This window comes from Helicovermis profundi (genome assembly GCF_033097505.1).
Classification (GTDB): Bacteria; Bacillota; Clostridia; order Peptostreptococcales; family Acidaminobacteraceae; genus Helicovermis; species Helicovermis profundi.
Window position 1 is genome coordinate 2,780,514 of the sequence record NZ_AP028654.1, and the last position, 57,671, is coordinate 2,838,184.

General features: G+C 30.9%; 46 protein-coding genes and 3 rRNA genes (1 of these 49 only partly in view). 2 read left to right on the forward strand and 47 right to left on the reverse strand.

The genetic code is table 11. The features are described 5' to 3' along the window. Positions 1 to 137 precede the first annotated feature (137 nt). Positions 138 to 539 carry a nucleoside triphosphate pyrophosphohydrolase family protein gene (locus AACH12_RS12750; RefSeq protein ID WP_338535759.1) on the forward strand — a complete coding sequence of 134 codons (402 nt, stop codon included), beginning with the start codon at positions 138 to 140 and terminating at the stop codon, positions 537 to 539. 38 nt (positions 540 to 577) lie between these two features. Here AACH12_RS12750 and radA read toward each other — a convergent pair whose 3' ends face one another. From radA to AACH12_RS12820, 14 genes are all read right to left on the reverse strand, one after another. Further along, the gene (gene radA, locus AACH12_RS12755; protein WP_338535760.1) at positions 578 to 1,936 is read right to left on the reverse strand and encodes a DNA repair protein RadA; all 1,359 of its coding nucleotides are present in this window, start codon (positions 1,934 to 1,936) and stop codon (positions 578 to 580) included. Beyond that, on the reverse strand, positions 1,923 to 4,349 hold the full coding sequence (locus AACH12_RS12760) for an ATP-dependent Clp protease ATP-binding subunit (RefSeq protein WP_338535761.1): 2,427 nt from the start codon (positions 4,347 to 4,349) through the stop codon (positions 1,923 to 1,925). Before AACH12_RS12760 ends, radA begins: the two co-directional genes overlap by 14 nt. 31 nt (positions 4,350 to 4,380) lie before the next feature. After that, positions 4,381 to 5,415, reverse strand: a complete 1,035-nt coding sequence (locus tag AACH12_RS12765) for a hypothetical protein (RefSeq protein ID WP_338535762.1) — start codon at positions 5,413 to 5,415, stop codon at positions 4,381 to 4,383. Then, positions 5,408 to 5,917, reverse strand: a complete 510-nt coding sequence (locus AACH12_RS12770) for a UvrB/UvrC motif-containing protein (protein WP_338535763.1) — start codon at positions 5,915 to 5,917, stop codon at positions 5,408 to 5,410. Before AACH12_RS12770 ends, AACH12_RS12765 begins: the two co-directional genes overlap by 8 nt. Before the next feature lie 170 nt (positions 5,918 to 6,087). After that, on the reverse strand, positions 6,088 to 8,163 hold the full coding sequence (fusA, locus tag AACH12_RS12775; RefSeq protein ID WP_338535764.1) for an elongation factor G: 2,076 nt from the start codon (positions 8,161 to 8,163) through the stop codon (positions 6,088 to 6,090). Positions 8,164 to 8,359: 196 nt separating this feature from the next. Continuing rightward, entirely contained in the window at positions 8,360 to 10,372 is a 2,013-nt protein-coding gene (locus AACH12_RS12780) for a methyl-accepting chemotaxis protein (protein WP_338535765.1), read from the reverse strand. A gap of 309 nt (positions 10,373 to 10,681) precedes the next feature. Next, the gene (gene nrdJ / locus AACH12_RS12785; RefSeq protein WP_338535766.1) at positions 10,682 to 13,042 is read right to left on the reverse strand and encodes a ribonucleoside-triphosphate reductase, adenosylcobalamin-dependent; all 2,361 of its coding nucleotides are present in this window, start codon (positions 13,040 to 13,042) and stop codon (positions 10,682 to 10,684) included. A 256-nt stretch (positions 13,043 to 13,298) separates the two neighbouring features. Beyond that, on the reverse strand, positions 13,299 to 13,808 hold the full coding sequence (locus AACH12_RS12790; protein WP_338535767.1) for a thioredoxin family protein: 510 nt from the start codon (positions 13,806 to 13,808) through the stop codon (positions 13,299 to 13,301). Positions 13,809 to 14,022: 214 nt separating this feature from the next. Continuing rightward, positions 14,023 to 14,139, reverse strand: a 5S ribosomal RNA gene (gene rrf, locus AACH12_RS12795). 106 nt (positions 14,140 to 14,245) lie between these two features. Next, positions 14,246 to 17,171: ribosomal RNA gene (locus tag AACH12_RS12800) — 23S ribosomal RNA — on the reverse strand. A 403-nt stretch (positions 17,172 to 17,574) separates the two neighbouring features. Beyond that, a 16S ribosomal RNA gene (locus tag AACH12_RS12805) occupies positions 17,575 to 19,108 on the reverse strand. The 16S, 23S and 5S rRNA genes sit together here, the layout of an rRNA operon. Before the next feature lie 536 nt (positions 19,109 to 19,644). Then, positions 19,645 to 20,598, reverse strand: coding sequence for a tRNA dihydrouridine synthase DusB (dusB, locus tag AACH12_RS12810; protein ID WP_338535768.1), 954 nt, complete (start codon positions 20,596 to 20,598; stop codon positions 19,645 to 19,647). An 11-nt stretch (positions 20,599 to 20,609) separates the two neighbouring features. Continuing rightward, a complete protein-coding gene (locus tag AACH12_RS12815; protein ID WP_338535769.1) occupies positions 20,610 to 21,377 on the reverse strand; it encodes a type III pantothenate kinase in 768 nt (255 codons plus the stop codon). An 80-nt stretch (positions 21,378 to 21,457) separates the two neighbouring features. Further along, positions 21,458 to 22,444, reverse strand: coding sequence for a biotin--[acetyl-CoA-carboxylase] ligase (locus AACH12_RS12820; protein ID WP_338535770.1), 987 nt, complete (start codon positions 22,442 to 22,444; stop codon positions 21,458 to 21,460). 311 nt (positions 22,445 to 22,755) lie between these two features. Here AACH12_RS12820 and AACH12_RS12825 point away from each other — a divergent pair, with 311 nt between their 5' ends. Beyond that, entirely contained in the window at positions 22,756 to 23,577 is an 822-nt protein-coding gene (locus AACH12_RS12825) for a CPBP family intramembrane glutamic endopeptidase (RefSeq protein WP_338535771.1), read from the forward strand. Positions 23,578 to 23,648: 71 nt separating this feature from the next. Here AACH12_RS12825 and AACH12_RS12830 read toward each other — a convergent pair whose 3' ends face one another. The 33 genes from AACH12_RS12830 to AACH12_RS12990 form a co-directional block, all read right to left on the reverse strand. Then, entirely contained in the window at positions 23,649 to 24,878 is a 1,230-nt protein-coding gene (locus AACH12_RS12830) for a sodium ion-translocating decarboxylase subunit beta (protein WP_338535772.1), read from the reverse strand. 35 nt (positions 24,879 to 24,913) lie between these two features. After that, the gene (locus AACH12_RS12835) at positions 24,914 to 25,306 is read right to left on the reverse strand and encodes a biotin/lipoyl-containing protein (protein ID WP_338535773.1); all 393 of its coding nucleotides are present in this window, start codon (positions 25,304 to 25,306) and stop codon (positions 24,914 to 24,916) included. Between the two features lie 17 nt (positions 25,307 to 25,323). Beyond that, on the reverse strand, positions 25,324 to 25,752 hold the full coding sequence (locus AACH12_RS12840) for an OadG family protein (RefSeq protein ID WP_338535774.1): 429 nt from the start codon (positions 25,750 to 25,752) through the stop codon (positions 25,324 to 25,326). A gap of 17 nt (positions 25,753 to 25,769) precedes the next feature. Then, positions 25,770 to 27,308 (reverse strand): acyl-CoA carboxylase subunit beta, encoded by a 1,539-nt coding sequence (locus tag AACH12_RS12845; RefSeq protein WP_338535775.1) that lies wholly within the window; start codon positions 27,306 to 27,308, stop codon positions 25,770 to 25,772. Between the two features lie 36 nt (positions 27,309 to 27,344). Further along, on the reverse strand, positions 27,345 to 27,746 hold the full coding sequence (gene mce, locus AACH12_RS12850) for a methylmalonyl-CoA epimerase (protein WP_338535776.1): 402 nt from the start codon (positions 27,744 to 27,746) through the stop codon (positions 27,345 to 27,347). 49 nt (positions 27,747 to 27,795) lie between these two features. Next, complete coding sequence (gene meaB, locus AACH12_RS12855) at positions 27,796 to 28,725, reverse strand: methylmalonyl Co-A mutase-associated GTPase MeaB (protein WP_338535777.1); 930 nt, start codon at positions 28,723 to 28,725, stop codon at positions 27,796 to 27,798. Positions 28,726 to 28,859: 134 nt separating this feature from the next. Beyond that, positions 28,860 to 29,255: a cobalamin B12-binding domain-containing protein gene (locus tag AACH12_RS12860; RefSeq protein ID WP_338535778.1), complete on the reverse strand. Its 396-nt coding sequence runs from the start codon at positions 29,253 to 29,255 to the stop codon at positions 28,860 to 28,862. 25 nt (positions 29,256 to 29,280) lie between these two features. Then, the gene (locus AACH12_RS12865; protein ID WP_338535779.1) at positions 29,281 to 30,957 is read right to left on the reverse strand and encodes an acyl-CoA mutase large subunit family protein; all 1,677 of its coding nucleotides are present in this window, start codon (positions 30,955 to 30,957) and stop codon (positions 29,281 to 29,283) included. A gap of 667 nt (positions 30,958 to 31,624) precedes the next feature. Beyond that, entirely contained in the window at positions 31,625 to 32,806 is a 1,182-nt protein-coding gene (locus tag AACH12_RS12870) for an NAD(P)-dependent malic enzyme (protein WP_338535780.1), read from the reverse strand. 116 nt (positions 32,807 to 32,922) lie between these two features. Next, positions 32,923 to 34,422 (reverse strand): acetyl-CoA hydrolase/transferase family protein, encoded by a 1,500-nt coding sequence (locus AACH12_RS12875; protein ID WP_338535781.1) that lies wholly within the window; start codon positions 34,420 to 34,422, stop codon positions 32,923 to 32,925. 163 nt (positions 34,423 to 34,585) lie between these two features. After that, complete coding sequence (locus AACH12_RS12880; RefSeq protein ID WP_338535782.1) at positions 34,586 to 34,906, reverse strand: DUF3870 domain-containing protein; 321 nt, start codon at positions 34,904 to 34,906, stop codon at positions 34,586 to 34,588. Positions 34,907 to 34,957: 51 nt separating this feature from the next. Beyond that, the gene (locus tag AACH12_RS12885; RefSeq protein WP_338535783.1) at positions 34,958 to 36,340 is read right to left on the reverse strand and encodes an aspartate-alanine antiporter-like transporter; all 1,383 of its coding nucleotides are present in this window, start codon (positions 36,338 to 36,340) and stop codon (positions 34,958 to 34,960) included. A gap of 173 nt (positions 36,341 to 36,513) precedes the next feature. Next, complete coding sequence (locus AACH12_RS12890) at positions 36,514 to 37,068, reverse strand: Fe-S-containing hydro-lyase (protein WP_338535784.1); 555 nt, start codon at positions 37,066 to 37,068, stop codon at positions 36,514 to 36,516. Positions 37,069 to 37,076: 8 nt separating this feature from the next. Continuing rightward, the gene (locus AACH12_RS12895) at positions 37,077 to 37,919 is read right to left on the reverse strand and encodes a fumarate hydratase (RefSeq protein ID WP_338535785.1); all 843 of its coding nucleotides are present in this window, start codon (positions 37,917 to 37,919) and stop codon (positions 37,077 to 37,079) included. A 247-nt stretch (positions 37,920 to 38,166) separates the two neighbouring features. Continuing rightward, complete coding sequence (locus AACH12_RS12900; protein ID WP_338535786.1) at positions 38,167 to 38,556, reverse strand: thioesterase family protein; 390 nt, start codon at positions 38,554 to 38,556, stop codon at positions 38,167 to 38,169. A gap of 54 nt (positions 38,557 to 38,610) precedes the next feature. Beyond that, positions 38,611 to 39,141, reverse strand: coding sequence for a GNAT family N-acetyltransferase (locus tag AACH12_RS12905; protein ID WP_338535787.1), 531 nt, complete (start codon positions 39,139 to 39,141; stop codon positions 38,611 to 38,613). Beyond that, entirely contained in the window at positions 39,128 to 40,207 is a 1,080-nt protein-coding gene (locus tag AACH12_RS12910; RefSeq protein WP_338535788.1) for an N-acetylneuraminate synthase family protein, read from the reverse strand. The genes AACH12_RS12905 and AACH12_RS12910 overlap by 14 nt, the downstream gene beginning before the upstream one ends. Then, on the reverse strand, positions 40,188 to 41,105 hold the full coding sequence (locus AACH12_RS12915; RefSeq protein WP_338535789.1) for an SDR family oxidoreductase: 918 nt from the start codon (positions 41,103 to 41,105) through the stop codon (positions 40,188 to 40,190). The genes AACH12_RS12910 and AACH12_RS12915 overlap by 20 nt, the downstream gene beginning before the upstream one ends. A 29-nt stretch (positions 41,106 to 41,134) precedes the next feature. Then, the gene (locus AACH12_RS12920; RefSeq protein ID WP_338535790.1) at positions 41,135 to 41,869 is read right to left on the reverse strand and encodes a glycosyltransferase family protein; all 735 of its coding nucleotides are present in this window, start codon (positions 41,867 to 41,869) and stop codon (positions 41,135 to 41,137) included. Positions 41,870 to 42,096: 227 nt separating this feature from the next. Beyond that, the gene (ftsH, locus tag AACH12_RS12925) at positions 42,097 to 44,100 is read right to left on the reverse strand and encodes an ATP-dependent zinc metalloprotease FtsH (protein ID WP_338535791.1); all 2,004 of its coding nucleotides are present in this window, start codon (positions 44,098 to 44,100) and stop codon (positions 42,097 to 42,099) included. Positions 44,101 to 44,150: 50 nt separating this feature from the next. After that, positions 44,151 to 45,485 carry a tRNA lysidine(34) synthetase TilS gene (gene tilS / locus AACH12_RS12930; protein WP_338535792.1) on the reverse strand — a complete coding sequence of 445 codons (1,335 nt, stop codon included), beginning with the start codon at positions 45,483 to 45,485 and terminating at the stop codon, positions 44,151 to 44,153. A gap of 409 nt (positions 45,486 to 45,894) precedes the next feature. Then, positions 45,895 to 46,353: a flagellar export chaperone FliS gene (gene fliS, locus AACH12_RS12935; RefSeq protein WP_338535793.1), complete on the reverse strand. Its 459-nt coding sequence runs from the start codon at positions 46,351 to 46,353 to the stop codon at positions 45,895 to 45,897. A gap of 13 nt (positions 46,354 to 46,366) precedes the next feature. Continuing rightward, a complete protein-coding gene (locus AACH12_RS12940) occupies positions 46,367 to 46,726 on the reverse strand; it encodes a hypothetical protein (protein WP_338535794.1) in 360 nt (119 codons plus the stop codon). A gap of 13 nt (positions 46,727 to 46,739) precedes the next feature. Beyond that, positions 46,740 to 48,605 carry a flagellar filament capping protein FliD gene (fliD, locus tag AACH12_RS12945; protein WP_338535795.1) on the reverse strand — a complete coding sequence of 622 codons (1,866 nt, stop codon included), beginning with the start codon at positions 48,603 to 48,605 and terminating at the stop codon, positions 46,740 to 46,742. 32 nt (positions 48,606 to 48,637) lie between these two features. Next, on the reverse strand, positions 48,638 to 49,036 hold the full coding sequence (locus tag AACH12_RS12950; RefSeq protein ID WP_338535796.1) for a flagellar protein FlaG: 399 nt from the start codon (positions 49,034 to 49,036) through the stop codon (positions 48,638 to 48,640). Between the two features lie 71 nt (positions 49,037 to 49,107). Next, positions 49,108 to 50,649: a class I SAM-dependent methyltransferase gene (locus AACH12_RS12955; RefSeq protein ID WP_338535797.1), complete on the reverse strand. Its 1,542-nt coding sequence runs from the start codon at positions 50,647 to 50,649 to the stop codon at positions 49,108 to 49,110. Next, positions 50,642 to 51,598, reverse strand: a complete 957-nt coding sequence (locus AACH12_RS12960; protein WP_338535798.1) for a dTDP-glucose 4,6-dehydratase — start codon at positions 51,596 to 51,598, stop codon at positions 50,642 to 50,644. The genes AACH12_RS12955 and AACH12_RS12960 overlap by 8 nt, the downstream gene beginning before the upstream one ends. Positions 51,599 to 51,623: 25 nt before the next feature. After that, complete coding sequence (locus tag AACH12_RS12965) at positions 51,624 to 52,526, reverse strand: aldo/keto reductase (protein ID WP_338535799.1); 903 nt, start codon at positions 52,524 to 52,526, stop codon at positions 51,624 to 51,626. Positions 52,527 to 52,533: 7 nt separating this feature from the next. Beyond that, positions 52,534 to 53,859, reverse strand: a complete 1,326-nt coding sequence (locus AACH12_RS12970; RefSeq protein ID WP_338535800.1) for a glutamate-1-semialdehyde 2,1-aminomutase — start codon at positions 53,857 to 53,859, stop codon at positions 52,534 to 52,536. A 13-nt stretch (positions 53,860 to 53,872) separates the two neighbouring features. Next, complete coding sequence (locus AACH12_RS12975) at positions 53,873 to 54,883, reverse strand: SDR family NAD(P)-dependent oxidoreductase (RefSeq protein ID WP_338535801.1); 1,011 nt, start codon at positions 54,881 to 54,883, stop codon at positions 53,873 to 53,875. 4 nt (positions 54,884 to 54,887) lie between these two features. Next, complete coding sequence (locus AACH12_RS12980; RefSeq protein WP_338535802.1) at positions 54,888 to 56,705, reverse strand: motility associated factor glycosyltransferase family protein; 1,818 nt, start codon at positions 56,703 to 56,705, stop codon at positions 54,888 to 54,890. Further along, a complete protein-coding gene (locus AACH12_RS12985) occupies positions 56,705 to 56,935 on the reverse strand; it encodes a hypothetical protein (RefSeq protein WP_338535803.1) in 231 nt (76 codons plus the stop codon). Before AACH12_RS12985 ends, AACH12_RS12980 begins: the two co-directional genes overlap by 1 nt. Positions 56,936 to 57,007: 72 nt before the next feature. Continuing rightward, positions 57,008 to 57,671, reverse strand: partial view of a flagellin N-terminal helical domain-containing protein gene (locus AACH12_RS12990; RefSeq protein ID WP_338535804.1) — the 3' portion only. 497 nt of this gene lie beyond the right edge of the window; the window shows 664 of its 1,161 coding nt (coding positions 498-1,161); the start codon falls outside the window, past its right edge — the gene reads right to left on this strand; the stop codon is at positions 57,008 to 57,010.

Genomic DNA, 57,671 nt, shown 5'->3' on the forward strand with positions numbered 1-57,671 from the left:
ACAAAAATGATATCATATGTAATTATTAAAGTCAAATATTTTAGAAAAATAATTATATTTGAATTTTCAAAATATTGTGTTAAAATTATCGTAGAACTACATAATTATACATTATTCGAAGCATATGGGGTGATAAAATGAAAAAAACAGATTTAAAGAAATTTCAAGAAACAGTAGATGACGTTTTAATTAGACACGTAAGCATACTTGATGTAGTAACTAAGTTACAAGAATCTGGAGCAAAAGTTAATCGCTCAACTATTAAAACGATAACTAGTTGTGGATGCATAAAACTTAATACAACTTCATTAGACAAGAAAGTTCCTAGCGATATGGACTATGAAGAACTAAAAAATTACAAACTCACACATACAGATGGGGATGTTTGTCCAGTCTGCAAGGAAAAAATAGAACAAGAAATTGGAAATCATCTATTTTACTTATCTGCACTCTGCAATCATTTTAATTTGGATTTAGAAGATATTTTAGATAAAGAGTACAATAGAATATCTACGCTTGGAAAATTTTCATTATATTAATACTATAAAAAAGAACTTAAAATTAAGTTCTTTTTTTTTTAGAAAATTATTGAAAATGCCTCTTCTATATTTGAAACTCCATATACATTTAAACCCTTTGGAATATCTACTCCTTCTAAATTACTTTTAGGAACTATACAATTTGAAAATCCTAATTTTCTTGATTCGTTTAACCTTTGTTGTATGTGATTAATAGCCCTAACTTCTCCAGTTAAACCAACTTCACCAAACACTACAAAAGATCTATCCACTTCAACATTTCTAAAGCTTGATGTTATCGCTATTGCAATTGCCAAATCAACAGCAGGCTCATTTAATACAATTCCACCTACAACATTTACATATCCATCTTGATCATTTAGCATAAGACCAACTTTTTTTTCTAAAACAGCCATAATCATAACTATTTTATTATAATCTACACCAATAGCCATCCTCCTAGGCGTTCCAAAATTAGAACTTGAAATAAGAGCTTGAATTTCAACCAACACAGCTCTCGTTCCCTCAATAGTTGCAACTGTAATTGATCCCGCAACATTTTTGTGCGAATTACTTAAAAATAACTTTGATGGATTTTTAACTTCAGTAAGTCCATTTCCCATCATTTCAAATAAACCAATTTCATTGGTAGAACCAAATCTATTCTTTACTGCTCTAAGAATCCTATATATATTAGATTTTTCTCCTTCAAAATACAAAACAGTATCTACCATATGTTCTAATACTTTAGGTCCAGCGATAGATCCGTTTTTTGTAACATGACCTACAATAAACGTTGCCACACCTTGTCCTTTCGACACTCTCATTAAATCATTTGTAACTTCTCTCACCTGAGAAACGCTTCCTGGAGATGATGATATTTTAGGGTCATAAACAGTTTGAATCGAGTCAATAATTAAAACATCTGGCTTAATTTCATTAATATTTTTAATAACTACATCCATATTATTCTCTGACATTATATAAATATCTTCGCCACTAATTCCAAGTCTATCTGCCCTAAATTTAATTTGCTTCATCGATTCTTCTCCAGAAACATAAAGAACAGTTTTCCTATTATTAGAAACATTACTCGCAACTTGAAGAAGTAAAGTTGACTTACCTATTCCAGGATCCCCTCCAACCAAAACTAAAGATCCTTTTACGATTCCGCCCCCTAAAACCAAATCCATTTCAAATATACTTGTTGTAAACCTATCTTCTTTAACAATACTCACATTTGAAAGCTTAATAGGTTTATCATTTTTCACATTTATATTTTTAAAATTTTGAGGGTTATTTTCTAAAATTTCTTCAACAAACGAGTTCCATTCATTACACTCTGGACACTTCCCCATCCATTTTGGTGCTATATATCCACAATTTTGACATACATATTTTGATTTAACCTTCGCCATTTTTCACCTCAACATCAAATTTAAGTTCATTGTTTACTAAACTTACTTTCAAAATATCTCCTTCACTAAGCAATTCATTTAAAATCATTTCAGTAATTTTATTTTCTAAATGCTTTGCAATAATTCTTTTTAGAGGTCTTGCCCCATATATATCACTAAATCCAATATCTCCAATATATTTTTTTGCTTCATTCGTTATAAACATGATTATTTTTAGTTTTTCAACTCTTTCAACTAAATCTGCTAATAATATATTTGTAATTTTATAAATATCATTAATTTTTAATTTTTTAAATACTACTATATCATCAACTCTATTAATAAATTCTGGTTTAAAAAACAATTTTAATTCTTCAAACATAATCTGTTTCATATTTTCATAACCTTTGCTATTTATATCTTCCATAAAACCTAAAAACTTCTTATTTGCAAATTTTTCTGCTCCTAAATTTGATGTCATAATAATAACCGTATTTTTAAAATTTATTTTTCTACCTTTAGCATCCGTCAAAATACCATCATCTAAGATCTGAAGAAGTATATTAAAAATATCTTTGTGTGCTTTTTCTATTTCATCAAAAAGAATCACAGAATACGGTTTTAATCTTATTATTTCTGTTAACTGTCCTCCTTCTTCATGACCTTGATATCCAGGTGGTGATCCAATTAGCTTTGAAATAGTATGACTTTCCATATATTCTGACATATCAACGCGAATTAAGCTATTCAAACTTCCAAATAGTATTAGCGTCAAAACTTTAGATAACTCAGTTTTGCCAACCCCTGTAGGTCCAAGAAAAATAAATGATCCTATTGGTCTATTTGGACTCGAAAGTCCTATCCTTGATCTTTTTATTGAACTAGCAATTGATTTGATTGCATCGTCTTGTCCAATAATTTTTTCTTTAATTAATATTTCAAGATTTTTAAGTTTCTCTGTTTCCTCTTCTTCGAGTTTACTTACAGGAATAGCTGTCCACTCAGAAATTATTTTTTCAATATCGTTTGCATCAACTTTAATGTATTTTTCTTCTTTTACAACTTCATCAAGCTTAAATTCTTCTATTTTTTCAATAACATTTCTTTCCTCATCTCTAAGAATAGCCGCTTTTTCAAAATCGTACATTTTAATTGCATTGCCTTTTTCTATTCGAATTTCTCTTAGTTTATTTTCATAAATGATTGTTTTATTATTAGTCTCATTAAATTCCATTCTTTTTTTTGCAGCAGCTTCATCTAAAACATCAATCGCTTTATCTGGTAAAAATCTATCATTGATATATCTACTTGATAAATTAACTGCTAAAACAATTGCCTCTTTAGTAAATCTAACTCTATGGTGATTCTCATATCTTTCTTTTAACGTAAAAAGTATTTCTATAGCTTTGTTTATTTTAGGTTCATCTATCAAAATAGGTTGTAGTCTTCTTTCAAAAGCACTATCTCTTTCTATATATTTTTTATACTCACTTATTGTTGTCGCACCAATTATCTGCAATTCACCTCTTGAAAGAGATGGCTTTAAAATACTAGAAGCATCAACTGCACCTTCAGCACCACCCGCTCCTACAATTGAATGAATTTCATCGATAAACAATATAACGTTATTTGCCAATTTTACTTCCTCAAGAATCCCATTTAACCTTTTTTCAAATTCTCCCCTGTATTTGCTACCCGCTACTACGTTAGAAATATTAAGTGATAAAATTCTTTTATTTTTTAATATTTTAGGCACTTTACCGCTTACAATTTTCTTAGCCAAACCTTCTACTAAAGCTGTTTTACCAACTCCAGATTCTCCAATTATACAAGGATTTTTTTTCGTTCTTCTTAATAGCACTTGAATAATTCTTTTAATTTCATCATCTCTACCAACGACTGGATCTAACCTATTATCTGCAGCATATTTAGTAATATCAATTGCATATTTGTTTAAGTTAGTATAATTACTATCATTTTCTTTAACATCATTCATTTTTATTTTCTTGTTCTTAGATAAATTCATTCTAAATTCTTCAAAATTATTTATTTTACTTTCCATTATTTCTTCTAAAATTGATTCTCTTTCATAGCTTATACTATAAGCTATATCTTCAACTTGTACTTCTTTTTTCCCTAGTAACAGCGAATGTTTATAACTTCTTTCTAAACATTTCATCGCACGCGGTGTATAACCATCAACATAACTTTCAACTTTTCCTCTTCCAACTTTTTTAATAATTTCCATCCTTGTGCTCTCTAAATTAAAACCATAATTCTTAAACAAGTCATATACCGAGCCATTTTCAATTTTTAGTATTGCAAGAAAAATATGTTCAACTCCCACGTAATAGTGATTTAATAAATTCGCCTCTTCAAACGATGCATCCAAAATTTCTCTTGCATTTTTAGAAAATTTATTAAAAAAAGACATCTTATCCTCCAGTTATTTTAATTTTTTTCTTTTAATCACCAATAAAACATTTCTTTATTTTTTTCGATCTAGTATATTCAATATCATTTTTACTAATTACTTTTTTCTCCGGTTCTAATAAATAATTATCGCTAATTTCAAATACTACTTTATCTAAATAATTTTCATCAACATCATTAAAGAATCCATATGAAATACCAAGTTTAATTAGCGAAATATATTTTATTGCTTCCTCATATTTAATGAGAGTTGCATGCTTAAGCAAACCATATGCTCTTTTAATATCATTTTCTAAAACTCTTATTCTTGAATTAATAAGAGTCTCTCTTGCCGCCACTTCTTTACTTATAATTTCACGTGATAAATCCTTTAAAAGTTCAACAATTTCTTTTTCAGATACTCCTAATGTAAATTTATTAGAAAGCATATAGTAATGCGATTCGCTTATATCGTTTTCTTTTAAAATATTTTCAAAATTATATCCTATTTGAATTAATGCATCTCTAAGTTTGTCTATATATCCAATAATAGAAAGTGCAGGAAGATGAAAAACTAAATTCGATCTAAAACCTGTTCCTACATCCATTAACGACGAAGTTAAAAAACCATATTTCCCATCATAGGCATATTTAATTTGTTCTGATATTTTATCATCTATTTTGTCAATAATCGAGTAGCACTCATCTAATTTATTTCCTAAAGCACTGGACATAATCTTAATGTGATCTTTAAAGTTAACAAAAATTGCTACGCGTTTTTGTTCGTTAATATATATCCCTCTTGCAATATTAACATTATTGGCTACGTATGTTTTTTCCATAAAAACATCTAAACACCTATCAATTTTTTTCTTTTCTCGTATCGCAACGAGTTCAAAATCATTAATAAGTTCTGATTCATAAATTCCTTTATAAATTTTTGAAAAACTTTCTTTTGCGTTTTTTTCATTTAAAGCTATAACAAATGGAAATTCATCAATGTTTCTTATGTATTTAGCTTGAGAAAAAATTATTAAATTGTCTGTTAAATATTCCTTAGATATTTTTCTTATTTTATAGTCATTCATGTCTTTTACCATCCTCTAAAGCTCTAATACTATCTCTGATTTTTACAGCTTCTTCAAACGCCTCTATATTAATAGCTTTTCTAAGTTCTTTTTTTAATAAGTCAATCTCTTTATTAATATCAACTTGCTGAGAAAATTCACTTGGTGTTTTCCCTAAATGAAAATTTTCTTTTTGAATTGTACTAATTATTTTTTGAAACTTTTCATCAAAAGTTTTATAACAATTTGAACAACCAACTAATCCTATTTCTTTATACTTAGCATATGTTATACCGCATTTTGAGCATTTAGTCATAACAATATAATTCACCTTTAAAGGCGAAGAATTAATAGATTCCATGAGAGACGATATCATTTTATCCTTAGAAAATGGAGTATCATAATCAACTTCATCTAATAATTTAGCACAAGATTCACAATAAAATAAATCATATTTTTCATCATTAATAACTTTATTAAAATGGATAGTTGCTTCATTTATTTTACATTTTTCACACTTCATTTTTACACCTTCTTAAGTTTACTCTTCATTTTATTTGTTAACTCTATTATACGTTCAATATAAATTAATGCAATAAAATAAGTAGCCCGAGAGATTACTACTCAATGAGATTACAATCAATTTCATTAAATAATAAATATCTCAGGCTAAAATTCAACTTTACTTAATCATTATTCTTCATCATTTGCTTTTTTTATAACTTTTAAAGCTATCGGCATTGGTACTTCATCATATCTTTCAAAATCCATCATAAAGAATCCTCTAGCTTGCGTCATACTCCTTAATTCTGTAGCATATTTAAACATCTCAGCTTGAGGAGCTTCTGCTATTACCTTTTGAAATCCTTTTTCGTGTGGTTCCATACCTAAAATTCTGCCTCTTCTTTTATTCATGTCACCCATTATATCACCCATGTATTCATCAGGGATATATATTTCAACTTTCATTATTGGTTCGAGTAGTACAGGTTTTGCTTGTTCCATACCTTTTCTAAAAGCATGAATTGCAGCCATTCTAAATGCCATTTCATTTGAATCTACTGGATGATACGAACCATCTATAAGAGTAGCTTTAACGTTTACAACTTTAAATCCAGCAAGAATACCTTTTAACATTGCTTCCTTTAATCCTTTTTCAACAGCAGGTACATATTGTCTTGGCACAGAACCTCCAAATATTTTTTCTTCAAAAATAAAATCTTCTTCTGTTGAATGTTCAAATTTAATATGAACATCTCCATATTGTCCCGCTCCACCTGATTGCTTTTTATGTTTACCTTGAACAGTTGCAGAACCTCTAATTGTTTCTCTATATGCTATTATTGGATCTTTTAAATCAACTTCAACACCGAATATATTTTTAAGTTTATTAATGATTACTTGAAGATGCATATTCCCTTGACCACCAATAAGTAATTGTTTAGTTTCTTTGTTTCTTGAAACAATAAATGATGGATCTTCATCTACAAGCTTATGAAGCGAAACACCAATCTTCTCTTCATCATTTTTTGACCTTGGTTCAACCGCAAGATACAAACTTGGTTTAGGAAGATTAATTCCATGATACTTAATCGGAGAAGATTTATCACAAAGAGTATCTCCCGTCACAGCATATTGTAATTTTGATGTTGCTCCAATATCTCCAGCTACAACTTTCTTAGCTACAAGTTGTTCTTTTCCTCTCATTAAAAATAAAGACCCTATTTTTTCGGTTTCTTCTTTATTGGCATTATATATTTCTTGATCTTTGCTTACACTTCCTGAATACACCTTAAATATCGAAATTTTACCTACAAATGGATCTACAATTGTTTTAAATATCAATGCACTGAAAGGTTGACTTTCATCCACTGTACGTTCAATTTCTTCATCAGTTGTAATATCAATTCCTTTGTAAACTCCACCCTGCATATCTTTTGGAGTTGGCATATAATCAAACACCATATTTAGTAAAGTATGTATTCCAACACCTTTAGTAGCTGAACCTATCAATACAGGAACAATCTCTCCTTTAAGGACACCTTTTCTAAGTCCTTCATGAATTTCTTCTGTAGAAAATTCTTCACCTTCAAAATATTTTTCCATTAGTTCTTCATCAGATTCTGCCACCGATTCAATTAACATATCTCTTATAGGTTTCACTTTAGCATCATACTCTTTTGGAATAACACAATCAATGCATTCTTTTCCATTAAATTCTCTACCTTTTAAATCTACTACATTAATAAATCCTTTAAATTCATCATTTGTTCCAAGAGGGATACAAAACGGTGCTATTTTTTTCCCAAATTTTTCTTTTAATTCTCTAATTACTTTTATATAGTCAACATTATCTTTATCCATTTTATTTACAAATATTATTTTGGGCATTTTTCTCTTTTCTGTAAATGTCCATGCTTTTTCAGTTCCAACTTCTATACCCGAACTTGCATCAACTAGTAAAACTGCACCACCGGCAACTCTAAGTGAACTAAACACATCTCCAACAAAATCAAAATATCCTGGTGTATCAATAAAGTTGTATTTAGATTTATTCCATTCAACTGGAATTACAGAAGCACCTAAGGAAAATTTTCTAGAAATTTCTTCTTTATCAAAGTCTGAAACAGTATTTCCTTCTTCTACTTTTCCCATTCTAGTTGTATAATTTAGGTTATATAACATTGATTCTATTAGTGTAGTCTTTCCACTACCACCGTGTCCAAGTAATGCTACATTTCTTATTTGATCTACTTTGTAATTTTCCATAATTCTCCTCCTTAATTTACTTTAGAATATTCGCTGCAATTATATACAAACTTCTGAATATTCCGTTAATTCTTAATATTCTATATTTAATTAAGAATACCTTTTTTATTATCCAATATTTATAATTTTTTTTATAAGAAAAAACCAACTAAAGGCAATAATTTTGCTTTTAGTTGGTCCTCAATTTGTAAGAAATCTAGAATTTAAATTTGTCTGTCTCTTCATTAAGAAGTACAGAAATTTCATTCATTTTTTCTGCTGCTTTAGCAACTTCTTCAACAGCCATAACTTGTTGATCCATTGATGCTGAAACTTCTTCAGATGCAGCTGCTGTTTCCTCAGATACCGCTGAAATATTTCCTATAGATTCAACAATATCGTCTTTATTTTTACTTAAATCCTCAACTGATTCATTAATAACTTCAATTTCATTGAAAATATCACTAATTGATTTGTTAATTGTATCAAACGACAAATTAACTTCATTTACTGCGTCTGATTGTTCCTTTGAAATAATCTTAACTGATTCCATCGAATTAACAGTTTTTGAAGACTCATTTACTATAACCGTTACAATTTCTCTAACTTGATCTGCAGCTCCAGAACTTTCTTCAGCTAATTTTCTAATTTCCTCAGCAACAACTGCAAATCCTCTTCCATGTTCACCAGCTCTTGCTGCTTCGATAGATGCATTTAAAGCAAGTAAATTTGTTTGAACTGCAATCGCACTAATTGTATCTAAAATAGTTTCTATCGATTGCGTTTTACTATCAAGTTCTGCAACCGCTATTTCAATTTCTTTATTTGCTTCATCATTTTGAGTAGTCTTATTTTTAAGTGTTTCGACAGTTTTTATACTTTCATCATTCGCTTTCATAGCAACATTTGCCGATTCTAGCATAATTTTTGATTTTTCCATAAGAACTATAAATTTGTCTGATAAATCTTTTGCAATAATCGAACCTTTTTCTGCATCTTCTGCTTGTTCTGAAGCACCTTTTGCAATATCGTCAACTGTTCTTCCAACTTCATCGGCAGAAGCTGATGTTTCTTCTGAAGTTGCTGCAAGATTTTGTGCTGATTCTGTAACATCACTTGCAATGTCTTTTATTTTTTTCATCATAAAACCTAGTTCTTTGATTGTATCATTTAAAATATCTCCAACTCGACCAAACTCATCTTTAGTTTTTACATCTACTCTTACTGTAAAATCACCATTTTTAATTTTTTCAAGGGCATCAAGAATCTTTTTAATATTTTTTGTAATACTTCCCGCAAAAACAAATGAGAAAAATAATGCAATTACAAGAGTTATTATTCCAATTATTATCAAACTATTCATTATACTAGTTGCATCTACTTGAGTTTCATTTGCATCAAGTGATGCCATAAGTGTCCAGTTAATTGATTCAAGTTTTTTAAATGATGCAAATTTCTTTTTACCATTAAACATATAAGTTAATGGTTCTGTTTTACCTGTCTTTACAGCAGATAACAATTCAGGAATCGGAATTTCTTTTCCTATTAACTTCTTATCTTGATGTGTCATTGTTATCCCTGAATTTGTAAGTAATACAGGATATCCATGTTGACCAATAGTAATTGCTTGAAGTTTATCAGCTAATCCTTTTAAAGAAATATCTAGAGACACTACTCCAACTAATTTCGAACCTTTATAGACTGGTTTTGCAACAGATACTACATAATCTCCAGTACTTGCGTCTGTATATGGATCTGTCCAAACAACTTTATTCGCCTTTACTGCATCTTGATACCACGGTCTTGCAGTAGGATCGTATCCTTCTGGAAGTTCATCTGTTGGCATCATAATCATATCTTTATTAACAGTTCCAATATATGAGTACATAATTCCTGGGCTTGATGCATTTAAATTTTCAAATAATTTATATGCTACTTTATTTGATTCACTACTTCCATCTAAATTTTGAAGAATAGAACTTTTTGCAAGTAATTCAATTTTTTCAGCATAGTTATTTAAATATGTTTCAATATATACACTTGCTTCATCTAAAACTTGATTCGAAGATAATATTAAATTCTTTTCAAATAATGACTTTGCCTTGAAATACGTAAACATACCAACACTAGATATCGTTATTAAAAGAATAACTAAAAACATTGCGAGTAGTTTATTTCTTATACTACCATTATGTTTCTTCTTAATTTGTTGTTTTTCATTTTTTACCATAAAAATCCCCCCTGATTTATTAACTAATTCTTCAACATTATCACTACTTATAAAATCGTACTTGTATATGAATGAAATATGTTGTATTGGAACGGTAGAAACTAGTTATAATAATAATTATAGCATTTTTAGTATAAGTTTTTCAATATATAATTTTTTTAATACTGTATATATTATTTTTTCATTTATCAACTTAATTTTACTAAGTTAATAAATAATCTATCATAAGTTTACCCATTAAATCTTCTATAAAACAAAATAATAGTGCTTTTATTAGCACTATTATTTTAACAAATCTATTATATTGACCTATCTTATAGGACAAGCTCCTGTTTCACAACCTTCATTTCCTATATCGAAATCTATTTCTTCTTTCTCGTATTTAGATATTAAAGAAGGAATAAATGGTTGCATGGCATTTAACTTTTCATAATATTCCTCTTCACTTATAGACTCATAAGGTAATAGCTCGTAAAAACTATCATCTAAAGACAAGAATGAAACCGCCATTACTTCGTCCCAATGTTTCCATACCCACTCTTCAACTTCATCCCATTCATGATTTCTAACATGAATTGTTATCGAACAATTATGGTCAACATAATTATCCATAAATAATTTATAATTTTCTAGTTGTTCAATTGCAGAAACATCATACTTAGTTTTGCCTAGTGGCGATTTAACTGGAAATTCTACAACTTTAGTTGTACACGTTTCAATTTCCTGACCTACTTCTGGGAATACTGGGTAATTAAGTTCCTCACAAACTTTAACTAGTGGATCATCAGCACTTATCCTTACTCTTCTTATATAATATGGCGAATGTGAATAATGTACACCACTTGAAACAGTAGGAAGTTGACTTAAGGTACCCTCTGGTTTAACCGTAGTAACTAGAAGTGGAACAGGTCCTCCAAGCTCCATAGCATACATTTCTGCTTCTTTTTTTGCAACGTCTCTCATTTTTCTAAGTAAGTCTGCCTGTTCTTCTTTACTCATATCTGTGGCATTAACCATATCCTGCCATCCCGTCAATGAGCATCCAAGTAATCTATCTCTTTTTTGAACTGCATCCCATGCAGGAATTTCAAGTTCTACTGTAGTCATTCTGTAACTTGCTCTCGCAGAAAGTCTTTGCGCTTTAAATAATCCATTAGTATCCAAAGAACCATCTTCTTTTACAAAAGCGTAAACATTTAATGTAGTTAAATTACATAAACCTTTATTATCTAAAAGAATTTCTCCACATGGATTTACTCCATTAAAATTCGTCCTTCTTTTTTCTCCAGCTTCTGCGTTTACCCAAGCAGGTTCCCCAGAATACCTCATTCTTTCAATTTGCCAATGCAACCTTTCTCTAGTTGGTTTTTTTGTGTAGTATATAGAATTATTACTCATCTGTCTATGAATAATTTCCTTATCTACTATCCATTTACCCTCTTCTTGCTTATAAAGACTAGTTTTAGCATCAATTGCTTCATTATCATTTTCATCGACTAATACTATTTCAGCCGTTCTTCTTACTCCACCAACAACAACATTTTCACCAATAATATTAGAAATATCTAAACAATCAATTGGTCTTAACTTAATTTTTTTATAAATATCGGTTGCTCCATCTCTAAGTGCTGCTTTCTTGATAGTTCTTGAAATCTTTTCGAACATATTTTTAAGTGAAGTATGACCACTTGCAGTACCACCAAATGAATTTAGTTTTTCACCTTTTGGCCTAACGTGATCATAATCAACAATAATTGTTTTAATATTTCTATATTCATTTGAATAAAGTAATTTAAAGAAGAAATCTAAAGATTGAACCCACCCTTCCTTACTATCACCTACGGTTATTTTTACAGTGTTATTATAAAAGAATTCTAAACTAGTTGAGTCTTCTCTCTCTTTTTTAGGAATTGCAGAATAATCTTTATGAATTAATTCATAATCAGATCTAACTTTTGGCAATTTTTCAACATCTTCTTTTAATATTCTTACTCCTACTCCAGAACCAATCATTAATAGATAAAAAACATCTCTAAATGCCTCAAAATCATTAATTACCTGAAAAGAACAATTATAATTTGCCATAGGATAATCTTTTGCTACAGAAGTGTTTCCTACCCAAAACGTCCTTCCTGAAAGAAATTGTCTTAAATTAAAGATATTATCAAATAAATTTTCCGCTTCTTCTCTTGGTGAATTCGTTAAACTACAATTATATTCAACAGCTCGTCTAACAGTTTCCCACCAATGTTCTCTACGTTTTTCATCAGGAAGCCACCTAGAATACGTTCTATAATAAACAAAATTTCCTATTTGTTTAAGTGGCGAAACCATATGTTTATATGTGCTAATGAATTCGTCAGATAATAATCTCGAATCACCCTTTCTTTTTGAACGAGTTTTATCTTGCTCGTTTCTGTAAATTATATATCTCTTAGCAACATCTTTTCTTGTACTATCCATAAGTTTAATTTCAACTAAATCTTGAATATCCTCTACGCTTACTTCTTCTTTATTTTCTAAAAAAGTAAGTATTTCACTTCCGATTTGATTGCTTAACTTAGAATCGGTTCCATTTTTAGTTTCACTCATAGCATTTTCAATAGCTCTTACAATTTTCTTTACATCAAATTCAACTGATGCATTGTTTCTCTTGATTACCTTTAACAAATAAATTCCCCCTATTTATAATAATTACAACATGTAGTTGATTTTTTATATTTTCACACTATATATTGTATCATTTGATTTAAATATTACAACAGAATAATTTATAAGTTTATTCATAAACAGCAAAAAAACAAATATTTTTGTTGTTTATAAACAATAATATTTGTTTCTTTTCTTTATTTTAAATTACTAATCCTCTAAAACACTCAATTTATATTTTAAATAATTCTGTATTATTAATAATTTTTATTAATTTCTACAAATCTCTTTTAATTATTTCAATAATCTCTTTTATTGTCTCTCCAATATACAATCCATTTCTATATTCTTTCATATTCACAATTCGTTTAACTTGATTTTCTTCATTTTCTAATTCCAAAATTTCTTGCGGCCTTTCAATAAATTGTCCTTTAATTTTGTAGGTATTATTCATAACTATAATAGTAGGTATTTTCACCTCATCTAGTCCTGTTAATTCTTTTATATCATTTTCAAAACCGTTTCTCGGAAGAATTCTAAATTCAATTTTCTTATTAAATTTACTTAATATCTGAAGTGCAGATATATTTACTGTGCAATCTGGACACCATAATTCACCAAACACAAGAATTTTTGTTTTTATATTTAATAATTCTATTTCATTTTTTAATCCTTCATCTATTGAACTATTATCAGAAAACTTCAGCATTATTTCTTTATGCTTACTTTCATCATTTAATATAAACTTCTCAAATTTTATTCCTTTATTGTATAATTTTTTAATCATAATATTTACCTCCAATTTAAAAAATAGTACAAAAATAATAATGCAAGTTTATTTGAAATACTACCCTATTATTATCTTTTTACCCATTTATTTCACTTGTAATCATATTCCCTTTTATGATTACAAGTGAAATAAAAACAGAAAACACATAATTTACAAGCAAGCTTGTATTATGTGTTTTCTGTTTTTTGTTGCACCGCTTTTTTCTTTCGAAAACTAGCAACGACCTACTCTCCCAGGGGACTGCTCCCCAAGTACCATCGGCGCTAAGAAGCTTAACTTCTGTGTTCGGTATGGGTACAGGTGTAGCCTTCTTGCCATCATCACTAGATTCATTTGCTACAATTTACTTCATTCACTGAATTACTCGCAAATTCTATCAAATATATTTGGAATTATTCTTCCAAAACTGCATATGGATTAAACGTTTTTTTCTTGTGGTCAAGACCTCGACCTATTAGTATCTATCAGCTTCATACATTGCTGCACTTTCACCCTAGACCTATCAACCAGATTTTCTACCTGGGGTCTTACTCACTTGAAGTGATGGGAAATCTTATCTTAAGAGGGGCTTCGCGCTTAGATGCCTTCAGCGCTTATCCTTTCCATACTTAGCTACTCAGCTATGCTCTTGGCAGAACAACTGATACACCATTGGTATGTCCATCCCGGTCCTCTCGTACTAAGGACAGATTCTCTCAAATTTCCTGCGCCCACAGCGGATAGGGACCGAACTGTCTCACGACGTTCTGAACCCAGCTCGCGTGCCTCTTTAATGGGCGAACAGCCCAACCCTTGGGACCTAATTCAGCCCCAGGATGAGACGAGCCGACATCGAGGTGCCAAACCTCCCCGTCGATGTGGACTCTTGGGGGAGATAAGCCTGTTATCCCCGGGGTAGCTTTTATCCGTTGAGCGACGGCCCTTCCATTCGGTACCGCCGGATCACTAAGTCCTACTTTCGTACTTGCTCGACCTGTATGTCTCGCAATCAAGCTCCCTTCTGCCTTTGCACTCTTTGAATGATTTCCAACCATTCTGAGGGAACCTTTGAGCGCCTCCGTTACTCTTTGGGAGGCGACCGCCCCAGTCAAACTGCCCGCCTGACATTGTCCCTGTACCGGATCACGGTACCAGGTTAGAACGCTGATATACAAAGGGTGGTATCCCAAAGGCGACTCCTCACAAACTGGCGTTCATGTATCACAGTCTCCCACCTATTCTGTACATTATATATCAAAGTCCAGCGCCAAGCTGCAGTAAAGCTCCACGGGGTCTTTCCGTCCTGCTGCGGGTAACCGGCATCTTTACCGGTACTACAATTTCACCGAGTCTATTGTTGAGACAGCGCCCAAATCGTTACGCCTTTCGTGCGGGTCGGAACTTACCCGACAAGGAATTTCGCTACCTTAGGACCGTTATAGTTACGGCCGCCGTTTACTGGGGCTTCGATTCAATGCCTCGCTTACGCTAACATCTCCTCATAACCTTCCAGCACCGGGCAGGCGTCAGCCCCTATACTTCATCTTTCGATTTAGCAGAGACCTGTGTTTTTGGTAAACAGTCGCTTGGGCCTATTCTCTGCGGCCGACCTTAGCTCTGAACCTAGATCGGCACCCCTTCTCCCGAAGTTACGGGGTCATTTTGCCGAGTTCCTTAACAATAGTTATCTCGCTCACCTTAGTATTCTCTACCTACCTACCTGTGTCGGTTTACGGTACAGGCACCTTTTATCTAAATAGCGGCTTTTCTTGACAGTGTGAAATCAGTTACTTCGTTACTTGTTTTTCACTCCCCATCACACATCATATGAACAATACGCCGGATTTACCTAACATATCTAACTCTGTGCTTGGACGTACTCTTCCATTCGTACGCTTAACCTATCCTTCTGTGTCACCACTTCTTTCATACAATAAACGGTGGTACAGGAATCTTTACCTGTTGTCCATCGACTACGACTTTCGTCCTCGCCTTAGGTCCTGACTTACCCTGAGCGGACGAACCTTCCTCAGGAACCCTTAGGTTTTCGGTGGGCAGGATTCTCACCTGCCTCTCGCTACTCATGCCAACATTCTCTCTTCTGCAAAGTCCACAGCTCCTTACGGTACTGCTTCGCTCCATGCAGAATGCTCCCCTACCCATATACGATAGTATATGCCAAAGCTTCGGTAGTAGATTTTAGCCCCGGTAATTTTCGGCGCACAATCACTCGACTAGTGAGCTATTACGCACTCTTTAAATGAGTGGCTGCTTCTAAGCCAACATCCTAGTTGTCTAAGCAACTGCACATCCTTTCCCACTTAATCTACATTTTGGGACCTTAGCTGTTGGTCTGGGCTGTTTCCCTTTCGACCACGAATCTTATCATACGTAGTCTGACTCCTAAATTAAAGATTCCGGCATTCGGAGTTTGATAGGCTTCGGTAGTCGGTGAAAACCCCTAGGCCATTCAGTGCTCTACCTCCGGATCTCATCATTTAAGGCTAGCCCTAAAGCTATTTCGGGGAGAACCAGCTATCTCCGAGTTCGATTGGAATTTCTCCGCTATCCACAAGTCATCCCAACCTTTTTCAACAGATATGGGTTCGGGCCTCCACAAAATTTTACTTTTGCTTCACCCTGCTCATGGATAGGTCACCCGGTTTCGGGTCTACGACATGCAACTAATTCGCCCTCTTAAGACTCGCTTTCGCTTCGGCTCCTTGTCTTAAACAATTAACCTCGCTACATATCGTAACTCGTTGGCCCGTTCTACAAAAAGTACCCGGTTGTTCTCGTATGGAACTTCCGGTGCTTGTAAACATAGGGTTTCAGGTTCTTTTCACTCCCCTCCCGGGGTTCTTTTCACCTTTCCCTCACGGTACTATTCTCTATCGGTCACTAGGTAGTATTTAGCCTTGGGAGATGGTCCTCCCTGTTTCCCACAAAGTTTCACGTGCTCCGTGGTACTCTGGATTAGAGTCGCGGGTCTTCATCTTTCGCCTACTGGACTTTCACCATCTTCGGTTCGCATTCCCATACGATTCGGCTAGACTACCTCCATCACTTTATTCTCTATCCACAACCCCGACTTCCGTAGATGTCGGTTTGGGCTCTTCCCCGTTCGCTCGCCGCTACTTAGGGAATCGATTTTTCTTTCTCTTCCTTCAGGTACTTAGATGTTTCAGTTCCCTGAGTTTCCTTCTCATAACCTATTTATTCAGTTATGGATGACTAGTTATTACACTAGCCGGGTTTCCCCATTCGGACATTTCCGGATCTACACTCGCTTGCAGCTCCCCGAAACTTTTCGCAGCTTACCACGTCCTTCATCGGCTCCTAGTGCCAAGGCATCCGCCCTATGCTCTTATTCTCTTGACCTTTTTTTCATTATAATTTACTTCACATTTCTTCGTCATCTCTTCGCTAAATCACTTGCGTATTAGATACGCGCGCTTTTTTGCTCATCGTTTCCTTGAACTGTTCGTAAATTTTAATGAAAACCTTTTGTTTAACTGATTTATTTGCATAAACTTCGTTAAACGATGAGTGTTACTACTTTAATAGTAATAACTTTATTTAAACAGCTTTCGCTTTTTAAACTTGTTTCATTTGTTTCTTTTGTCTTCTCGTTTTTTATCCATATGCAGTTTTCAAAGAACAATCATCGCCTAAGCGACTTTAACACACAACCACAACAACATTTTCATCATGATTTTGCATTTCTAATTTGAAAGTATTAAACTTTCAAAACTGAACAGTAATAAACCTTTAGTCTCCTTAGAAAGGAGGTGATCCAGCCGCACCTTCCGATACGGCTACCTTGTTACGACTTCACCCTAGTCATTGATTTCACCTTCGACAGCTTCCTCCACTTACGTGGTTAGATCACCGGCTTCGGGTGCCCCCAACTTCCATGGTGTGACGGGCGGTGTGTACAAGACCCGGGAACGCATTCACCGCGACATTCTGATTCACGATTACTAGCAACTCCAACTTCATGTAGGCGAGTTGCAGCCTACAATCCGAACTGAGATCGGCTTTTTAGGATTCGCTCCAGATCACTCCTTAGCTGCCCGTTGTACCGACCATTGTAGCACGTGTGTAGCCCAAATCATAAGGGGCATGATGATTTGACGTCATCCCCACCTTCCTCCGGTTTGTCACCGGCAGTCTCTCTAGAGTGCCCAGCTTGACCTGATGGCAACTAAAAATAGGGGTTGCGCTCGTTGCGGGACTTAACCCAACATCTCACGACACGAGCTGACGACAACCATGCACCACCTGTCTTATATGTCTCCGAAGAGAAATACTCGATTAAGAATAGGTCATATAGATGTCAAGATTTGGTAAGGTTCTTCGCGTTGCTTCGAATTAAACCACATGCTCCGCTGCTTGTGCGGGTCCCCGTCAATTCCTTTGAGTTTCATACTTGCGTACGTACTCCCCAGGCGGAATACTTAATGCGTTAGCTCCGGCACCGAGATTCGACTCCCGACACCTAGTATTCATCGTTTACGGCGTGGACTACCAGGGTATCTAATCCTGTTTGCTCCCCACGCTTTCGTGCCTCAGTGTCAGTTACAGTCCAGAAAGTCGCCTTCGCCACTGGTGTTCCTCCTAATATCTACGCATTTCACCGCTACACTAGGAATTCCACTTTCCTCTCCTGCACTCAAGTCTAACAGTTTCAAAAGCTTACATCGGTTGAGCCGTTGCCTTTCACTTCTGACTTGTTAAACCACCTACGCACCCTTTACGCCCAATGATTCCGGATAACGCTTGCACCCTACGTATTACCGCGGCTGCTGGCACGTAGTTAGCCGGTGCTTATTCCTAAGGTACCGTCTTTTATCTTCCCTTAGAAAAGAGTTTTACAACCCGAAAGCCTTCATCACTCACGCGGCGTTGCTGCATCAGGCTTGCGCCCATTGTGCAATATTCCCCACTGCTGCCTCCCGTAGGAGTCTGGACCGTGTCTCAGTTCCAGTGTGGCCGATCACCCTCTCAGGTCGGCTACTGATCGTCGCCTTGGTAAACCGTTACTCTACCAACTAGCTAATCAGACGCGGGTCCATCCTATACCGCCGGAGCTTTTACCACTGAATCACTCAATTCTGTGGTCTTATAAGGTATTAATCACCGTTTCCAGTGGCTATCCCTTTGTATAGGGTAGGTTACCCACGCGTTACTCACCCGTCCGCCGCTTTCCATCAACTCATTCACCCGAAGGTTCATTCATTAACTTCACGCTCGACTTGCATGTGTTAGGCACGCCGCCAGCGTTCATCCTGAGCCAGGATCAAACTCTTAAAAAAATTTGCTGGCGTTTTTATACTTGTTTCTTCAAGTTCGTTTTTTATACTTGCTCGCAAGTTTGTTTCCTTCATCATTTTGACTAGGTTCCGCTTAAACATACTTTGCTTTTTCAAACAAACTTACATTCTCACGTTTTTACTGTTCAGTTTTCAAAGTTCAATTTTTCTTATTTGTTCGCCTCATCAGACGACTTCTTTATCTTAACACTAATGTTTCTTATTGTCAAGCTTTTTTAAAAACTTTTTTACATCAAGTTTTTTTTATATTGCCTCCGCTTTTTTCTCTTCGCTTCATCAGCAACTGTTATAGAATAACACCTCCGAAGCTCACTGTCAACACTTTTTTTAATTATTATTATTTTTATTTATACTTTTTCATATGTTTTCTTTATATGGTATGCACGTACACTTTCAACTACTACATATAGATGTTTTTTAAAAAATAAACCTTATATATTTTTATTTTAATTTGCTCTAAAAAAAAACAAATTAAAACGATCAATAAACAAGGTTTAAAATCATTCATTTTACTATAATTATATCAAAGATTTTAATAAACACTTTAAGTCTTCCTTACAAGTAGTTCTATTAATCAAGTTTTTTATTTTAGCACTATTTTTTATTCCTTTAATGTACCAAGAAGCATGCTTTCTCATTTCTAAGATTGCTATTCTCTCCCCCTTTAAGTCAATTAAATATTCAAAATGTTTTAAAGTGGTTTCAATTATTTCATTTATAGTGGGTTTAGAAATTATTTTCCCAGTTTTAAAATAAGTATCAATTTCTCTAATTAACCAAGGATTGCCTTGTGCTCCTCTTGCAACCATTATAGCATCAACCTCAGTTTCATTTTTAAGCCTAATTGCATCTTTAACAGAAAAAACATCCCCATTTCCTATAACCGGTATACTAACATTTCTCTTAACTTCTTTTATAATATTATAATCCGCTTTGCCAGAATAAAATTCATCTCTTGTTCTACCATGAATTGTAATTGCATCAACCCCTGCTTTTTCAGCTAAAATTGCAATCTCAACAGCATTAACTGAATTTTCATCCCAACCCTTTCTTATTTTGACTGTTACAGGTTTTGATGAAACTTCCTTTGTTATTTTCATTATTTCATATGCAAGTTTCGGATTCTTCATAAGAGCTGATCCATCACCATTTTTAACAATTTTAGGAGCAGGACACCCCATATTTATATCAAGAATATCATTTTCACTTTTATTTAAACTCTCTACCACCACTTCATATACTTTTGGATCCGAACCAAATATCTGAAGTGCGATTGGTTTTTCATTTTTATCAATTTTCATAATTCGTTTTGTTTTTTCATCATTATAAAATAAAGCTTTAGTTGATATCATTTCGGATACCATAAGTCCTACTCCAAATTCTTTGCAGATTTTCCTAAATGCAAAGTCTGTTACACCCGCCATTGGACCGAGAATAACATCACTTTTTAACTCAATATTTCCTATCTTCATATACTCTCCTGTTATTTATTCATCGAATAAATATAATACAATCCATCAAGCGTTAAATACTTATCTACAACATCTATTAATTCTGCTTCTGAAGCAATAAGATTCGATAAACCACCAGTTGCCACTACCTTTACATTATCTTCATTTATTTCTTTTTTCATTCTTTTAACAATATACTCAACAGAACCAACATAACCATATATAATTCCTGATTGAATACTTTTTGTAGTATTTTTGCAGATAACATTTTCCGGCTTTATAAGTTCTACTCTAGTTAGTTTTGCAGCATTTTGAAATAATGCATCACTTGATATCTTTATTCCAGGAAGAATAGCCCCACCTAAATATTCGAATTTGCCTGTTATAGCACAAAAAGTTGTTGCTGTACCAAAATCAACTACAATTAAAGGGCCTCCATACTTTTTAAACGCACTCACGGCATTTACGATTCTATCCGCTCCAACCTGTTTAGGGTCATAGTATTTTATATTCATGCCAGTTTTTATACCTGGTCCAACCACAATCGCTTCACAGTCACAATATTTGTAAGCCATATGTTGTAGAGAGTACATAATAGTTGGAACCACTGATGAAATAATTACATCAGATACATCTTTTAAACATATCCCTTCATATTTAAATAATTGATCTACTAATATACCGATTTCATCCGCAGATTTTTTCTTATCAGTGGACATTCTCCAATCTTTTAACAATTTTCCTTCTTTGTAAACACCAAGAACTATATTGGTGTTTCCCACATCAAACGCTAATAACATATCTTCACCACTCTTTTAATTAATTAATTTTTATAATTTTTTCTTCTAACAACAACAATAGTCTTTTATAATTGAAGCTATTACAAATAACCCGCTACACCTCTAATTGAAACTTCACCATAAAATACTACGCTCTCTTTTCCATCTTTATCTCTTACCATTAATTCTCCGTCTCTATTTAAATCATATGCATATGCCTCAAATGTTTCGTTTCGTCTTATTATAAAAACATCTCTATTTAAAGTAACAGATTTTTTTTTGTTTATATCTAAAACTTCATTAAATTCTTTGTTTTTGATATATTCATTATAAAATTTATAAAAATAATATATTACTTTTTCGATGATTTTTTTTCTATCTATTTCAAGACCTGATTCGAGAAATAAGGAAGATGCAATATCCGATATTTCTTCAGGAAATGACTTAGTATTAACATTAATACCTATTCCAACTACAATAAAATTTATCTCTCCAAGTTCTGAATTCATTTCCGTTAATACACCAGCAATTTTTTTACCATTTATAATTATATCATTTGGCCATTTAATACCAACATTTAGATTATAAAATTCTTCAATAGCTGTTACTATTGCCGCTGAAGCAATTTGAGTAATCTTCGATGCATCAGTTGGATTAAGATTCGGTTTTAATAATAAAGACATCCAAACACCTGAACTTTCCGACGACAACCATTTTCTTCCAAGTCTACCTTTGCCATCAGTTTGGATATCCGATATGACTAAAACATTTTCCATATTACTATTTCTTCCAATTTCTTTAGCATACTCATTTGTAGAATTTATTGAATCAAAATAAAAAACTTCTTCTACATTACTTCCTTTTGACTTTAAAAGTAGAGTAATTTCTTCTTTACTATATATATTCTTATCATCTAGTAATTTATAACCTTTTTTAGGGGCAGATTCAATATTGTAACCACTCGCTTTTAGTTGCTTTAAAACTTTCCAAATTGAAGTTCTACTTACCCCTAATAAATTTGATATCTCCTCACCAGAAACAAACTTATTCTTATGTTCTTTTAATATGGATATTATTTTTTCTTTCATCTATTACTCCATTTTTATAGATTTTTAAAACTTCTGTCTTGCTTGAATTCTATCACATTAAAAAAAATTTTTAAAGAAAAAAGAAGCTTTTAAACTTAATACAAAACATCATTTTTTAATAATTTCTAATATCAAGCAAATACAATATTTGCCTTCACAAAATTCTTAACACTAAAAATGTTTAAGCGAAATGATTAATCTTTGTTTTATTATTGACAATCTAATTGTTAAATGGTAATATTTTATTATTGTTTTACAATGTCAATTTTATTATTACATACCATATTATGATATTATTTCAAGGAGGTTATATGAAAAAGCCTATCAAAGCAATTTTAATTAGTTTAGGATTAGTGTTATTATTTTTTTCGGTTCAATTTTTTACTTCAGTATCCGCAGGAATTACATATTCTGTTTCTGCAAGTTCAAACGGCATAACGCCTGATCCAAAATTTATCCAAGACTCTATTATGTCGCATATAAATACAATTCTTATAATCAGCGATTTCCTACTCCTTTTTATACTCTGGATTGCATTTGTTATAAAAAGAGTAAAAATAAAAGAATATATTTCTTTTTCAAAACTTTCACTAAAAAATTTGCCTGTTTTTATTGGAATTTCTTTCTTAGCTCAATCACTTAGTACATTTTTATTAACACTTACAAATTACATTCACCCAATTGAAAATAGTTACAATGATATGCTTGCAGTTTTAAAATCACAAAGTATCTTTATAACTATTATTTCAGCTGTAATATTAGCACCAATTACAGAAGAAATACTATTTCGAGGTATTATTTTTAAGAAATTACACAATAATATAAATTTAAAGACCGCTATAGTGATTCAAGCAATGTTATTTTCATTTGTTCATTTCAATTTAGCTCAAACACTCCCTACGTTTCTACTTGGCGTAGTGCTCGCATACATGTATTACAAAACTAATAATTTATGGGTACCAATTTTTATTCACATTATCTATAATGGACTTGCAACATTTATCACTAATGTAGATGAGAATATGCAAACCATCTTAGCTATCGGAATGCATTCAATCGCTGTGATTACAGTTATTTATTTAATTTATTTATATACAAAAAAGAGAAAAATTCTTAAAGTTGCTACTGACTAAACAAATATTAAAATAAATTTGACCCTCTAATAATAGAGGGTCATTTTTTTACAATATTATATTTAACTTATTTAGTATAAGAATAGCGATAAAAGAACACCAGCTGAAACCGCTGAACCAATTACGCCAGCAACATTAGGTCCCATCGCATGCATAAGTAGGAAGTTAGAAGGATTTTCTTTTTGTCCTACTACCTGCGAAACTCTTGCAGCCATTGGTACAGCTGAAACTCCAGCAGAACCAATAAGAGGATTAATCCTTCCTCCACTTACTTTGTTCATAAATTTAGCCATAAGTACACCAGCTGCTGTTCCAATTGCAAATGCTAATGCTCCTAAAACAATAATCGCAAGTGTTTGTGCAACTAAAAATTTATCTGCGCTTGCAGTTGCGCCAACTGAAACTCCAAGGAATATTGTAACAATATTCATAAGTCCATTTTTGGCTGTATCTTCTAGTCTTCCAACTACTCCGGACTCTTTAAATAAGTTACCTAACATAAGCATACCAATAAGAGTTGTAGCAGGTGGAACTATTAGAGAAACAATAACTGTAACCATTATCGGAAAAAGAATTTTTTCAAGAGTCGAAACGTGTCTCATTTGTTCCATTTTAATAACTCTTTCTTCTTTAGTAGTTAATAATTTCATTATTGGTGGTTGAATAACTGGAACAAGCGCCATATATGAATATGCAGCAACTGCAATTGAACCTAATAATTCAGGTGCCATTTTAGAAGCAACATATATTGCTGTTGGTCCATCAGCACCACCGATAATAGCGATTGCACTCGCTTGTTGTGCTGTAAATAATCCTGATGCTATTGCACCAATGAATGTAATAAATATACCAAACTGTGCGGCTGCACCAAGAAGTAATGATTTAGGATTCGCAATAAGTGGACCAAAGTCTGTCATTGCACCAACACCCATAAAAATAAGTGGAGGGAATATTCCTAGATGATCACCTTGGAACAAATAGTAAAGAAGTCCACCAGGTTGATTTAATTCTAAAATACCTTGTCCTGCATTCGATACATTTAATAATGTACCATGAGCATCAGGCGATTTTGCAACTAAATCCATAATAGGAGTTGACATCATACCTGAAAGAGGCAAGTTTGTAAGTAGCATTCCAAATGCTATAGGCAATAACAAAAGTGGTTCAAAACCTTTTTTAATAGCCAAGTAAAGCAAAAGAAAAGCTATCATTATCATAAGTACATTACCCCACATTCCATTTACAGCAAATATAGCGTATATACCAGTTGATTTAATAAAATCAATTATAGCTTGTAGCATAGCGCTTCCTCCTTTAAATAATCAAATAAATTCTGTTATTCCATTACAATTAGTACGTCACCAGAATTTACAGATGCGCCATTTTGTACTTGAACTGATACAATTTTACCAGCTGACGGTGCCATAATTTCATTTTCCATTTTCATAGCTTCTAGTATAAGTAACACTTGACCATCAGTAACTGAATCACCTTCAGATACTTTTACATCTAATACTGTTCCAGGCATTGGAGCATTAATACTATTTCCACCAGCAGGCGCTGCTTTTGGTGCTGCTTTTGGTGCTACTTTTGGTGCAGGCGCCGCCTTTGGTGTAGGTGCTGCTGGAGTAGCCGACACTGCTCTTGGCGCAGAAACTGATGAACCGCCAACCTCTTCAACTTCTACTTCAAACGTTTTACCATTAACAGTTATATTAAACTTCTTCATTTTTATTTATCCCCCTATTACTTCTTTATATTAACCTTACTATTTATCAAATTACTTCTACCAGCCACACCCCATGCAGGAGTTGAGTCTTTAACTCTTACAATATTACTTACTACTATATTATGAATAGAAGTATTTAGTGACGAAGCAATAGCTGCTGTAATTACTGAAATAAGTTCTTCATTAATTTCATCATCTTCTTTAGTTACTACATTTTTAAGAACAGCTTCTTTTTTAACTACTTGTATATTATTTTTCTTATTTTCAGCTTTATTAACAATATGAGATAGTAAACTTGTACTATATCTAATAATTATTAAAGCAGCAAACGTTATACCCATACCTAAAATAGTAACAACTAACGAAGCCGTCATTTTAGCAGAAAAACTCATGTTCATAATAGTATTTGGATCTTTAAACTGCTGTAAAATTTCACTTATATTCATATTAACACCCCTTCACTTTATAGTGGAATATTTCCATGCTTTTTAGGAGGCATTTCTTCTCTCTTAGATTTAAGCATATCAAAAGCATCAATTAATCTTGGTCTAGATGAGCTTGGTTCAATTACATCATCAACAAAACCTCTCTCTGCAGCTTTATATGGAGTTGCAAATTCATTCGTATAATCATCTATCAAAGTTTTTCTCATAGTAATAGGATCATCAGCACCAGAAATTTCTTTTCTAAATATAATATTCGCAGCACCTTGAGGTCCCATTACTGCAATTTCAGCACTTGGCCACGCAAGAACAAGATCTGCTCCAAGGTCTTTAGAACACATAGCAAGATAAGCTCCGCCATATGCTTTTCTAATAATTAAAGATACTTTTGGAACAGTAGCTTCGCTATATGCATAAAGCATTTTTGCACCATGTCTTATAATTCCACCATATTCTTGAGAAGTTCCAGGTAAAAATCCAGGAACATCGACAATAGTTAAGAGTGGAATATTAAATGAATCACATGTTCTCACAAATCTAGCCGATTTATCAGAAGCATTTATATCTAAACATCCCGCTAAAACTTTTGGCTGATTAGCAACAATACCTACTGATTCACCATTAATTCTTGCAAAACCTGTAACGATATTCTTTGCAAAATGAGGTTGATACTCAAAGAAATCTGCATCATCCACAATTAACTTAATAACGTCATGGATATCATAAGGTTTATTAGGATTATCTGGAATAATTGAATTTAATTCTTCAATTATTATATTACTTTCTCCACCATCAAAAGTAGGAGCTGTCTCCATATTATTAGATGGTAAGAAACTTAACAATCTTCTTATTTCTGAAATACATTCTTCATCATTACTTACTATAGTATGAGCAACACCACTAATTCTGTTGTGTGTCATAGCTCCACCTAAAGCTTCAGCAGTAACATCTTCACCAGTAACAGTCTTAATAACCTGAGGACCTGTTATAAACATTTGAGAAGTTTTATCTACCATAAAAGTAAAATCAGTAAGTGCTGGAGAATAAACTGCCCCACCTGCACATGGTCCCATTATTGCAGTTATTTGAGGAATTACTCCAGAAGCTAAAGTATTTCTATAGAATATTTTTCCATATCCAGAAAGTGCATCAACCGCTTCTTGAATTCTTGCCCCACCAGAGTCATTCAACCCAACTACCGGAGAACCAACTTTCATTGCATTATCCATAACTTTACAAATTTTAGCTGCGTGCATTTCTCCAAGAGATCCACCTACTACAGTAAAATCTTGAGAATAAGCGTAAACAAGTCTTCCATCAACTTTTCCATAACCTGTTACAACGCCTTCTGCTGGAGCATCAACTTTTTCCATTCCAAAATTTGTACATCTATGCTTTACAAAAGCATCTAATTCTACAAATGAACCCTCATCAAATAATAAATTGATTCTTTCTCTAGCAGTTAATTTGCCTTTTTCATGTTGCTTTTGTACTCTTTTTTCTCCACCGCCAAGAGCAATTTTTTCTTTTCTCTGACGTAAATCTTGAAGCTTGGACATATTAAACCTCCTATATTTAATTGCAAAATGCAATTTTTACCTTTCTGTTAATTCTACCAATACTCTATTTGTTGTTTTAGGATGTACAAATGCAATTCTAGCTCCACCTGCACCATAACGAGGTTTTTCATCGATCATTCTCATGCCTTTATTCTTCATATCTTCTATTGCTTTTTCAATATTTTCAACTTTAAAAGCGATATGTTGAATTCCTTCTCCACTTCTTTCAATATGTTTTGCAATAGGTCCATCTTCTGATGTTGACTCTAAAAGTTCGATTTCAGAATCTCCTACTGGTAAAAACGCTACCCTTACCTTTTGTTCTTCTACAACCTCAATTCCGCCTAATTCCAAACCTAACACTTCAGAATATACTTTTACGGCATCATCAAGATTTTTTACAGCAATACCAATATGGTCAATCTTCATAGCTTTCATATTTACGCTCCTTTTATTCTTTATTAGTTTTATTAAAATTAATTATTTACTAAATAACTTCCTCAATAATTTTTGTGCACGCAGTATATGGATCTAATTTTCTACTTGCCACATCTTTAGATAATCTATTTATTTGCTTTTCTTTATATGATTTATCTAGCACAATGCTAGTAATTTTCTCTTTTACTAATTCAATAATTTCACTTTTTGAATTTTCTTCTCGCCTTATTAAAAACTTGCCAGTATCTTTCATATAATATCTATGCTTTTTAATAGAATCTAAGAGCTTATCTACACCTTCATTTTTAACAGCAGTAACTAAATCTACAGATGGTCTCCACTCTTTCTTGCTAAAATCAAGCATAATATTTATTTCCCTTGCAGTTTTCCTCGCACCATCTCTGTCCGCTTTATTTACTGCAAAAATATCACCAATTTCCATAACACCTGCTTTTATAGCTTGAATGTCATCTCCAAGACCCGGAACCATTACCATAACAGTAGTATCGCAGTTTTTCACAATATCAATTTCAGACTGACCTACACCAACTGTTTCAATAATAATATAGTCCATGCCATATAAATCAAGCACTTTTACAGCAGCCATAGTTCCCTCTGAAATACCACCAAGATGTCCTCTAGCTCCCATACTTCTTACAAATACACCTTTATCTACAGATAAATCACTCATTCTAACCCTGTCACCTAAAATCGCTCCGCCTGTAAAAGGACTTGTAGGGTCAACAGCTATAATTCCAACTTTTTTTCCTTCGCTTCTAAGTATTTTAACAAGTTTATCAGTAAGTGTACTTTTACCAGCACCAGGAGGTCCAGTTATACCTATGATGTATGCATTTCCGCTTTTATCATAATTGTCTTTTATCACTTCAAAAGCTTCTGGAATTTTATTTTCAACCATAGAAATTAATCTTGCAGCAGCTCTTCTATTTCCTTCAATTAGTTTCTTGCCTAAATCCATAGTTTCACCCACTTAAAATTATACAACTTGGCCTTATGTATCTTTTGTTACAAATTTAGTTTGACAATTAATTTTTATCAAACAAATTTATTAATCAAGGTGATGCTAATTTGTCATCACCTTGATTAACAGTATTATTTTCTTACATTTGCTTTAATAAAATCTATAGTAACCGACGTTGGAGTGCCTGGTGTAAACACCTCAGAAACACCATTTTCTTTTAAGAACGGAATATCATCCACAGGAATTACTCCACCACCAATTAATAAAATATCTTTAGCATCTTCTTCAAGTAACAATTTATTTATTTTAGGAAACAAAGTATTGTGCGCTCCTGAAAGAATACTTACTGCAACACAATCAACATCCTCTTCAATTGCTGCACTAACAATTTGATCCGCTGTTTGTCTTAGACCAGTATAAATAACTTCCATTCCTGCATCTCTAAGTGCTCTTGCTATAACTTTTGCTCCTCTATCATGTCCATCTAAGCCTGGCTTAGCAACTAAAACTCTAATCGGTCTATCCATTGTAATCCTCCTTAAAAATTAATAATTATATAACCACTGATTGCTCGTACTCACCGAATTCGTCTCTCATAACTCCACAAATTTCCCCTAGAGTTGCGTATTCTTTAACAGCTTCCAATATAATTGGCATTAAATTTTCGTCAGTATTACAAGCTTTTCTAAGAGTTTCAAGTTTTTCATTAACATTATCATTATTTCTATTGCTTCTTAAATCTTTAAGATTTTTCTTTTGATCTTCTCCAACACTTAAATCCACTCTAAGAAGTCCAGTTGGTGGTTTTTCTTCAATTTGGAATTTATTCATTCCTACAACTACTATCTCACCAGTTTCAACTTGCTTTTGATAATCATATGAAGCATCCATAATTTCTTGTTGAATATATCCTGCATCAATCGCTTTTGGAGCACCACCTAAATCATCAATCTTAGTAATATACTCCATAGCTTTCTCTTCAATTTCATTTGTTTTTGCTTCAATATAATATGATCCAGCAAGTGGATCAACTGTATTTGTAACACCACTTTCATGAGCAACTATCTGTTGAGTTCTAAGTGCCGTTCTAACAGAATCTTGCGATGGAAGGGCTAACGCTTCATCTTTTGAATTAGTGTGAAGCGACTGAGTTCCACCTAAAACTGCTGCTAGTGTTTGAATTGCGACTCTAACAATATTGTTTTCTGGTTGCTGAGCTGTTAAAGTAGAACCACCTGTTTGTGTATGGAACTTAAGTTGCATAGATTTAGGATTTTTAGCGTTAAATCTTTCTTTCATAATTTTAGCCCATAATCTTCTTGCCGCTCTATATTTAGCAACTTCTTCAAGTAAATCATTATGAGCATTAAAGAAGAATGATAATCTAGGTGCAAAAGTATCCACATCAAGACCTGCTTTAATAGCAGCTTCAACATATGCTATACCATCGGCTATAGTAAAGCCAACTTCTTGAGCTGCAGTAGAACCAGCTTCTCTAATATGATAACCCGAAATACTTATTGTATTCCAAAGTGGAACTTCTTTAGAACAATATTCAAAAATATTTGTAATCAATCTCATAGAAGGATCAGTAGGGAATATATAAGTACCACGAGCAATATATTCTTTTAAAATATCATTTTGAATAGTACCTCTTAGTTTTTCTGCAGAAACACCTTGTTTCTCCGCTACTGCAATGTACATTGCAAGTAATACTGCCGCAGGAGCATTTATTGTCATTGATGTACTTACCTTATCAAGAGGAATTCCATCGAATAAAATTTCCATATCTGCTAAAGAATCTATTGCAACACCAACTTTTCCAACTTCACCTTCACTTAAGCTATGATCTGAATCATAACCAATTTGTGTAGGAAGGTCAAAAGCAACAGATAATCCGCCAGAACCTTGTTCAACTAAATATTTATATCTTTCATTAGATTCCTTTGCTGTTGCGAAGCCTGCATACATTCTCATAGTCCAAAGTCTACCTCTATACATAGTTGGCTGAACACCTCTAGTATAAGGATAGCTTCCTGGAAATCCAATCTTTTCTTCAAAATTAACATCACCTAAATCTGACGGGTTATAAAGTCTATTTATAACATCTCCAGAACCAGTAGTAAATACATCTCTTCTTTCAGGTCTTTTTTCTAAAGCTTTTTTTGTCTTTTCATCAAAACTTATAGCATCTTTTTTAATCTGTGCTATTTTCTCATTATCAAACATCTAGCTTTCCTCCTCGGAATATTACCTGTACATAATTTTGTAGCCTCTGGGTATATATGAAACAAAACATAATTATTTTATTTCATATCATTTTCCCTATTAGAATATCACAATATATATAAAAAAGTAGCTTATATTTAAAAGTATAATTGTATACTTTCACGCAAATGTATATATGAATATTTTCTTGCAAGTTATATTTTTCAACATTTACATTTAGTCTTTATAGTTTCAAGTGTAAAAATGAATATAAACTTGCATTATATTATTTCAGCATACTATCTATAGCACCTGTAGGTTTTGCAATACGTTCATCAAATTATATGCTGATTATAAAAAATTTTTTTTTATAATTTAAAGTATTTTTTATAAAAACAACTTTATTAATGACTAATTTTGCAAATTAACTTGCATTTTAGAAAAATAAAATTTTCTTAATAAATATTAATATTTATTATAAATGATTTAAGTTCTTATTTTATTTTACCAACTTTTAATACCAATCCATATATTAGTTCATAATAAAATTCTTCTTTAAAGCTATTGATTTATTATAAGAAACTAATGCATCTCTCTTTCAGCAAAATAATATCACTTAAACTTTTACAAGTACAGATAATAAATAAGATATTACGATAATACGCCATAATAAATAATACATTTTTTATTATAAGCTTAATTTTTTAACAACATTTTCTTCGATAGCTTTTTTCTTAACCGCCATAGATACTTTTGGTACAATTCGTTTATCGAAAGGCAGTGGTAGAATTTTATCTACACTTAATTCTTCCTCATCTAATACATCAGCAATTGCTCTTGCTGCTGCCATTTTCATGCCTTCTGTTATTTCCTTTGCATATACATCAAGAGCGCCTCTAAATATACCCGGAAATGCAAGTACATTATTTATTTGATTTGGATAATCACTTCTACCAGTACCTACAATAAACGCCCCGCCTTTCTTTGCTTCATCTGGACTTATTTCAGGGTTAGGATTTGCCATTGCAAATACAAGCGGTCTTTCATTCATTGACATAATCATCTCTTTTGTAACAACATTTGGTGCAGATACCCCAATAAATACATCTTTATTTTTTATTACTTCCTTTAAAGACCCTCTTTCCTTATGTTTATTGGTAATAAGAGCAAGTGCTTTCTTTGCTTCATTTATATCATCACTATTTTCATCAAGTGCGCCATCTATATCACACATAACGATATCATCTACACCTAAATTAAGTAGTAGTTTTGCAATAGCAGTTCCAGCAGAACCAGCACCGTTTATAACTATTCTAGCATCAGTAAGTTTTGTTCCTCTAACTTTAAATCCATTAATTAAAGCCGCACCAACAATTATTGCTGTACCATGCTGATCATCATGAAAAACCGGAATATCCATTTCTTCTTTAAGTCGCCTTTCGATTTCAAAACATCTTGGAGCTGCAATATCTTCAAGGTTAATCCCACCAAATACAGGTTCAAGAGCTTTTACAATATTAACAATTTCATCAACGTCTTTTGTTTCAAGACAAATAGGAAAAGCATTGATTCCTGCAAATTCTTTAAACAACACAGCTTTACCCTCCATTACAGGAATTGATGCTTTTGCTCCAATATCGCCAAGTCCAAGTACTGCAGTTCCATCTGTTACAACAGCAACAGTATTACCTTTCATAGTATAACTATAAACTAAGTCTTCATTTTTATTAATTTTTCTACACGGCTCCGCTACTCCTGGAGTATAGGCCAGCGAAAGAGCAGTTTTACTATCTACTTTCACTTTGCTTTCAATTGAAAGTTTTCCCTTTAATTCTAAGTGCATTTTTAAAGCTTCTTCATTATAATTCATACTGTCCTCCATTATGTGTTTGTTGAACTTTAATTCGATAATATACTTTTTCGTTCGTCTTCTCACAAATAGAATAACATATTTAACTCAAATTTTCTTGTTTTTTACTAGTATAATTATTTTTTCATTGATCCATTTTTAATAAATCTTTCATGAAAGGCTAGAGCCTCACCAATAACATGAGGAGTATGTTTATATGCATTTTTTTCAGCTCTATCTACATAATCAAATAACAAGTCCTTATAAGACGGATGGGCACAATTTTCAATTATTTTTCTTGATCTTTCCCTAGGTGAAAGACCTCTTAAATCTGCGAGTCCTTGCTCAGTAACTACAATATGAACATCATGTTCTGTATGATCGACATGAGACACCATTGGTACTATCGAAGAAATATCGCCATTTTTTGCTGTCGATACTGTAGTAAAAATTGTTAAATATCCATTTCTAGTAAAATCTCCAGAACCACCAATCCCATTCATCATTCTTGAACCCATAATATTTGTTGAATTCACATTTCCATAAATATCAATTTCAATAGCTGTATTCATAGCAATTATCCCAAGTCTTCTAATTACTTCAGGATTATTACTAATCTCCATAGGTCTAAGAATGCAATGAGATGCATAATACTCAGTATTTTCAAGTAATCTTTTTAACCCTTCTTCAGATGGAGTAAATGATGTGCCTGATGCAAATTTAACTTTACCAGCATCTATAAGATCAAACATTGAATCTTGAATAACTTCTGTGTAACATGTTAGATTCGTAAATTCAGATTCTTTTAGTCCTCCAAGAACGGCATTTGCAACCGAACCAACACCGGACTGAAGTGGAAGTAAATTTTCAGGAAGTCTACCCTCTTTAACTTCATCTTTTAAAAACTCTATTATGTGGTTCGATATTTTTTTTGAATTTTCATCAATAGCTCCAAGAGGTCTAACATTATCTGGAATATCTGATTCTACTATTGCAACGATTTTCTCTAAATCACATTCCATATAAGTTTTACCAATTCTATCATCCGGATTAATTATCGGTATAGGTTTTCGCTTCGGTGGTTTTTCTGTCATATAAATATCATGAACCCCTTCAAGAGCCATTGGTTGTGATGTATTAATTTCTACAATTATTTTATCTGCATTTTTTAAAGCTTGAGGAGAAATACCTACTGAAGTCGTTGGTACAATCCCACCATCTTCTGTAATACAAAGAGCTTCAACTATTGCTATATCAATGTTTCCATAATATCCATAATCAATATGCTGAGGTACATGACTCAAATGATGGTCTGCATAAAAAGTAGAGCCACTATTTATATTGTTTCTCATATCTTTTTGAGTCTGGTAAGGATACCTCCTTTTTATTACACCTGCTCTAGAAAGTGCTCCATCAAGTTCATCTCCAACGGATGCTCCAGTAATTAAAGATATTTCAATTTTTTCTCCCGCATTCGCTCTCTTTGCTAATTCAAGAGGAACTTTCTTTGGATAACCTGATGGTGTAAATCCACTTGATGCTACTGTCATTCCGTCTTTTATAAAAAGAGAAGCATCCCTCGCACTCATAACTTTACTCTTTAAAAATTCATTTCTAATTCTTTTATTAAAATTCATTAATTTCCCTCCTTAAACATTTACAAAAAAAGAGTTAGATTAATCGTTTAAGATAATCTAACTCCTAATTTTTATTTATTAATTAAAAGGTCATTTTAATTACATAAAAATCCGTTACTTGCTCTATAATTTTAGGACATATTTAATTTTTTATATTATTTGATTATTCATTAATATCGCCGATTTGATTAAATTTTTCACTCGCAATTTTAATAGCTGAAATAATAGCTTTTTTTGCAGAACCAAAATAGTTTAATTCAAAATCTTTTTCAATAATCGAAATATCATTTAATTTTCTTCCAACAATTATATCTTTAACATATTCCTTAGCAAGATTTGTAGCGAGTGAACATTCAATTTCCTTAATAAGACCTGTTTTTCTATTAACTAATATTGCTACTCCAACAACTTTATATAATTCCGTCGCAGTGAGTCCACCAGGAAGTTTTGCATAACCTGTAACTATTATATTTTCTCTTTTCAATAATTTCACCTTCCAAACGTATATTGTACGTTAATTATATACCTTTTTTTATTACATTGGAAGATTATGAAGAATAATAGTGAAAATAACCATTCCAAGAAGTGCAAATGGATAAGTTGCGCCGTATCCAGCTGCAGGATCATCTGAACCAATTGCTTCTACTGCAGCTCCAAGACCTGGCGTTGATGTCATACCACCGCAAATTGCACCTGAGAGCATAATCCAGTTAATTTTAAATACATACCTTCCAATGAAGAATCCAAGCATCATGGCAACTACACCAACTACTAATGCCACTAATGCAAGAAAAGCACCCGTTCCTGTTAACGCTTCAAAAACTTTATATCCAAATCTTAGTCCAACAACTGCTAGGAAAAACGCAAGAGCCAATTGTCTTATAACACCAAGAATTTTACTATTCATTCTAAAATGCATAAATCCTATTTTCCCAATATGACCTAAAATAAGAGAACCAATTAGCACTCCACCTGTTGATCCAAGTGAAAACATGCCAAGACCTATAAATTTTAAATTAATTTTAAATTTACCTAATGTGTATCCCATAAGGCATGCAAAAGCAAATGCCATTAAATCAAATCCAACTTCCTCTATTTCTTTTTCATTTTTACCTTTAGCATTTTTTACGGCTTCAAGCTCTTTTTTATATTCTTCTTCTTCTTTTCTAACATCTATTCTAAATATTTTAGGGAAGAAATTCATTGCAAGTATTACTATAAGTACTCCAAAAGGATAACCAATAGCATGACCTACTCCTACACCAGCTTTTGCATTATTAATAAACTTAGCCTTTTGATCTTCGCTTAAACTCGGTGTATTTTCTATTGTTAATTTACCACTAGTATCAAGTATATTTAGTAATTTTGTTTTAGATTTATCATCAAGACTAGCATAATTATCTGCCCAATCAGTTGCATGTCCACCTGCTGTTTCAATGGCTGCTGCAAGTCCAGGCGAGCTTGTAAGAGCTCCCGTATATACTCCTGAAATTTCATACGGATTTGAATTTACTGTTAATTTAGTCATACCATAAGTTGTCATAGCACCTATTAATGTAATCACGAATCCAAGTATTATAAATTTAACACCGTATTTTTTTATAACCCCTCCTATATCTTTTGCAGCTAATAGTCCGACTGCTGCAACAAATAATATTAAGAAAAGATAAAAAAAGTTTTTATCAACCACTCCAGCCTTAATTAATTTACTAGACACAGCAAATGCCTTTTCTCCTTCAGAAAAAGAATTCGCATATCGCATTGCAAACCAACCTATAATAAGCCCTGTAAAAAGTGTACCAGAAATTCCAAAATTAAATTTTCCAAATTTTATTTTACCAAACAAAAGTCCAGTAAATACTGCAAAAAACATAAGTACAAATGGATTTGTTATCCAACCACTAATCGAAAAACTCAAATCAAACACCTCTCTCTTTATATTTTTTTACTAATAATCCATTAACCTCCTTAATTTATTTGGATATGTAAAAAAGCGCGGAAATGAACACATAAGTGTTAACATAACCGCGCTATATTTATTAATTTAACAAAAGGCCATTTTGCTAAGGTAAATATAAGGTATTATTTTTACTACTTTTTATATTTTTTTCTCTCTGAATCATATAAATTATTTCCGTGACTATCTATTACTACATAAAGTGGTAAATCTTTAACTTCAAGTTTTCTAATTGCTTCTGGTCCGAGTTCTTCATAGGCAATAACTTCACTTTTTATAATTTTTGACGAAATAAGTGCCCCTGCGCCTCCAATAGCAGCAAAATAAACCGCTCTACTTTTCATTGATTCAACCACTTCTTTACTTCTTGTCCCTTTTCCTATCATTCCACTAAGTCCCAAATTAAGAAGTGGAATCGTTAAATCATCCATTCTATAGCTTGTTGTAGGACCAGCCGAACCTATAACATTTCCTGGTTTTGCGGGTGACGGTCCAACGTAATAGATTATTTGATTTTTGACATCAAAGGGAAGTTTTTCTTGCTTTTTAATAGAGTTAATAAGCCTTTGATGTGCTGCGTCTCTTGCGGTGTATATAGTTCCGCTAATATATACTCTGTCTCCAGCTTTTAACTTTAAAACCATTTCTTCTTTAAGCGGAGTTATTATTTTAATAATATTATTATTCATAAGTCCTCCTAAAGAATTGTCTGAACATGCCTAGTTGCATGACAGTTTATATTAACAACTACAGGAAGTCCTGCTATATGAGTTGCAAATGTTTCTATATTAACTGCAATTGCAGTCGTCCTTCCACCAAGACCCTGAGGTCCTATTCCAAGATTATTAATTCTATTTAATAAATCAATTTCCATATCTTTAATATGTTCTTTTTCACTTCTTATATTAATATCCCGTATTAGCGATTTTTTCGCTAAATACGCTGCTTTTTCTATTGTCCCACCAAGACCAACACCTACTACTATCGGAGGGCACGGGTTGGGTCCAGCAATAGAAACTGTTTCAAGAATAAAATCTTCTACACCTTTTTTTCCATCTGAAGGCTTAAGCATAATACTTCTACTCATATTTTCACTTCCAAATCCTTTTGGAGCTAGAGTTATTTTAACTTTATCGCCTTTAACTATTTCAATATGAATAATAGCAGGAGTATTATCATTCGTATTAACCCTTAAAAGTGGATCTTCTACTACTGACTTTCTTAAAAATCCTTTTTTATATCCACGTCTAACACCTTCATTAATGGCTTCATTTAAATCTCCATCAACTAAATATACTTCCTGACCTAGTTCAATAAAAACTACTGCCATTCCAGTATCCTGACAAATTGGAACAGAATTCTTTTTAGCTATATCTGCATTTTCAACAATATCCTTTAAGATTGCTTTTCCAATAGGTGATTCTTCTTTTTCACTTGCATTTTTTAAAGCGCCATAAATATCACTTGAAAGATCATAATTTGCTTTAATACACATAAATTCAACACTTTTTATAATTTCATTTACAGATAATTTTCTCAATTTTGCACCACCATTTTAACAAAAAAAGCATAGCAATAAACAAAATGTTTATGCTATGCTTTAAAGTCAATATTTTAATAACGTTTTGGACGCCTCAATAATAACCAAGCAAACAAAATTCTTTTAATACGTTTATTTTATCACAAAGAATACTAATTTTCTATAGTTTTTTGAATGTTTTTCTTAGAATATTAAGAAAATTCAATAATTACCTTAATATTTTCGCTTTTTTATAACATTTTGTATATTACTTCATATTAATTTTATTCATAAATTTCTCTTTATCTATAATAAACCTAGAATGATACCCTTCACCTATTTTTTTCTTCTCATCAAACACCTCAATCCAAAATACAAGCTTCTTTCCATCAATTTCTTTAAGCATAGCTTCTGCTCTAACTTCCATATCCATAGGTGTGGCCGCCAAATGCTTAACATCTAAATGTATTCCTACCGTTGAATATTTTTCTCCTAGTTCACTTTGTACTGCATTCATTGCTGCATTTTCCATAAGTCCTACCATACTAGGAGTTGAAAAAACATAAATATCTCCACTACCAAATTTTGCTGCAGTATCTTCTTCTTTTACTATTTTTTTTGAAATGTATTTCATTCCGAGTTTTAAATTGTAATCCATTGGTTTACCTCCATTATTAATTTTGTGTATCAGATGTATTAACTTTATTTCAAATTACTTAAATTCTTCTCTTAATAAAGATAGTATATATGAATTCCACCATTTACCCTCATAAAAATAATTTTTTCTTAATATTCCATCTGTATTGAATCCAAATTCCTTATATAACTTCATCTTTTTTTCATCAAATTCATATATTTCAGTCCAAATTTTATTTAAACCAATTTGATTAAATCCATAATCTAATAATAACTTACAAGATTCAAAAGCAAAACCCTTTTCATCCATATATTCATCATCTATAGCAGTATATAAAGATAAATCCGCATGCCTATGTATCCAATTTATATAACATAAGCCACAACAACCTATTAGTTTATTGTCATCTATTCTTTTTATTGAAAACATAATAGTAGATGGATCATTTAAAACTTTTTTTTCAAACCAATCATTCTGCATATCCGAATTTATTTCTTTATATTCCCTAAAATGCATCTTAAAACTTTCAATATTTCTCCATTTTTTCAATTCCATTAAATCTTGCTTTTCAACTGCAGCAAGATAAACTTTTTCACCTATTTTCATATCCGTCCAAATCCTTCCATCTTAAGTAATCGTCTTTAGCGCAATCTTTAATTATTTTTTTCCCAATTACATTAATAATTTCATAAGGTGCAATTCCATCTTCTTTGATTGGCCTTAAAGGAAATAAATCATTCTTTGAAATAATTTCGCCAGCTTTTATATCTCTAACAAAATACAAAGCCCTCCTTTGAACTATAGCAGCTTCTTTTTCATTTTTCTCAACTTTTTTAATTCCATCTCCTAAAGCATTATAAACATTCAATGATTTTTCAACCATTTCACTAAAATTATTTGGTGTCATAGAAAATTTATGATCTGGTCCTTCTCTATTATTATCATCTGTAAAATGTTTTTCTATAACCCTTGCACCAAGTGCTATGGATGCAATAACTGTTTCATAACCATGAGTATGATCAGATAAACCTAAAATTACATTAGGATATTTTTTTTTATAATTATTTAATACATTTAAATTAATATAATTAAAGTTTTCTTTTACACCTCTATAATTAGTATTACACTGCATTAAAATGAGTTCGCTATTCTCTTTAGTAATTATATCAACTGCTCTTTCAACATCTTCTTCAGTTGACGCTCCTGTCGATAAAATTATTGGCTTCGTTTTTTTTGCCATATATCTAATAATCTCAGTCCATGTAATATCACCCGAACCTATTTTATATGCATTTACATATGGATCGGCTAAGTCCACTGATTCAAAATCATAAGGTGAAGTCATATATTCAATTCCAACTTCATCACATTTTTTCTTTAATAGCTTTGTCCAACTACTATCAATACTCGCATCTTCATAAACTTCATAAACAGACTTTTTCCATGATTCTTGATGTGAAAGCTTTTTCCCAAAGGAATCAAAACCTTTTTTACTTACAATTGTAACAGCATTAAAATTTTGAAATTTTGCTGCATCAGCTCCAGATTTTTTTGCTAATTCTATAAGCTTATATGCCCTTTCAATATCTCCATCATGATTAGCAGCAATATCTGCAATAAAATATGGTTTTTCATCACTTCCTAAGTAGTTTCTACCTATTTTTATTTTCATTATTATTTTGCTCCTTATATTTCTTATAATCGTCAATTAGTTGATTTATTCCTTCTTCAATAGTAAAACTTATACCTAAATTATTCAATTTATCTACTTTTAATGATGTGTTTTTAGGCCTTTTAGCATGAAATTTAATAAAACTTATTGATTTACTCAACACATATTTTTCATCTATTTTTAAACTCCTTGCTATTTTTTTTAAAAATTCATATTTACTTATTTTTTCAGAACTACCTACATGTATTACTCCCTTAAAATCTATCTCAATCATTTTTTTTATCGCCCTTGCAAGTTGAACTGTATATACTGGATTAAAAACAACATCGTTAAAGCCAATAATTGTATTATTTTTTTCAAAATTTGTTATTATCCATTCAGCTAAAGAAGTTTTTATAGGTTTATGAAATCCATATAAATTCGTTCTGATAACAATAGAATTATTCCTTTTTAAAACAAATTCTTCACCTTCTGATTTAGTGAAAGCATAATAATTAATAGGATTTTTTAAACTACCTTCTAAATATTCGCCTTTAATACCATCAAAAACTGAATCTGTTGAAATGTAAATTATCTTAGCATCTTTATATTTCATTAAATTTTCAGTTGACTGTAAATTTAAATTGTATGCAATTTTTTTATTAAGTTCACAGTATTCTACATCTACATTCGCTGCACAGTGAATAATAATATCTGGCTTTACTTCATTTAGTTTTTCATAAAGCAAGTTTTCATCTGTAATATCACATATTACAGAATGAATTTTATCTAAATTATCATCACGTGTTCTATTCATTCCAAATACTTCATATTTTTTGTTCAATAGCATACAATCAACAATATCTTTTCCAAGCATACCATTTGATCCAGTAATTAATATTTTTTTTCTTTTATACAACGGTACCTCCATAATACTTATAATATTTTCTATTTTATTTTTTTTTGCTTAATAAAAGAATTAATATTGTGTAATTCCGGTTCTATTACGAACAATTCAATAATTTCCTTTAAATAAAAATCATGTTTTCCTTTATATAGTCTATCGTATATTGCGCAAATTAATTCAAAATCTTCATGTGTATCTAAAGTCAGTCTATATTTCGAGTAATCGATATCACTTTTATAAAAATATATTTTTTTTGAATTTTCATAAATATATGGAGTTACATGTTCTCTTTGATAATTTTCTTTTGCATTTAGAAATGCATCTTCTAAACTTTCAAAAGAAAAAACCTCAACATCTAATCCATTTGGATATGTACTTTTCGTAAAATCAGAACCTGTATTTGTTATAATATCAAATTCCCTATCCATATACACTTTAACTACATCATCAATAATTTTAGAATCAATGAGTGGACAATCCGAAGTTACCCTTACAATTATATCTAATTTATATTGCTTTGCAGCATAATAGTACCTACTTAATACATCATCTTCGCTACCTTTAAAAACAAGAACATCATTTTTAATAGCTTCATTCTCAATAACTAAATCTCTATCTAAATTTGTTGTTGCAATTATAATTTCGTCAATATATTCAGAAAGTTTAACTCTATTAATAACATGAGATAATACTGTATTATCTTTTATGTATTTTAAAATTTTTCCTTCTAATCTTGTTGAACCCATTCTTGCCTGAATTATTACACCAATTTTCATATAATTATTTACACTAAAATAATATCAGTGTTCTCCCCTTCTAATTTATTATGTATATTTAAATACATATGCTGAATATCTCTATTTAATCACTTAAAAATTCCACATTACATACATTATACAACTTTTTTTTATGACTAAGCAATATCGTTATTAGAATATATTAAAATGATTTTTTAAATAAAAAAAAACTAGAGAAAATTTAAATAAATTTTCTCTAGTTTTTTTTATTTCTTATCTAAATCAATTTCTTTAACAGCTTCTTTCTCGTCATCAGAAATTTTATCATTTTTTTGAATATCTACCTTTGAATTTGCAAGTGCATCAAAAGCAAATTTTTCAGCTTCAGATTTCTTTTTAAGTTCTTCTTCTTCAGCTTTTCTTTTTATATCATCTTCATCACGTTTTGCCTTTACTGCATCAAAGCCTTCATTAAATGCAAGTTCAAATTCAACATTATCGAGAGTTTCATATTCCATAAGTGATTTTGCAACTTCATGAAGCACTATCGTTTGTTCTTCAAGCATTTCAGTAGCTTTATCATATGCATTATCAACAATTCTTCTAACCTCTCTATCAATATCTGCAGCAACTTGTTCAGAATAATTTCTCTTAGTAGTCATATCTCTTCCAATAAATACTTCTTCACCATTATCATAAGACATAGAACCTAAATTATCACTAAAAGCATATCTAGTTACCATCGATCTTGCTATAGATGAAACTCTATTAAGATCATTACTCGCACCAGTACTAATATCATCAAGAATAAGTTTTTCAGATATTCTTCCACCAAGTAAAATTACAAGTTCATTTTCCATAAATTTCTTAGTTGAATAACTTCGATCTTCTTCTGGAAGTTGAAGAGTAAATCCACCAGCACGTCCTCTTGGAATAATACTAATCTTATGAACTGGATCTGTATCAGGAAGAAGCCTTGCAAGTATCGCATGACCTGCCTCGTGATAAGCAGTAAGTTTCTTTTCTTTTGGACTAATAACTCTACTTTTCTTCTCTACACCTGCAATTACTTTAATAGTTGCATCTTCAATAATTGGCATAGTAATTTTAGGCAGTCCTTTTCTTGCAGTCAAAAGTGCCGCTTCATTCATAAGGTTTTCTAAGTCAGCTGGAGTAAATCCAGGAGTACCCTTTGCAACAACTTTGAAATCAACGCTATCACTAACAGGTTTTTTCTTAGAGTGAAGTATAAGCATCTCTTCTCTTTCACGTACATCAGGAATACCAATAGTAATTTGTCTATCAAATCTACCAGCACGAAGAAGTGCTGGATCAAGTATATCAGGTCTATTAGTTGCAGCAATTACAATAATACCTTGATTATCAGAAAAACCATCCATTTCAACTAAAAGCTGATTTAATGTTTGCTCTCTTTCATCATGCCCACCGCCAAGACCTGCACCTCTTTTTCTACCTACCGCATCAATCTCATCAATGAATACAATACAAGGAGCAGTTTTTTTAGCTTGATCAAATAAATCTCTTACTCTTGAAGCACCAACACCAACAAACATTTCAACAAATTCAGAACCACTTATGCTGTAAAATGGAACTTTAGCTTCTCCTGCAACTGCACGACTAAGATAAGTTTTACCCGTTCCTGGTGGTCCTACCATTAAAATACCTTTTGGAATTCTTGCTCCTAGATTAATGTATTTTTTAGGATTTTTAAGGAAATCTACAACTTCCCACATTTCCTCTTTTTCTTCTTTTAAGCCAGCTAAATCAGAAAATGTAATTTTCTTTTGCTCATCTTCTTTTTGAAGTTTAGCTTTACTTTTACCAAACGACATAACTTTGGAACCGCCGCCCTGTGAATTTTGCATAAACACAAACCAAAACACCACAAATATTAGCACCATAAACACCATAGGTAGTAAATCCATATACCATGGGCTTGAAGACACTGGAACACCATTTAATGAAATTTTACCTTCATTAGAAAGCTTAAATAAATAATTTCCAACAGCACCCGCCATAATATCTGGCACTGTAGATTCAAACTTTGTACCATCTTTTAATACTCCACTTACATGTGTTGCTTCAGACAATGTTACACTTAAGACTTTCTCAGTTTCAAGTTGATTAACAAGCTGAGTTACATCAAATTTTTTAGCTTCATCGGGACTTGACGTCATATACTTTGCTAAGAACAAAACAACAATAAAAATAAGTATATAAAAAGTCGCTCCCTTAAAGAACTTTCTCATATTTTTGCCTCCTCATTCAGGTCTTTTTATTTTATCATATTTACACTTATCTATACAAGCTTTAAGGCAATAACTTTCTTTGTTTTTTTAGTTATTTTATAATTATCATTTATTGAAAAACCATAAACCCAAACTATATTATCCTTGTCACAAATAAGTGGAACAAAATCTCTTAAATCTTTTGCTACCTTTTTATCTATAAAATACCTACTAAGTTTTTTATGAGTATTCATTCCATATGGAACAAATGAATCTCCATTTTTTCTATACCTTATACTTAGTTGACCCTCAATTTTTTCATAATCTAAAAACACTTCATTTTTATTTTTCAACTGGCAATGTGCCGCCTCTGAAGCTTCCATTATCTTTAAATCTAAATTTTTAGATAAATAATCTTCTTTACTATTTTTTTTATCAATATATATTTTTAGTTCACTATATTCAGTTTCAAATATTACATTTTTCCAGTAAAATTTAGCACCTTGCCTATTATTTATAATAAGTCTATTTATACTTTCAATATCGTTAAAAGACAAATCGTTAATATCGCCATTTATTTTTTTTACAATCAATCTTATTAATCTTTTTCTAATAGCTAAATGTAAATTTAAGTATCTATCTCTATCTAATGTAGATTTAGGTAGATCAAAATAAAAAATTTCATTTACTAGACCACTAGTGTATTTTTCTAAAAAATCCTCATCCCCTCTTAAAATGCTAGAAGTTCTAACTGTTTTATCAATTATATTCACATTAAATTCATTTTCTATATATGGAATTAAATTTAATCTTACTTTATTTCTAAAGTAAACATCTTCAAAATTTGTATAGTCACGTCTTGGATTTAAGTTATTATCTTCGCAGTACTTCTCAATCAATTTTCTATCCACATCAAGGATTGGCCTTATAACACCATCATTTCTCTTATATTCAATACCTGTAAGTCCTTTAAGACCAGTACCTCTTATAAGTCTCATTAAAACAGTTTCTGCTTGATCATTCTTATTTTGAGCAATTGCTATTACATCAAGATTTTCTTTTTTTCTAACTTCGTTAAAAAGTCGATACCTTTCTATTCTTCCCGCTTCTTCAAATGACATTCCATTCTCTTTAGCCATTAAGCTAATATCTTTTTCAAAAATATACGATTTAATATTAAGGCTATCTGAAATTTTCTTCACATAATTAGCATCTAAATATGCATCGTCTCTAAAAAGATGATTTAGATGAACTACAACTATTCTTATATCAAGTTTTTCTCTTAGTTCATTAAGAGCATAAAGTAGGCTAATAGAATCAGGTCCTCCTGATACGCCAATTAATACTCCATCACCGATCGATATTAATTTTTCTCTATTTATAGTATCTAGTAATATTTTTAACATAATTACTCCTTAAAATATCAAACTTATACAAAAAAATATAAGCGAATATTATTTAAATTTCGCTTACTTTAGTATACTATCATATTTTTGTGAACATTTTATTTACAAAATTAATTTAATTAAAATAGTTATTGATATAAAAGCTACATAAACCTCATATTAATTACTCTAGATGATTTAATTGATATTTAACTGTGCATATCTATCAGTAGAACAAAAAAATCCATAATATTTATGATACCTACATCAATAATACACACTCTTTAAAGGGATTTAAAGCATATACATTATAACTGAGCAACATAATTATTATGGAGTTAATCGTATTTTTTAATTTTTTATACGTGAGTATCTAACACAATTTAAAATCTAATTATAAATAATATAAATGTAATGCCTTTAATATCAATCAAACTAATTTCATAGCTTTTTCCCATGTTTCTTTTAGTTCTACTGCAAGAAATAAAACTTCATCCACTATTTTGTTATCTTTTTCTAAATTTGCATCAACTAGACGTTCATTCATAAAAATATATAGTGACTCTAAATTATTACTAACATCGTAACTCATATCTAAAGTAACTCTAAGCTCTGTTATAATCGCTTGTACCCTTTGATTTGTAAAATTAGATTTCTCATATTTCTTTTGATCATTATATAATTTTACTTGTTTTAAAAATCTAACCATGCCCTCATATAGCATAAACGTAAGCTCTTCAGGTTTTGCACTCATAACCTTTTGTTCTAAATAATTTGCTGATTTATTATACTTAACCTTAGAATTAACCACTCTTAATTTTTGAATAGGTTTTTCATCTACTTTAGCATTATTAGGTTTCTTATAGTTATAAGGATTTACCATTGCCATAATTACACTTCCTTTATTTTTTTCTATCAAATATCAAACCTGAATTTTCATTAATATTTCTATAACTTGAATGAACTTTTCTTTTTGTTTCAATTTCTTTTAACTTAAGTTTGTTTTTATTTTGTTCACCTTCAAGTTCTCTTTTCATTTCATCCATTTCAACTTTTATACTTGACTCAAGTTTTAATATTTTATCTTTAATAATTTCTTTCTCATTTTCTATAATATATTTATCGTCAATTTTCTCGATTTTATTAAGAATATCTTTTCTAGAAGAAATTAAATTTTCAAAAATATCAAATCTCCTCGATTTTAAAGCACTAAGCATAGCAGCTGTTAAATCAATATATTCATATACTAATTTTTTAAACATTATTTATATACACCTATCCCATTTGTGACATTAACGAACTTGATTGAGATTGCATTTCAGAAAGAGCAGCTTCCATTTTACCAAATTGTTCATAATAATGATCTTCTTTATCTTGAAATAATGCAAGTAAATCTGTAATTCTAGAATCATACTCTATTATCTGCTTACCAATAATATTAGTAGCATTTGGTGATATATCAGATATTCCTGATTTTTCCACCAAAATCCCTTTTAAGTTGTTAGAATCTCTCGTTATTCTAATATTATCTTTTATGATATCCTGAAGTCGATAGCCTAATCCACTTTCGTTGTATCTTTCAGTTGCATTTGCACTATCAAGATAAGCTTTATCAGATGAATTAGTAAACAATTTAACAATTTTGCTGTAGTTATTTTCTAAATTGCTTTTTAACTTCGTTTCATCAATAACCAATTTTCCTTCATCTTGATAATTAGATGAAGTCGTAATTCCAATCTCATATAGTGAAATTCCTGCATTAGTTACTGTATCATACATAGCTGTTCTCATCTTACTAAGAATTGAAGATAATTCAGATTTACCTTTTAAAGAACCGCTCTTAGCTTTTTCTTCCCATTTATCAATTTCCTCTTGAGTCATATCTTTCTTTTGATCATCAGTAAGTGGTTTATAATCGCTAAATTTTTCTTCACTATACTTATCACTTAAATCTTTAATTAAAGTATTATAAGCATCAACAAAATTTTTAATTTTAGTGTATAAACCATCAGTATCTTTTGAAACAGAAATATCTATAGGATCTACTCCAGAGTAAGTATCTTTAAGAGTATAAAGAACACCATCTAAAGTAAATGTATTACTAGATTTTGTTACATCTACTCCATCAATATTGAGTTTTGCATTAAGCCCTGAAGTATGAACACCTGTGTCAAACTTTAATTTACTAGTAAAATCTGCACTTAGGGTCATATCATTAGAAGAACCTTCACTTGTAGATTCTATATTAAATTTATCATCTAAAGGACTATAGGTCATTTTCGCATCTAGCGAAGCCCCATTAACTAAATCCATTAAATCTGATACTGTAGTGGTCTGACTAACTCCTAGACTACTAAGAGATGTTCCATTTACCGTCATTGTTGTTAAATCTGCATCAACAATACCAAATAAATCATTTAAAGATTTTGAACTATAACTAGTAGTACTTTCCCCCGAACTAACTCCAAGCCAAGTCATAGATGCTTCTTCTCCAGTTATACTAAGAAGTGTTAAATCGTTACCTGGACTAGCAAATTTAATATTATTACCTGAAACAGAAGCAATACTATTAAAATCTGATCCAAATTGAGTCCCTATTTCAGAGTTTAAAGCTGTAGTAAAATCCGTTATATTGTCAATTGCACTCATATCAATAGATATAGTTTTTGAAGTTCCATCTATAGTTAAACTAGTTTTAAAAATTGCGGGTTTATTTGTTGCAAAATCAGTGACCAAATCTCCACTTAATATTTGATTAAATCCTTGACTTGCACTTTCATATTTATCCTTGGTAGCTAGTTGAGTAATACTAGATACCGTATGAGTAAAATCAGTAATATCAGAAGTTCCTGTTGCTGTTAAATATGATACATCTGTGCTATTTACACTAACATCTGAAGAAAAAGAAGCAAAAAAGGTTGGACTAGTTATATTAGTACTTGTATTGGTAAGATCTAAGTTATTTAACTGAAAAGTATCCAATTTAGAAATTGTATCTCTATAAGCCTCTTGCTCCCAAACAGCATATTGTTTGCTTGCTTTTAAATTATCAATTTTAACTTGCTCTGAGTCCATCAATTTTTTAATTATCATATCAGTATCAATACCTGATGTAATACCTGTAATTCTAGTAACTGACATACTATTCACCTTCTTTCAGAAATAAATGGGTTTTATGCTTTTTTATCAACAACCATGCCGGCCATTTCCCACATTTTAGCAATCATATCTTCAATTTTCTTTGGCGGAAATTCTGCTATAACTTCTCCTGTATCTGTGTCTTTAATTGTGTACATAATCGTACCTGTTACATCATGTACTTGCCTTTCAACTTCTCTATTATAGTGATTTAAAGATTTATTAGCTTGTTTAATCGCTTTTTCTAAAACACTATTATCAGAATTCTTTTTATCAACAACGTTCTGCTTAACCCCATTAATTTCAACAACATCTACTTTATCCTTTGAAATTTTTGGGGTATTTGGGGCATTTGATACTTTCGGAACATTTTGTGTACTACTAGAATCCATCCTAGTTTGTACTACCGGTGTATTTACATTATCAACTTTCATAAATCCGTCCTCCTTGATCAGTTTGTTCTTTAATTAGGTATCGGCATAAAGAAAATATACTTTAAAATTTTCTAATTATTATGCAAAAATATAAATTTATTATTAATACAATATTCAAGAAATTTTAAAGATTCTTTTTCAATTATCTTTTTATCAAACTTACTTATTATTTTTTTAATAGTTCTTTTTCCGTTAATGTAATTAATTAATTCATAAGCCATGTCATCTATTTTTATCCACCTTATTTCAATAAAATCATCTTCAAAAAAATTTGCTACATCTAAACCAATGAAATAATTAATTTTACCGTTCATAATTTCTGTTTTAAGCTTCAAAAAAACATTTTTATAAGGAACTAAATTTTTATTGCTTAAACCTAATACTCCCTGTTTAAACTCCTTTTTAACCGCAATAAAATGGTGCTTTTTTAATTTTCCATTTAACATTTCTGCAAGGTGCCATTTTTCTAGTTGAGTTAAATCTTTTACTAAAGAAGAAAATTCTACATCATCAATATATTCATTTGGATCCATTGTTCTTCTATTTGTAAAATCTACTAGCCTCATACCACCTTCTTCTATCATACTATTAAGTGAAAGTACATTATATCTAAATTCATTTACATTTAAAAGTAAATCTACTATATGTTGATCCCCTTTTTCTATATCATCATTTTTATTAATTTCACTTAATCTTAGATCTTTATTTATAAATTTCAGTATTTTTTTAGTTATTATTATTTTTTCTTTAAAACCGCTTTCTTTTTTTAAATACTTAATACTTTCCTGCATAAGACCAATTTCAAATCTACCATATTCTCCATAAACCATTGCGGAAAGAACTCCATCATCTTTTAAATGCTTTTTGAGATTTTCTACACCTTTAGACGGATTTTCAAGATGATGAAGCACTCCTGTACTCATAATATAATCAAATTTTTTATCTAAATTCATAGTCATAATATCATCATTAATAAATTCTATATTCTTAATGTTTAATTCTTCAGCATATTTTTTTGCCATATTTAAAGAAGCTCTACTTATATCCACATAAGTAAAATTTACATTTGCATATATAATAGCACCAGAAAGAGAAGATTCACCTGTACCACATCCTGCAATAAGTACATTTGCATTATTAAATGATTTATATTTATTGTTTGTCAAACTTTTCAAATATTTAAGATTATAAAGAGCAGTTGGTTCCGCATTTTTTAAAGAAACATCTCTCATATAATCTGGAATAACACCATTCCATAGATTAGGATATGCATAGTCTTCGTATTGATTTGAAATATCTTCAGTTACATCATTATTAATTTCTAATTTTTCTTTATCAAAAATTTTTGAAGAAGAAATATTCATCATAGGAATAAGCTGAGAATCAATTATAGATACACCGAAAAAATAATCTTTATTTTCTACCGATAAAAGTAAATATTTTAAAAGTCCATTAAATCTAGAAAGCTCTTCATCATTCCATTTCTTTATAATATCTATATCATTATTTATATCATCTGAAAATTTTGCAAAATTATTCAATATACTTTTACTATCTCTAGTTCTAAGAGCATCAGAGAGTTTTAGTGCACTTTCTATTAATTTATTACTCATATTTACCTCCATTTTCAAGTAAGTTTATCCATTCTTTCATGCTATTTATACCTTCATGTAAAGCGAATTTTGGTTTCCAGTTTAATAATTCTTTTGCTTTTTTACTATCACATTTTAATTTCATAATTTCACTCTGTGGATGTATATGCTTTATATGATTAATATTTACTTTTCCACCTGAAATCATATCTGCAAGATCATTAATTGATATATCTTCTCCAAGTCCTGCATTTATTATCTCACCATTTGACTTATCACTAAAACCAGCACTTATAATAAAATCCACACAATCATCAACATAAAGCAAATCTCTAGTCTGTAATCCATCTCCATATATATCGATATCTTGCATTTTTTTCACTCTATCAATAAATATAGAAACAACTCCGCCCTCTCCATTACTCTTTTGATAAGGTCCATATGTATTGAATGGTCTAATTATAGCTACAGGAAGATTATAAGTATAATAATAAGATAAAGCTAAATTTTCGGACGCTATCTTAGAACCAGCATAAGGAGAAGCTGGTTTAGTTCTATGATTTTCACTAATACCACTTTCATTAGTAGCTTTTTCATAAACCATACAGGTACTCATAAATACGAATTTAGTATTATTTTTTCTACATCCCTCAAGTACATTCATAGTACCAACTACATCACTATTAAAAGTATCATACGGATCATCAATACTATCCTGTACATTTATCCTAGCCGCTAAATGAAAACAAATATCAAATTTTTTCAAATCAAAAATTGTATTTATATATTTTTTATCTTCAATGCCCATTTCAAAAAAACTAAAGTTACTAAGACTCATAAATTCTTTAATATTTTCAATACTTCCATTTGAAAAATCGTCAATCACAGTAATACTATTTTCTGTTTTAACTAATTTTTTTACTAAATTTCTTCCAATAAAACCCGCTCCACCAGTAATTAAAATATTCATATTAATTTCTCCCAATTATTCTAATTTAATGCTTTTTACTCCAAAGATAAGGAAGTAACACTCCATAATCAACATTTAAAAACGTTTCATTTATTTCCTTGATATATTCTTTACTAACACTCTTCCCATATATTTCATTAATTTCTATTAATTGATCTAATGAATCTACTCCAATAACTATATAATCAATGCCTAGCGAATATTTAGAAAATAATAACGCCCCTTCTAAAACTGTATAATCATATTTTTTAAGTATTTCATTAAATTTATTTAAATAAACACCAGAATTTTTAACTCTTTTTTCTGCATCATTTGGCTCCATAAAAAGCAATCCTTGTAAAAATGAACTTCTAGCTAATACTTTAATATTTTTTTCTTTTGTAATTTCAAAAAAATTTGTTTTATTAAGCCTTAAATCAAATACATTAAAGGGAATTTGTATATAATCTATTTTCAAATTATTAACAGCATAAAGTGCATCTTCCACATTATAAATTGAAACCCCAATATTTTTAGTCACTCCTATTTTTTTAAGATTATATAATTCATTCACTATACGTTCATTATACATATACTCTGGATTATGAAGTAGTAAAGCATACAACTTTTTTAAATTCATTTTTTTTATCGATGTATTTACTTGATTAAAAATAATCTCTCTTAACTCTTTTTTTTCACATGTAATATCATTTTTTTCCAGTGTTAATTTTGTAAAAATATTAATTTCATCTAACTTATTTTTTAAAATATAGTCTCCAATTATTTCTTCAGCATCGCCATAAACTGGAGCTGTGTCAAAGAACACAATCCCTTTATCGATTCCGAATTTAATAATTTCATGTATCTCATTTACCGATCTCTTTCCTTTTTTATTATTAATGCCATAATCCATTCCGAACTGCACTGTTCCAAGACATATTTTTTCCATAATTCACCTAATTTATTTCTCTAAAAACAGGTTTAGTAGCTTTACCAATTAATAATCCTTCTGTACTCTTATTATTTATTGCCTTTAAATAAACTTCACAAGACTCTTTAAAGACCTTTAAAGTAAGATTAATATCATCATAATTATGCTCATGTGCTATAGTGAAAACACCTTGAAAAAGAACCCCTCTAGTTATCATCTCTTGCATAAAAAGTGTCCTAAACTCCATAGATACATTCAAATTATAATCTTTAAAAATAACTGCAGGAAAAATAGGATAGCCAATGATTTCAATATATTTAGTAAGTCCTAAATCCTCAATAATTTTATTAGCATTTGTAGTAATATATTTTCCTTTTTCCCAGTTTTTTTCTATTATATTTTCATCTTTTAATTCATTTATAACTTCAATCGCAGCCGCAAGACCATGTGTTTCAGCTCCATGAGTCGTTGAAATAAGAAAAACTTTTTTTAATCCTTCTTCTATCCCACCAAGTTTCATAATATCTTTTTTACCTGCTAAAAATGCTACAGAAAATCCATTTCCGACAGCTTTTCCAAAAGTAGATAAATCAGGCTCTAATCCAAAATACTCCTGGGCTCCGCCTAGAGCATATCTAAATCCTGTTATCATTTCATCTAAAATAAATACAGTTCCATTTTTTTTACATTCGTTTTGAAGCTCAATTAAGAAATTATCTTTTGGTTGGTCAAATTTTACCGCTTCAAGAATTAGGCAAGCTATTTCGCCCTCGTTTTCCTTAAACATCTGCTTAACACTTTCAATATCATTATAAGAAAATTTTACAGTTAATTCTTTTGTGCTTTTGGGAATTCCAAAATCGCATTTTGTTGACCCTATAAACCAATCATCATAGCTAAAAAATGGTTGGTCTTTACACACTGCAACTTTTTCCCTTAAGGTATATGCTCTTGAAAGTTTGACCGCAGCTGTTGTCACTGTTGACCCATTCTTAGCAAATTTAAACATATCATATTTAGGAAATACTTCTTTAAGAAGTTTTGCAAAAGTAAGTTCAATATCGGCAGGTCTTTGAAAATTCACTCCATAATCTAGTTGTTTTTTTACTGCATTTATAACTTTTTCATAAGCATGTCCTAAACAAACTGATGTAAGACCCATAGTCCAGTCAAGATATTTATTGTCATCTATATCCCATATATAAACTCCTTTACCTCTCTTTATTCCTTTAGGTGAAAGAAAAGGAAATTGATCATCTCCTTTACTGTATGTATGTGCACCACCTGGTATTAAATTATTTATTTCTCTAGAAAACTCATTGTTTTTCTTAAAATTAGTATATTTCTTCATAACAAACCTCCAATTATATCAATTTTTCGTCTTCAAAAATCTTTCTAATTTCTTCCCTTGATACTATTTCATGCCTATCCGATCTATAACTATCCATTACTTTTTCACTTACTATTTTTTCTTTATATTTATTATTTTTGAAATATGAAGGTATTACAAACATATCTTCAAATTCCATCGCCTTTAAAGCTTCATCTTTTGTCATTAATTCTTCATACATTTTTTCACCTTGTCTAAATCCAATTATTCTTTTTTTAATTTTTGAAACATTTATATCATATTTTTTTGCAGTTTCTTCAATAATACATTCAATTAAATCATCTAATTTAATACAAGGCATTTTTAATATAAACGTTTCTCCTCCATCAGCTCTATCAACTACTCTAAGTAAAAGTTCTACTGCTTTTGATACACTCATCATAAATCTAGTCATTTGGCCATTTGTTACAGTGACTTCTTTATTATTAATAACCTGCTTCTTTATACTTGGTATAACTGAGCCACGTGAGCCCATAATATTACCAAATCTAACTACAGAAAATTTGGTTCTATAACTCCCAGAATTAGATCCCTCAGACACAAATAATTTTTCAGCTAATAATTTTGTAGCCCCATAAGTATTCACTGGATTAATAGCTTTATCACTAGAAGAAAAAATAACTTTTGAAACATTGTTTTTTATTGCAGCTTTTATAACATTTTTGGTTCCAATAACATTCGTTTTAATTGCTTCTTCAGGATTATATTCACATGAACCAACATGTTTCATAGCTGCTAGATGAAAAACATAATCAATTTGATCCATAGCAAACTCAAGTCTAAATTTATCTCTAATATCACCTATTAAAAATCTTAATCTTTCATCATCTCCATATTCTTGCATCATCTCAAACTGTTTAAACTCGTCTCTACTAAAAACTCTAATTACCTTAGCTTTTTCTTTTAAAAGTCTTTTGACTAGTGCTTTTCCAACGGTTCCTGTACCGCCTATTATTAATATTTTTTTATTTTCAAAATTACTCATAATATCACTCTTCTTTTTTATAAATTTTCTTAAGTTCATTAAGAACAAAAAATACAATCTCAATATAATCATGAATCTCAGCATTTTTTGTTATATGTTTTTGAATTTCATTTTTATACTTTTCTATTTCATCGACATTTTCAATATTAAAACTAATATCATATGCCTGAAAAAGTAGCTTTAAATGTGCTTCAACAACACTACTGTAAAAAGGATTTTTAGCCAATTCACTATCAATATATATAAGCTTACCAAATACCTCTTTTAATTTTTCAATTTTACTATAGCCATCACTTTCTTCTAATTGTTTTATTAATATAAATTTTGTTTCTATACTTTTCTTAATAAACAAACTATCATCCCAAATATGTTTAAATAGCAATTTTTGATTTTCATAACTATACCCATCTTTTATATCTTTACTAAGTTCATTTTTTATACTATATTCATCAATATAATTTAAATCTAAAAGTAAATCAGATAATGGAAGAAGCGTAGTTCCTTTAATAGATGCTCCACCTAAACTCACATTATAGTGTGGTATATTAGTTTCAGAAATCATAAGTTCAAATTGATCTTTCATTCCCCAATATGCTAAATCAGTATATGATTTTTCGCCAAGATTGTTTGTAATTTCTATATAATCTTTTAAGTTAAAATCAATTTTTTCATCATCATTCCAAGAACCTTTAGCATATCTTTTTTTACCACTAAAACTTAAATCTTGCCCAAGAAGTACTATTTTACTTGCACCAGACTTAATAATAAAGTCATGCGTGACACTTGCAATAGAATAATTACTTTTATAATACTCTATTTCTTTACCGATAGTATTATAAAAGTATTTTACCAAATATTCTGAATCAATTGCAATTCTTATAATTGGCCCCTTATAATAATTTAAAATTTCATAATACATAGAATTCATAAAAATTAATGGGACGTCATCATTATACACATCTTTAAAAATTTCCATATTCTCATCAAAAGGGTCCATAAAAAATCTAAAATGAGGTTTCACTCCATTTTCTTCAAGTATTTTAATAGCTGTACCAACCGCAATTACTATAGATTTCTTTTTAAGCTCTTCTATTTTATCAATTTCTCTTCCAAGAGATGGCCCAGCAGAAACTATTGTAACAACCTTGGAATTTAAAAATTTCGAAAAATTTTCACTACAATGCTCACTAGAAAACCTAATGTTCATAAGTTCATTAATAAGATTAATTCTAGCCGTCGATCTAACCGTATTTAAATTTATTCGAAGATTTTTAATGTAATCATGTAGTTTCTTCATAACAACTGTATAATAGTCCTCAAAAGCACTAATAATATACATATGATATACAAAGCCTATATTAGTTTTTATATTGGTTTTTATAAAATCCAATGCCATATTATATGTTTCTTCAATTGTTCTATTTATAACGATAGTCAAATTACTCGTAATATTTAATTTTGATAAATCCGATATATTTATAAAATTTATAAAAAGCTTTTTGCTTGGTTCAATTAACATAAGGTTTTTAAGTTTTGGATATCTAGTTTTAATTTCTTCAATAAAATGACCTTCTCCGCATCCAAAAATAACCAGACTTTCTACTTGCTTATCCAGTTTAGAAAACATTTTATTCATTTCATTTTGCACATCGTATATACTATGTAAAAAAATACTATTATTATTCTTTATAAAATATTTTGCATTTAAACTTGCATTTATATTAACTTTAATATCCTGTATATCCTCTCTCTCCTGCAGATCATTTGATACATAGGGAATTCTTCTTTCTAAAAATTCTATATTTTTTTCTATTATTTTCATTACATTTTCCCCTCAAGCAAAACTGGTTTAATTTCATATTTTATAAGATCTGCAAATAACAATAAATCATTATTATTTAATGCGTATTCAAGATTTTGAAGAACACTAGAATTTTTTCCTTGAAACTTTAAATAATTTCCTTCTATGATTTTAAATAGTTTTTCAATCGCTTTATTTCTTTCTAAAGTATTTTTTAAAAAAATACTATCTATTATACTATCTATATTCATGCTTACACCTCATATATATATTTTAAAAAATCGGCCTCAAAGAGACCGATTAAAGTTCAACCATTTTAAAGACTATCTCAATAATTGAAGTACTCCCTGAGGAGCTTGATTTGCTTGAGCTAACATCGATTGACCAGCTTGTTGAAGAATATTATTTTTAGTAAATTCCATCATTTCCTTAGCCATATCAACGTCTCTAATTCTTGATTCTGATGCTTGCATATTTTCAGAAGATGTATCTAAGTTCTTAATAGTATGTTCAAGTCTGTTTTGAGCTGCACCAAATTTGGCTCTTTGACTTGAAACATCAACAATAGCTGCATCAAGCTGAGTTATCAATACCTGAGCTTTGGCAGTAGTAGAAACAGCAGTGTTATCAGCTACTAAAGTGGCAATATCTGTTGTTCCAGTTACACCACCAAGATTTGAAGAACTCATATCTGTAAAGGCTACGCTCATTGTTTGGTTAGCATTAGCTCCAATTTGGAATGAAGCTGAGCCAGTACCTGTTACAAGAATAGTAGAAGCGTTAACTCCAGCAGCGATATTAGTTGCTGTTGCAGCTGCTGTTGCTGTTAAACTAACTTTAACTCCTAAACTATCGAAATCTAAGTTAACAACATCACCTGCTGCTGCTGCTGCTGCAACTGTAATAGTTTGAGCTTTACCATCAGTACCTGTAAGTGTTAAAGAAGTATCTGATGATGAAAAAGTGTAAGTCTGAGCTTTTGCAGAA

Bases quoted from the DNA above. Each gene is read 5' to 3' on its own strand.
- AACH12_RS12750 (WP_338535759.1), top strand. From the start codon at position 138: ATGAAAAAAACAGATTTAAAGAAATTTCAAGAAACAGTAGATGACGTT.
- radA (WP_338535760.1), bottom strand. From the start codon at position 1,936: ATGGCGAAGGTTAAATCAAAATATGTATGTCAAAATTGTGGATATATA.
- AACH12_RS12760 (WP_338535761.1), bottom strand. From the start codon at position 4,349: ATGTCTTTTTTTAATAAATTTTCTAAAAATGCAAGAGAAATTTTGGAT.
- AACH12_RS12765 (WP_338535762.1), bottom strand. From the start codon at position 5,415: ATGAATGACTATAAAATAAGAAAAATATCTAAGGAATATTTAACAGAC.
- AACH12_RS12770 (WP_338535763.1), bottom strand. From the start codon at position 5,917: ATGAAGTGTGAAAAATGTAAAATAAATGAAGCAACTATCCATTTTAAT.
- fusA (WP_338535764.1), bottom strand. From the start codon at position 8,163: ATGGAAAATTACAAAGTAGATCAAATAAGAAATGTAGCATTACTTGGA.
- AACH12_RS12780 (WP_338535765.1), bottom strand. From the start codon at position 10,372: ATGGTAAAAAATGAAAAACAACAAATTAAGAAGAAACATAATGGTAGT.
- AACH12_RS12790 (WP_338535767.1), bottom strand. From the start codon at position 13,808: ATGATTAAAAAATTATACAATAAAGGAATAAAATTTGAGAAGTTTATA.
- dusB (WP_338535768.1), bottom strand. From the start codon at position 20,598: ATGAAGATAGGAAATATTGAGTTAAAAAGTGATGTTATTCTCGGTCCA.
- AACH12_RS12815 (WP_338535769.1), bottom strand. From the start codon at position 21,377: ATGTTATTAGCGTTTGATGTGGGAAACACCAATATAGTTCTTGGTGTT.
- AACH12_RS12820 (WP_338535770.1), bottom strand. From the start codon at position 22,444: ATGAAAGAAAAAATAATATCCATATTAAAAGAACATAAGAATAAGTTT.
- AACH12_RS12825 (WP_338535771.1), top strand. From the start codon at position 22,756: ATGAAAAAGCCTATCAAAGCAATTTTAATTAGTTTAGGATTAGTGTTA.
- AACH12_RS12830 (WP_338535772.1), bottom strand. From the start codon at position 24,878: ATGCTACAAGCTATAATTGATTTTATTAAATCAACTGGTATATACGCT.
- AACH12_RS12835 (WP_338535773.1), bottom strand. From the start codon at position 25,306: ATGAAGAAGTTTAATATAACTGTTAATGGTAAAACGTTTGAAGTAGAA.
- AACH12_RS12840 (WP_338535774.1), bottom strand. From the start codon at position 25,752: ATGAATATAAGTGAAATTTTACAGCAGTTTAAAGATCCAAATACTATT.
- AACH12_RS12845 (WP_338535775.1), bottom strand. From the start codon at position 27,308: ATGTCCAAGCTTCAAGATTTACGTCAGAGAAAAGAAAAAATTGCTCTT.
- mce (WP_338535776.1), bottom strand. From the start codon at position 27,746: ATGAAAGCTATGAAGATTGACCATATTGGTATTGCTGTAAAAAATCTT.
- meaB (WP_338535777.1), bottom strand. From the start codon at position 28,725: ATGGATTTAGGCAAGAAACTAATTGAAGGAAATAGAAGAGCTGCTGCA.
- AACH12_RS12860 (WP_338535778.1), bottom strand. From the start codon at position 29,255: ATGGATAGACCGATTAGAGTTTTAGTTGCTAAGCCAGGCTTAGATGGA.
- AACH12_RS12865 (WP_338535779.1), bottom strand. From the start codon at position 30,957: ATGTTTGATAATGAGAAAATAGCACAGATTAAAAAAGATGCTATAAGT.
- AACH12_RS12870 (WP_338535780.1), bottom strand. From the start codon at position 32,806: ATGAATTATAATGAAGAAGCTTTAAAAATGCACTTAGAATTAAAGGGA.
- AACH12_RS12875 (WP_338535781.1), bottom strand. From the start codon at position 34,422: ATGAATTTTAATAAAAGAATTAGAAATGAATTTTTAAAGAGTAAAGTT.
- AACH12_RS12890 (WP_338535784.1), bottom strand. From the start codon at position 37,068: ATGAATAATAATATTATTAAAATAATAACTCCGCTTAAAGAAGAAATG.
- AACH12_RS12900 (WP_338535786.1), bottom strand. From the start codon at position 38,556: ATGGATTACAATTTAAAACTCGGAATGAAATACATTTCAAAAAAAATA.
- AACH12_RS12905 (WP_338535787.1), bottom strand. From the start codon at position 39,141: ATGAAAATAGGTGAAAAAGTTTATCTTGCTGCAGTTGAAAAGCAAGAT.
- AACH12_RS12910 (WP_338535788.1), bottom strand. From the start codon at position 40,207: ATGAAAATAAAAATAGGTAGAAACTACTTAGGAAGTGATGAAAAACCA.
- AACH12_RS12920 (WP_338535790.1), bottom strand. From the start codon at position 41,869: ATGAAAATTGGTGTAATAATTCAGGCAAGAATGGGTTCAACAAGATTA.
- ftsH (WP_338535791.1), bottom strand. From the start codon at position 44,100: ATGAGAAAGTTCTTTAAGGGAGCGACTTTTTATATACTTATTTTTATT.
- tilS (WP_338535792.1), bottom strand. From the start codon at position 45,485: ATGTTAAAAATATTACTAGATACTATAAATAGAGAAAAATTAATATCG.
- fliS (WP_338535793.1), bottom strand. From the start codon at position 46,353: ATGGCAATGGTAAATCCTTATAACTATAAGAAACCTAATAATGCTAAA.
- AACH12_RS12940 (WP_338535794.1), bottom strand. From the start codon at position 46,726: ATGTTTAAAAAATTAGTATATGAATATATTGATTTAACAGCTGCTATG.
- fliD (WP_338535795.1), bottom strand. From the start codon at position 48,605: ATGTCAGTTACTAGAATTACAGGTATTACATCAGGTATTGATACTGAT.
- AACH12_RS12950 (WP_338535796.1), bottom strand. From the start codon at position 49,036: ATGAAAGTTGATAATGTAAATACACCGGTAGTACAAACTAGGATGGAT.
- AACH12_RS12955 (WP_338535797.1), bottom strand. From the start codon at position 50,649: ATGAGTAATAAATTAATAGAAAGTGCACTAAAACTCTCTGATGCTCTT.
- AACH12_RS12960 (WP_338535798.1), bottom strand. From the start codon at position 51,598: ATGAATATTTTAATTACTGGTGGAGCGGGTTTTATTGGAAGAAATTTA.
- AACH12_RS12965 (WP_338535799.1), bottom strand. From the start codon at position 52,526: ATGGAAAAAATATGTCTTGGAACAGTGCAGTTCGGAATGGATTATGGC.
- AACH12_RS12970 (WP_338535800.1), bottom strand. From the start codon at position 53,859: ATGAAGAAATATACTAATTTTAAGAAAAACAATGAGTTTTCTAGAGAA.
- AACH12_RS12975 (WP_338535801.1), bottom strand. From the start codon at position 54,883: ATGAGTAATTTTGAAAATAAAAAAATATTAATAATAGGCGGTACAGGA.
- AACH12_RS12980 (WP_338535802.1), bottom strand. From the start codon at position 56,705: ATGAAAATAATAGAAAAAAATATAGAATTTTTAGAAAGAAGAATTCCC.
- AACH12_RS12985 (WP_338535803.1), bottom strand. From the start codon at position 56,935: ATGAATATAGATAGTATAATAGATAGTATTTTTTTAAAAAATACTTTA.